Consider the following 57,671-nt stretch of genomic DNA (forward strand, 5'->3'; position numbering starts at 1 on the left):
TTGGGATAGGTCTTGGTGAATGGTTTTGTGCATGGTTTTGTGCATGATTCGGCGAACAGTCTGAACTTTCCAGACTCTCTACTAAATCGTTACTCTCGTCATAGTAACCATCGTAGCAGTTTTTCTTCATATTTATCTCTCCTTTATTAAAATATACCTCATCCTTGTTCTTCAGGTACTCCATATAAAGTATGTAGGTTAGGTGAAACGGGGTTCATACAATCACCCATTATTTATGGAAAACAAACGTTAGCCCATGGTAAAAATTCTCCATAAAATTTTTTATTCGATTCATACATGCTCTTTTAGTTGATAAAGGAAATTTAGTTTATAAATTCTTTCATACCAATAAGCCCCTGTAAAATATATGTAATTTGTTGAAAGATGGTGAATAAAGATAGATATAACGATACACGTTATTGAATTTTCAGAATAAACAATCAAATGACAAGAAGAGATACAACCAATGGGAGAATGGCTTTCTAGCCATCATTATTTCTCAAACATTTGTAGATAACATCTTAGGTTGTTCTTGCTACCGCCTTCATTATTATCCTTGCCCTGCCTTCCAAAAAGGTGATGTATCAGGGACGGATGAGCCGACGTCTTTATCTCTGTTGCCATTTACTTATTCCTTCAGGTCTATTATTGGGTCTTACTTCCATGGAGGAACAAATATTGAGTTCATAAAGAAAGCACCCCCGCGTTATTGGCTTTCAGATGAGGAGCGATGGCTTTTGTATTGATAGATTCCGCTTCTATCAAAAGCCTAGTATGGAAGATGGCCGATTTATTCATGGCTCTTATGAAAGTGATCAACTTGGTAGCCATAGGCCTATTAGGTAAAGTAGCTTTCAAGGTGCTAACAGATTATGAAATGCAGCGTAAGGAAGGAAAAATGTCCAAAAGAAAAAGCGGTCATTTAATAATAGAAAGAAAAAAGGCTTGGGATCTCCCAAACCTTTTTAATGCCTTCATCATGTACTTTTCTAGTTTCTTGATTTCACACGTCATCTAACCTATGTTCATAGTTTATTGTAATTAGACGACTTCCCCTTAAAATTCCTCTTGAAATAACTCTTGTATGTACTTGTACACATACCTATTTTTACAAGATTAGGCTTTAATATAGTAAGCCCTGGCGACACCCGTCCATTCCAAACCAACACCAGGTACATATATTACTAGTGAGTCAGAAGAGACTACTAACTTTTGACTAAAATATATTAAGGAGTGAAAAATATGAGAAAAAACACTGGCTGTGGAAATGGTCACAAAAAATGCCCACCACTTCCAAGTAATGAAGTAGCAAAGTCTAGAAGCTTGCATACTGATACTTTCGGTGTCCCTTTCGGTGACGAAGAAAAGACAGTTGTCCTTCAAGATGTTTTCATTCAATCTCTTACAGAAGTAGATTTTTATCTGCCAACTTATGCAAGAGCAATTAAAAACATCGAGAAAAACGTGTTCTTAACTCAATGTAAAGCGATCCCTGTTCCTGGCTTTCCTTGTAAAGTCAAACTTTTCGTAGAAGGATTTGTACACAAAAACATTCAATATGTTGAAGAAGGTTTCGGTAATGTAAAAGATTTCAGCATTGATATTCCATTCAAAGCCTACGATCTAGTAAAACTTGACAAACCAGTTAAATTCCCATTTGGTACTGAATACAGTGTCAAAGACAATGTTCTTCAATACAGAGAGCTGGCGAAAGATGGTATGGGGGCCGACCGCTGTGAGTTTGGTTCATTAACATGGGAAATCAATAATGAGCCGATTGAGTGCAAACTCCTTGCACACGCAGTTAACCAATTAGACATTGTTCACAACTTTGATAACTGGGGACGTTTTAACAAGATCACAGAAAAAATGGACATCACGCTTGTTCTTAAACTAACTCAAAAGCAGCAAAAAAACGGCAAAAAGAAAAACAGACACAAAGACCACGACAAACGTAATAAACCACCAGTTAATTCTAGTAATGAATACTCTTCTTATGAAACAACTGAATCTTATCCTGAAACGTCTATGGACAGATTCAGAAGAAGCATTGGTCGGTAAGCAATAAAACAATAGGTGTCTCTTTAGATTAAGAGACACCTATTATCTTTTACTTGAGCCCTTGTTTAGGAATAACAATGAATATATTGCTCTTGTAATAGATCTATACATAATTGAACATTTCCTTGAACTAAAAATTCTTGAGCATTACAATGTACATCTAACTCATTATGCCAAACAAAGTGGATCGATTGTAATTGTTCTTCAATAGGTTTCGCAAAGCTTTGGTGATGTTCATAGTGAACACTTTCTTCTTGCTCATCTTTAAAGGCATATTCTTTTTGGCTTTTATGGGAGTGTATCGGTTCCTTGAGCCACTTTATACCGACAATTTGATCCCAATAAACAGGACATTTCAGAGAATGGAATGTGCGTTCAGATGTATCACTTACATATTCAATATCTGCTAGGAGTACCCCGCTTAAGAACGCAGTGGAGGATTTTGAAAGCACTTGGACTTTTAAGGACTGGAGGTTCCATTCGATTTTTGTTACCTCTTGAATCCCCTCTATGAGTTTGACCGATTCCATGATATCAATATCAACGTTGAGCCTTGAGAGTAAAACCGGAAGTTTAACTAAAAGGGGATCTTCTTCTTGTTCTTTCTCTTTCTTATCTAAAGGGGCTTTTGCATCTACAATATCCTTTAGTTCTGCTAAAACTTCGTTACTAGAGCTGCACATTTTTTCGTGTAAGATATCAGAAAATTTTTCCGATAGTGGCCGAGACTGTTCCAAATAATCCATTGGATCAATATCTTCTTCATCTAGTGAAGGAGACTCGTATGGTTCAGAAGAGGATTCATCTAGTTCGATGGACGAATCTTCTAATCCTTCGAATTTGAAAGAAGAAGATTCACTTTGTTCCATTGAGGCATCCTCTAATTTATCGATTTGGAAGGAAGAAGATTCATGTTGTTCTTCATAACCATCCTCTAATTCATCAATCTCGAAGGAAGAAGATTCGTTTAACATGGTAGAAATGTCACTATAAATGGCATCTTTTTCCTGATGTGAAAAATCCTTTTCATGTACGTCTTCCTTTACTTCCAATCGATCAACCGATTCTTCCACAATGGATTCAGCCAGGTCCATTTCCTTTTGAGAAATATAGTGGTTTTTAAATCCGTCATATTGGCTTGAAGAACTCTCAATAGAGGTAAGGATGTCTGATAATATTAAAAAATCACCTTCACCATCATAAGCATCGTCTTGTGTATAGATTTTTTCATCTTCAAATAAATCTTCTTCTTGGATCCAGTTAATAAGGTTAGAAGAAGTGTCCTCATCTTCGTCCCTAGAAGACCATTTATTAATAGGCACAATTTCATTATACATGGACGCTTCAGATGAGGATTCATCTAACATAGAAAGAAACTCTTTTAAAAGCGAACCACTTTGGACTTTATCATTTGGATTTTTTCTTTCATCGAAAAATGATTCCTCATCAAAATTAAACTTATCTTCTTGATAATGAGCAGAACTTTCGGCTTTCAGACTAGAGGAATTTTCTTTACGTTTGGAGGATTTACGCTTCCTAAACTCATGAGAATCATCTCTTTTTTTGGAGTCTGCCTTTTTATTGTCTCGCTTTGAGTTCGCAGATGAATGTTGAGTAGATATTTCTTGATTATAGACCTCAGGTGGGGGAGTGATCACAGGGTGAGAACTTATGTCCCCGTTCATAAGAGGTGTATAGATAGTATTTTTTTTGGAGTTGCCCTTTTTGTTATTCATTTGTTTTTTAGGATGGGTGGAGTGATGAGATTCGGCAAGGTTATCATTCTTAGAATGGTTTGATCCAGATGGGCGTGCGCGTTTGGATCGATGCCGATTATTCCAATGCTTCTGAATGAATGTGTTTTTTTCACTCTTCATATACCCTAGAAAGGTGCTGCTTTTCTAGCATCCTTCCCAACCCCCTCCTTCTTATATTTTTTCCAACCTTATTAGTCACATGATTCCGAATAAGAGTCCTTTTCACAGTAATCATTTGTCGTTGAAGCCACCCGTATTTGTTGATTTTGTAAAACTTTCAAGCGGATATCAAGAACCATTTTTTCTTCCACTTTAGTAAAGTATCCTTCATTAAACGGGGCATCTCCTGGAAGGGGCATACGATCCAAGGCTTCATCCCATTCAATAATGCTGCTCGAAATCAGCTCGCAAAAAGGAAGCTCATTATAGAATTGGCGGCTCTCCTGGTGGAATTGGGAAAGGTCACTTGTTAGCAGCTGGTCTTTCTCAGGGAATCCAGACGGTAAGGATTTCGTCACGGCAAAATCAAACTCTTCCCGATTGTTGATTTTCGGCTGGACCGGATATGATAAGAAGTCTTTAATTTCCGTGACACATTCAAATGGAATGTCTACTGTAAAAGAGTGCAAATCAGAAGCTACGGATTTTGATGTACTTTGATCGATTTCAGGACTAGGACTTGCATATTGGATATTTTTACGTACAAATCCTTTAATAAATAATTTGTGAGTTGGAAGCAGCAATCTGCATTGAGTCAAATTGACTCGTTTTTTAATGTCTTTAATTTCTAATACTGGTTCAGGGAAGGTGATGGTTTCATCTAAATTTAATTGCAGGTCAAGTTCCGCTAATACAACAGGAACTTTAGAGTAAATTTTTCCGAGACTTACTTTGGGTTTAATCGCTTTGTTCTCACAATTGTGTAAGTTTGATGTCACTTTACAATCATAGTTATTGAAACCCTTATTCATATCAGTCATTTGATTTCCTCCTAAGCAAATATACTTCATCGTATGTGGGAGGAATGACTATGTTTGGGCGAAAGTCTGAATTCTAGGTTTGAATATGGGTGTTAGCCCTTGTGGAGAAAGGGATTCCCGGGTAAGAATTTTTATTTAAGGGGGTTAGATTTTGTACGAAGACAGCCGGAGAGTTCACTCCCTTTCAGAGGACGAATCAGAAGCCACACCACCTATCCTTATTCCCATGGAGTGTGTCGATACCTCCTCTACCATAGCTTCCTTTAATAATAACTTTGCTACAGGGATAATTTTTCTATGACTTGTCCATTAGTTGACACGAAAAGGAGAGTTCCACGTCTCTTGGTCAATCATTTTATTTCTTAATATAGAAGAAAAATTTAAAATGACCAAAGGTGTTCTTTTGAATACGTTATAAATATGTACAAAAACATAACCGACCACTATACATAAATAGTGGTGATTATGTTTCTACGACTTTAAGCAGTGCCGGTGTCGTTGTTAACTTCAACCAGCTGCTCTTGAAGCACTCTGATCCTGAAGGTAAGGGTCATTTTCTCAACCATGTGGTGGAAATATCCTTCATCGATAGGACTGTCATCGCCATATCCACTGTTTATAGATTGACGATCTGTGGCTTCATCCCATTCAATAATGTCATGAGATACGAGTTCACAGAATGGCAGGTCGTTATAAAACCCTGTACTTGCTTGGTGGAACTGTGAGATGTCACTGGATAAAAACTTATCTTTTTCAGGGAAGCCTTTACCTAGATCTTGAGCTCTGAAGAAATCGAATTCACTTCTAGTATTGGTTACAGGCAAGATTGCATCTACATCTAACGTAACCTGTGTGAAGCATTTAAATGGTATCTTCACTGTCAATGACTTCAACTCAGCTGATACGCATTCACCTTTTGAATTATGACAAGGAGATGCGTATTGAATGTTTTTACGTACATACCCCTCAAGGAACAATGGAAAAGGTCCTACTGAGGACGGATCCGTTGGTCTTGCCACTCGAGTCATAAGACGACATTGAGTAATAATAACTCTTTTCTTAATATCTTTGATTTCCATAACTGGATGAGGGAATTTGATATCAGCAACTAGATGAGTCGTAACATCATAGGTCCCCAATTTTACAGGCACTCTGATTTGACGGGTATCCGTTATGGCTGTTTCAGCATCTCGATTGCTCATGCACTGTTCAACTGAAGCAGACATACTAAGGTCTACACAGTCATGATGATTATCTTTTTTCATCAATTTTTTCCTCCTTTTGTTTTAACCTCACTGTATTTTATGCATACCTGTCTACCATGCATGGTTGAATGTATCAGTATAAACGTGGATTTTAATGAGAAGTTTAAAAGAATGTCCACTTATAGACTAGATTCCATTCAACCGGCACAGCTAATAAAAAGTTTTTATTGGTACTTGCACACCCTCCCGCCCAATTCGCATAGGCTAGACCATCAGGAGGTCGATCAACATGTTAAAAAACAATATTTTTGCTGTGGATGTCGGAAACAGCTGGTATAAGGTCATCGCTTCTGACGATGGGGAATTACTTGAATACCAGCTACCAAACGCTATTGCTTTATTTGATGAAGAATTTTATGAAAAACCCTACGATGAAGAAGATGTTGACTTTGAAGAAAATCTCATTGTTGAAATTAAAAGTCCGACCGTAGTTGACAGACGTGAAATTTATTACATCGGTAAAGCTGCTATGAAACAAAGGAATGTCAGTCTCACCTCTTTTAATAATCAAAAAATCGATGAAGAACGCACTTATATTCTTTTACACTCGATAGCCGCATATCATGCCCTTCTCTCCCATCCATCAGAAGCAGAAATTGATTACCATATTGATCAATTGGCTGTATCCCTCCCGACTACACAATATAAGGAGAAGAAAGAAGTCTTCAAAGAACGCTTGAAAGGCGTTCATACTGTTATTTTTCATAAAGTTCCCGGCATTCAAGAACCAAAAGAAGTGGCAGTAAAAATTCATATTGATGATGTCATTGTTGGTGCTGAGGGAGCCCTTGCCTATTTAAGCCTCACACGTGATCCTGAGACTCTGAATATTAACAACGATTCACTAGTCAATGACTCACGCAAAGGAATTATTATTGGAGACTTAGGTGGAGATTCGGTTGACTTTGTCGGAATCAAAAACAACAAACCAGTCGCCTCCATTGAAGGAGAGCAGTTTGGCATCAATCTATTTCTAGATAACATCATTCAAAAAGTGAGCAAGAATGAGCTCTACAAATTTAATTCAAGGTCAGAGCTTGAAGAAAAATTAGCGGCAGGCCAGTCCGAATGGTATGTGGAGCCCTTTGCCGGTGTGAAGAAAGATATAAGTAAATACATTATCCCTCAACTCAAATCTATGGCCATCAAATACCTTGAACATTTTGATCGAGTGAGGAGCAGTTCAAACGAGATTAACGGAGCCGTACGCTATATTGCCGTCGGTGGTGCAGCAGATATTGCGCAAAGACAAATCAAAGAAGCTGCCGTTAAGTGGAGTGAACGAGGCAGACCTATTGAGTTAATATTTCCTGAGGATATGGCCAAACTGAATGTTCAAGGGCTGGTGATCCTTGCTAAAATGAATTTACTCAAGAAAGATAAGATCAATCACAATGATTATGTATTGGCAAAAAGCTAAAGGGTGAAAATAATGTCAAGAATATACAGTGATTATTTTAATCAAACTGTTTTAACTATTCCTGACACATTCATTGATGTAAAAACTGGCGAAACTCATCATGTATCTCCTAAAATCAATGAAGAAATTGAGTACCATTCCATGAATAATACACTGCAGCACCTCATCTTTTCTGCTCTTCATAGCTACTTTCAACAGAAGCAAACAAACAACGAAAGTACAAATGATTTACTACTTGAATTACTAGAAATCAAAAAAATGTTGAATCATGGAAACAGGAATAGTTCCTCAGTCAGGAACAAACCGATTGAAAATTCAGTCACGTCTGAAAAAGTGGATCTGAAAGAGATCGAGGATCTTCTTGAAGCATTTGGGGGATAAGAAGCTTATGTATAGAAGGTAGGCCTAACCAATTAGGTTTACCTTCTATTCTGATTTTCTCAGAGTGAATCGACATGGATTAGTGCTTCTGAGCATTTTTACAAATGTACGGCTGGCAAGCAAGTTACTGCACAGAAACAGGATAGATCAACGTTAATACAAATTCCAGTGCCTACTAAGTCATCCATATCCTTGTGGTCTATTTGGCCGCAAGCTGAGTGATCATGTTTGCTGTGGCATTTTCCATCTCTATCCTTTTTAGGTTTCAGATCTGATTTAAACACAAGTAATTCAAGAACCGCACATTTCTTATCGATATCTTTGACTTTGAAAATGAACGTGTTCACACATTTGAATTTTGTCTTCTTCGAGTGGCAAGTGTATGTCGTGACTCCAGTACCTTTATAAGGATCACATCCACAATATAAAATGACTGGAATGGTGTTTTTCTTTACTTTTTTCTTTTCCCCTAACAAGTCTTCGATCGACTGTTTACAGGATGTATGGCAGTGGTTATCCTTTTCAGCTTTCTTTTGTGCAATTAGAATTGCTTCTAATACATCTTCTACACAGTTTTTATAGTGTTTGAACTTTTTATCGTCTTTTTTATTATCATCTTTCTTTTTATGTCCGCAGCAATTTTTCTCATGATCTTTTTTCCAGTCGTAATCAGAATCATAACTATCATAACTGTCATAACTTTCGCTTAGATAATCATTAAAACTCAATTTTTTCACTCCTCCATTTATTGGCTCACCACATTATACGTTGAAGAGTGAATCTTGCTTAATAAGAACGCCCAGAAATGGAGGATAAAGAATTCTAGGTTGTCCTAGTGTTTCACCAGTCTAAAAGCTTATAGAAAAAATATAAGTGCATTGATCTAGCTAAAAATATTGCTAATTTTTCTAAATTTCTTCACTTCTTTCACAGTTCTTTTTTGATAATTTATCTGATGGGATAAAAGTTTACTATAATCGTTTTGAGATTCTTCTATTTCTAATCTGTATTCTGTTTTTACATGCCATTTCATTTGTGGATACCCCATTAAACAGTTTTAAACTATTACAATTACCCTTTGGAAGAATCAAACAGGTTCCTGCAAGTTCACAGGACCAAATCCTCACCTTTATTTTTAAAATGGTGCTTTTCTTACTATTTTATCTATCACTAAGGAGAAAAAACTAGGTGCATAAATTATAAATATTCTGTTATAAGAAACCAAACCAATAACTTACAACTCTACCTCTTTACAGGCGAAAATTACCATGGTTAGTTCTCAGGTCACCTATGTTAGAATTCGCGATAGATAAAAATACTTAGGGGTACAATAATGGAATATCTTTGCTTTCTCGCAAGCTTAATTGCTGTCATAGGTATATCCTTTGTAGCTAACAAAAGGAATAACATATTGGTAGGAAACCACACCTCTCAAAAAACCATCCAATCTGCTCAGACAAGATTTTTCCTATTATCAGCTGTCGCAGAAATAATTCCTATTCTGCTGATTGTAGTAGCGTTTGCAAATTTACAGTCGAGCACAACTTCTATTCATATGTACATAACCATTGTAATGATCGTGTTTATTTGGTTTATTGGTCTCGTAAAAATGTGGTTGAATGGACAAGAAAGTATCCAACATGTTTCTGCTGAATACAAACAACAAGTAAAAGGTTCTGCTATTATTTCAATAGCCTTTTTGAGCGGTATTCCTGTGGCATCCATCTTTATGCTGTTAAATCTATCATAATTACCACAAAGAGCTTGGGTTTTCCAAGCTCTTTGTGTCCTTTCTTAGCTTCGTATCTTGTCATGGATTAAATCTCCCATCACCCATTAATATATGAATATAAATACCCCTTTTTATACATTAAATCCCAACCTACTACTACAAACTAATTGTTTATAAGTGGAATTAAAGTTTAAAAAAACCATTATTAGCAATCTCTTTCACTAATTGTCAGAATAATGTAATTTGTCTTAATCTATTGAATTCAAATAAAGCTTATGTATAATGATACACGTGATTGAATTTTCAGAATAGACAATCATAAAGACAAGGAGAGATTCGACTAATGGAAGAATTGCTATCAAGCATTATTGACTTTTCTAATAACATCCTTTGGGGATACGTCCTCATTGCAGGATTGTTGGGAATTGGGATTTACTTCACGATTGTATCTCGATTTGTACAGTTCAGGTTTATTGGAGAAATGATTCGTGTGTTGGGTGAAAAACCTCAATTCAAAAATGGAAAGAAAAATATATCACCTTTTAAATCCTTCTGTGTAGGTGCTGCCACACGTATCGGTACAGGGAACCTGGCCGGGGTCGCAGTAGCTATCACACTCGGAGGACCTGGTGCCGTATTTTGGATGTGGATTGTAGCCCTCCTTGGAGGCGCGACAGCATTCATCGAGAGTACGCTGGCTCAGGTTTATAAAATTAAAGATGCAAAAGCATTTCGCGGCGGTCCAGCTTATTATATTGAAAAAGGTCTAAAAGCTAGATGGCTGGGGATTGTTTTTGCTGTACTTATTGCAGTGACATTTGGACTTATTTTCAACTCTGTTCAAAGTAATACAATTGCTTTGGCTTTTGAAAATGCTTTCGGCGTCAATCGTTTAGTAATAGGTTTCATTATTACAGCCCTTACAGGTCTAGTAATTTTTGGAGGGGTGCACAGAATTGCCAATCTATCTAGTGTCATCGTTCCGGTTATGGCTGTGCTTTATCTATTAATTGCAACAGTTGTATTGATTATTAATATTGGAGAATTGCCTTCTGTTATCGGGTTGATTGTCGGCCATGCCTTGGGATTCGAACAGGCTGTCGGCGGAGCGATTGGTGCAGCGATTTTGAATGGTGTAAAACGCGGGTTGTTTTCTAACGAAGCTGGTATGGGTAGTGCGCCAAACGCAGCTGCGACATCTACGACTTCACACCCGGCAAAACAAGGACTTATTCAATCACTAGGAGTATTTGTAGATACGATTTTAGTATGTTCTTCAACAGCGTTCATTATATTGCTTGCACCTGGTTTTCGCTCAGGTGACGTATCAGGAATTGAATTATTGCAAAACTCTCTGAATTCACATATTGGTGGATGGGCAGGCATCTTTATTTCCATTGCGATTTTATTATTCGCTTTCAGTTCTATCATTGGATCTTATTACTATGGAGAAACCAATATCGAGTTCATTAAAGAAAGCAAACCAGCGTTACTCGCATTCCGTATAGGAACTATGGCGTTTGTACTGATTGGTTCCGTATCTAGCTTAAGCCTAGTATGGAAAATGGCCGACTTGTTCATGGCACTCATGACCGTGATTAACTTGATTGCCATTGGTTTATTAGGCAAAGTTGCCTTCAAGGTGTTGAAGGATTACGAAGCACAGCGTAAGGCAGGAAAAGATCCTGTATTTAAACCGTCTGAATTAGGAATAGAGGATACCGAAGCATGGGAGGAAGAGAAAGAAGAAGAAAAGAAAGCCGTTATATAATACAAAGTAAAAGAGCCTGGAAATCCAGGCTCTTTTTGTATGAAAATCTGTCACCAATTCTCAATATCTTCTTCACAGTTTCTCCAGAAATTAGACGTAAACTATAAGTATAGAAAGCAAAGGAGCTGATAGACATGAGAAAGCTATTTATTGGAGCTTTAGCATTGGGATTAGTGGCTACTGGCGGGGTGACCAGTGTGTATGCTTATAGCAACCAGGGAGAGATCCCATCTGGAAACGTAGAGCAAATGATGGACATGAATGACATGCACCAAATGATGCAGGGTCCTAACGGTTTCATTAATTTTGGACAAATGAAAAACATAATGGAAGATATGCATCCTGATTTGACCAAACAGGAGATTAAGGAAATGTATGGGACGATGCATGGCACAAATGGTGCAGAACCTAGTGCAAACTTCGAAAATTGCATGCATGAATAGCAAATCGTAAAAGCTGTCCTAAGGGTGAATCATTCCTTTTAGGGCAGCTTTTATGTTCGAGTTTTATTTAGGATTCGTCAGCAATTGTTGGAGTTGAGTAATATCCTGCATGTGCTCATCCCGAAACTGGGTAAAAAGCTGCCTTGCTTCAGGGTTCGTAATTTCCATCAAGTACTTGTTGTATAACATTTGGTTTTTCATTTCTACCTCTATGATCTCGTTCAGTTTATCAAATTTGTTCATCTTTTACCCTCCCACTTAAACAATTCCATATCCCCTCATCTTTTCTGACAGCATACTTTGGCGAGTACGCGACGCCATTTCCATCCCTTGATATACTTTTTGAAGTTGAGGATCAGTCATTTCTTTCTGTAATTCTGCAAATTTATTAGCAAGCATCTGTTCCTGATATAGTAATTCTTTAAAAGCATTATTCATTATTTCCTGTTGAGTAAGCACATGGATCACCTTTCCGCATTTAATTAGAGTTTTTATTTAACAGAATAATAAAATTCTCCATCCGGACTTATAGTAGCTAAATACGTAGCTTTAATATTGGGAACTCCTTTTTGGTTTAACTGTGTCATTAGCCATTCTTCGGTGAGGTCTAACTTTTTTAGATTCGCTTGATCAATTCTTCCATTATTAATTAATATCGTCGGCACCCCTCCCGGTGGTACTGGAATCTGAAAATCACTTGGAGTTGGCGGCGTGTGTCCAGATTTCTTCACAATACTTAAATGCCCGCTTGATTCCAATATAACTTCATCGACTTCCTTAAGATCAGGTGCTTCCGCAAGCCTCATCTCTGCAAGAAGCAAGTCTGTATTAAAAAAAGTTTTTTTCATGTTCTTTACATTCAGCTTTCCTTTCTTCACAAGTACGGTCGGCTCTCTCCTGATTAAAGAAGCAAATCGAGAGCTTCTTACACTAAGCCACGCAACTACAAAATGCCAAAAATAGAGAGTCGCTGTCGCAAGTACAGTGGTTGAAAATAGAATTTTCCCATCCAGCAATGGAGCTACTGCCAGAGCTCCCAACATCCATAGAAATACAAAATCAAATGCAGTGAATTGACCTGCCGCACGCTTTAAAAGGAAGCGGCTCATGAAATAGATCATCAACACGGACACAATGGTCCTTAACGCAAAACCACCTAGTGACAGATCCTCGGTTGATTGGAAAACTTCAGCAAGTTGGTTCATGTCGCTCTCACACTGACGTGGATGTTTCCACTTGGTTCTATCGTTGCCAGTAGAATCTGTTTGATAGAATATCCTTTTTTGGAGATTTCCTGCTCAAGCCAGCTTTCCTTCAACCCAAGAGTGTTCAGGTGATCCTGTTTTACTTTCCCCTCATAGATGAGAACGGCCCCCGATCCAGACGGTTGTTCAGGAAGCTTCATCATCTTCCTTGTTACGGGAGACGACTGCGGTGTTTTGACCACGCTGAGTTCTCCCATCGGCTCCAATACAGCTGTAGATACTTCCGATATATGATGGGCCTTTTTCAAACGCAGCTGTGCTAATAAATCTCCCATAGTCATATGCACCTTTTTTAAATTTTTTTGAAGGATTTGTCCATTCTTCACTAAGATTTTTGGACTGGTCCCTACCCAAACTGGAAATTTAAAGTCGAGCCACGAAAGTAATAAACTAAGCGAATAAGCTGCTGATATAATTATCAGTGCTGCCACAAGCGAAGACTCAGGATTCACCATTCGCGATGTGGCTACATGGGCCATACCAGCATGAGTGATAAAATTGAACGCCGAAACTATTCCCACCTGCCGGGGGCCCATCAACCGAGTCATCATTAACAAGCTGAAGTAAAGGATTGTCACTCTTAAGAAAATCTCTAAAGAACCTAAAGAAGAACCGCCATTCCATAATAGATTCCAATCCATATTTGACCCCTCCGCTCTATACATTGCTCTACTATTAGTATTTTTTTATAGGGAATTTTTATACAAACTAAGAAAGAAAAGCCTTACAAATGGTCACTGCACTTTTGATATCTCTCTTCTATTGATTTTAATTCTTCAAATTCTTCCTTATTAGCCTTTCCCATCATGGGACCAATTAAATAATGGAAAGTAGGACCCCCTCAGGCCCTATTCTGTCTATTTACTCTTCACTTCACATCAAAATTTCTTCTCCTAATTATAAGCCTTTTATTCACTTCTCCCCTTCTTGTAATCAGCCATAACCTCTATGTTTTGTTTACACATACATCCCCTCGTATTTAAATACCTCCACTTGTGAACTAAATCACAATATTATGGATCAATCCACCACATCCTTACAACTTGAAGTCATTTATGCTTTAAGCGTAGAGAACAAATTTAATAATTTAAAGGAGGTTTCACGATGGCATACACAATGAACGTCACATCAGAAATAGGCACATTGAAAACCGTCTTACTTCATAGGCCAGGCAAAGAAGTCGAAAACCTCATTCCAGAATACATGCAGCGTCTTCTTTTTGACGACATTCCTTTTTTACCAGCGATACAAAAAGAACACGATTATTTTGCAGAAGTGCTAAGGAATCGCGGCATTGAGGTTCTATATCTTGATCAGCTAATAACAGAATCGCTCCATAATGACGAACTGAAGGAACAATTCGTCGAACAGATTCTTGTAGAGAGTAAAGCTAACGTCAATGGTGCATACAAAAATTTGAAAGAATACCTGTTAAAGTTTCCTACCGATGAAATGGTTAGAAAAGTGATGGCGGGAGTCTTAAAAACAGAGATGGAGGAAGAGAAGAAAACACATCTCTACGAACTCATGGCTGATCACTATCCTTTCTATTTAGACCCGATGCCTAACTTATATTTCACACGAGATCCAGCTGCTGTCATCGGCGAAGGTGTATCTATCAACCGAATGAGAGAAGGAGCTAGACGTAGAGAATCCTTATTTATGGAATATATCATGAAATACCATCCACGATTTGAGGGACAAGATATACCAACATGGTTCCATCGTGATGAACACTTCCCAATTGAAGGAGGAGACCAATTAGTTTTAAGCAAAGAAGTCGTTGCTATCGGAGTCAGCTCCCGGTCCTCTGCAAAAGCTATTGAGAAATTAGCGGTTCAGTTGTTTGACCACCCTTCAACCATTAAAAAAGTGGTGGCCGTTGAAATTCCTAAATCAAGAGCATTTATGCACCTCGATACTGTGTTTACAATGGTTGATTACGATAAATTCACTATACACCCTGCCATTCAAGGTCCTGATGGAGATATGAGAATTTTCATTTTAGAAAAAGGTGAAGAACCAGGACGGGTTAAAATCAGTGAAAGAAACAACTTAACTGAAACATTAAAAGAAGTGCTCGGACTAGAACACATTACGCTCATTCCTTGTGGAGGCGGTGACCAGATTGCCGCTGCCAGAGAGCAATGGAATGATGGTTCAAACACATTAGCCATTGCCCCAGGGGTCGTTGTCACCTATGACCGTAACTACGTATCTAACGAAATGCTTCGCAAAAACGGTGTGGAGGTAATTGAAGTTTTGAGCTCTGAATTATCAAGAGGACGTGGTGGCCCCCGCTGCATGAGCATGCCGATTGTAAGGGAAGACATCCATTAATATACAGGAGGAATGAACAATGACGACTTTAGAGAGAAATACAATTCAGCTAACTGGTAGAAGCTTTTTAGCTCTTAAAGATTTCACGGAAGAAGAAATAAATTATTTAATTTCCTTGGCAGAAGAATTGAAAGCACAAAAGAAAGCACACATTCCGCACCGCTATCTCGAAGGTCAAAACATTGCCTTGCTGTTTAAGAAACCATCTACTCGGACAAGGTGTGCATTCACAGTTGCCTGTACCGACCTTGGCGCTCACCCTGAATATCTTGGTAAAAACGATATCCAATTCGGCAAAAAAGAATCTGTGCGTGATACTGCAATCGTCCTTGGTCGGATGTTTGATGGAATTGAATTTAGAGGGTTCAGTCATGAGCTAGTTGAACAACTGGCTGAACACTCAGGGGTGCCTGTATGGAATGGTTTAACAGATTTATATCATCCCACTCAAATTCTAGCAGACTTCCTTACAATTAAAGAACAGATTGGCCATTTAAAAGGAGTTAAACTTGTTTTTGTTGGAGATGGACGGAACAACGTTGCGAACAGTCTTTTGATAGGGGGAGCTAAAGTTGGTATGGATGTTAGAATCTGTACTCCAAAAGCTCTATTTCCTTCAAAAGACATGATTGACCTAGCCGAAAATGCTGCAAAAGAGACAAATGGACGTATCATGATTACCGATAACATTGATAAAGCCGTCCATGGAGCAGATGTCATCTATACGGATGTTTGGGTTTCTATGGGGGAAGAAGAACAATTTGAAGAGCGTATTAACCAGCTCCTTCCCTACCAGGTCAACCGGAATATGATTGAAAAAACAATGAATGAAAGCGTCATGTTCTTGCACTGTCTGCCTGCTTTTCACGATTTAGATACGCAAGTAGGAAAAGAAATACATGAAAAATTCGGACTGACAGAAATGGAAGTTACCGATGAAATATTTCAAAGCAAACATTCCTTTGTGTTTGATCAAGCAGAAAATCGAATGCATACGATTAAGGCAGTCATGACCGCAACTAACAGCAGAAACTAAGGAAGGGGGCTCCCCCCTTCCCTTCATTCTATTAAATGAGGTGAACCAAATGGGATCTCCAAAAAAACTAGGACTGTTTTCATTGATTGCAATTGTTGTGGGCTCCATGATCGGCGGCGGCGCCTTTAACCTGACAAGCGACATGGCAGCAGGAGCAAATGCAGGAGCTATATTAATCGGATGGATGATAACAGGAATCGGCATCATTGCCCTTGGACTTTCTTTTCAAAACCTGACGATGAGAAAGCCTGAGCTCGAAGGCGGAGTTTATAGTTACGCCAAAGCTGGGTTCGGCAGTTTTATGGGTTTCAATAGCGCTTTCGGGTATTGGTTGTCAGCTTGGCTCGGAAATGTAGCGTATGCGACGTTACTATTCAGCTCTATCGGCTACTTCTTCCCAGTTTTTGAAGGGGGGCAAAATATCGCTGCCATTATCGGTGCCTCCCTCATGCTATGGCTTGTCCACGCTTTGATATTGAAAGGGGTGCACTCTGCTGCATTAGTTAATATGATTACTACGGTAGCAAAATTAATTCCCGTTTTTCTATTCATTGTAATCATGATTTTCGCCTTCAACATCGACCAATTCACCCAGGATTTCTGGGGTAGTGGCACGACTTTTACATGGGGAGCAGTTAAAGATCAAGTTGCAAGTACCATGCTTGTTACATTGTGGGTCTTCATAGGTGTAGAAGGGGCCGTCGTTTTATCCGGAAGGGCAAAAAATAAAAGAGATGTCGGGCGCGCGACTGTTATTGGTCTAGTAGGAACTTTAATCATCTATGTATTAATTTCCCTTCTTTCCATTGGAGCAATGGCCCGTACTGATCTTGCTGGTTTGCCTAGCCCTTCTATGGCCTATGTACTAGAATCCGTAGTTGGAAATTGGGGAGCTACTTTTATAAATATCGGGCTTATCATATCCGTCCTCGGGGCTTGGCTCGGATGGACTTTATTGGCATCAGAGATCCCATATGTTGCCGCTAAAGATGGAGTATTTCCAAAGTGGTTTGCCAAAGTCAATAAAAACCAGGCCCCTGTCAACTCTTTATGGTTAACAAACGGTTTGATTCAACTATTTCTGTTAACATTTATAATTTCTGAACAGGCTTATATATTTGCTTTCTCTTTGGCCTCTTCAGCCATCTTACTGCCCTATCTATTTACAGCGCTGTACCAATTCAAGCTTGCAAGATCGGGTGAAGGATATGAAGTGAATGAAAGCCGCAAAAAAGACCTTGTACTCGGAACAGTCTCAAGCTTCTATGCGATTTGGCTAGTCTATGCTGCCGGTATGAACTATCTACTGCTTGTTATGATTTTGTACGCACCAGGTATTCTCCTTTACATCGCTGTGCAAAAAGAAGCACACAAACATAAATGGTTTGGCAGAGCAGAGTTTGTTACCGCTTTATCTATTGGTCTCTTAGCGTTTTGGGCTGTCATTAAATTGTTCACGGGTTCTATTACCTTCTAAGGAGGCGGCATTCTTATGAAACGAAAAAAAATTGTAATTGCTCTTGGTGGAAACGCCATCCAATCGAAAGACCCATCCGCTGAAGCTCAGCAAAAAGCAATACGAAAAACAGTTGAACAAATCGTTGCCATCATTGAAGCAGGGTATGACGTGATTATCACTCATGGGAATGGCCCACAAGTAGGAAACCTTATGCTTCAGCAAAAAGCAACCCATTCTAATGCGACTCCTGCGATGCCTTTAGATACGTGTGGGGCTATGACCCAAGGAATGTTAGGGTATTGGCTGCAAAATGCGATTAGAGAAGGTTTAGAGGAAAAAGGAATTCATAAACCAGTAGGATCAGTGATTACTCAGGTAGAAGTTTCTAAAAATGATCCAGCCTTTACTCACCCATCTAAACCAATTGGACCTTTTTATAAAAGAGAAGAAGCTCACCAGTTAATGAAGGACAACCAAGTATTGTTCGTAGAAGATGCTGGAAGAGGTTGGAGGAGAGTCGTTCCTTCTCCAAAACCTATTCACATTGTCGAGCATCAGATGATTCAACAACTTATACAGGCGGGAAATGTGGTTATTGCTGTTGGAGGAGGCGGGATCCCTGTTACTAAAATAGGCGATCATTATCACGGAGTGGAAGCAGTTATTGACAAAGATTTTGCTTCTGAAAAACTAGCAGAGTCCATTGAAGCTGATATTTTCCTAGTGCTTACGAATGTCAGCCATGTGAGCCTTAACTATAACCAATCTAATGCTGAGCCAATTAACGAGGTAACTACAGAAGCCCTGAAAAAGTGGGCTGCTGACGGGCAGTTTGCTCCCGGAAGTATGCTGCCAAAAGTAGAAGCTGCTGTAGAGTTTGTTGAAAGTAAAGCTGGAAGAAAATCGATTATTACTTCATTAGACTTTGCTTTAGAAGCATTAGAGGGAAAAACAGGTACTCATATATCATGTACACCCTCTTCGGTGACAATATAGTATCTAAAAAAGGCATCATTGATGAGTGATGCCTTTTTTGTTGAAGTTTTGCCACAAATCTATCCAGATTTCCAAATTCATAGAATGTGGGATGGATTATAATGGAGATGGAAGGGTGTGACTCATATGAAAGTAACCGATCTGAAGAATACGATTGAAACGCTAGTTAAATTCCCCTTATTCTCTAAATCTACACCGATGCAGCTTAATGATGTCATTTACCATTTGTATCAAAGAAAATACAAAAAAGGGCAAGTTCTGTTTACAGAAGGAGATCCGCGTGAGCGTATTTATTTTTTAATCAACGGCTACATTAGATTAGAGCGCACAAACAAGAATGGAGCAAATGGCTATGGAGACTATTTGAAGCCTTATACTCTTTTTCCTTATCACGGCATGTTTAAAGCAGATGACTATCATTATACTGCTACGGCGCTTACTGATGTAGAACTTTACTATATTCCGACGGTTTACTTCGAAAAAATGGTCATGCAAAACAATGAGCAAATGTTACACATCATACACGCATTATCTTCCATCCTTGAACATCACGAAAACCGACTGCAATATACAACAACCTCTCATGCTACAGAACGCGTGAAAAGCGTCTTAACTTATCTCATGGACGAACTTGGTGAATCGGAAAAAACGTGGATTACCATCCCTTGCCCTATGACCACAACAGATATTGCCCATCTAGCAGGGACGTCACGTGAAACCGTTAGTCATGTTATCAGTGATTATAGAAAACAAGGGGTGCTAACTTTTAAAAATAAATCTATTCAATTTAATGATCCTGACTACTTCCACCATGCAAATGGCTGATCTTTAATTATTGCCCTTTCCCTTCCGCTCCTCAGGTCATCCAGAATCTGGATGACCTGAGGAGCGGAAGGGAAAGGGGCAAGAGAAAAATAAAAGCGGCCCTTCGATTCTTTCAGAAGAAGGAGACCGCTTTGGTTTATAAGTCTTTTAAGCGTATTGGAGGCTTACACCGTATTTGTTTAAGGTTTCACGGATTTCGTTTTGCAGTTCTTCGGAAGGGAGATCCATTGGCAGCCTTAAATGGGGCTCTATCTTGCCCATCATACCAAGCGCTGCTTTCACCGGAGCTGGATTAGTATCTTTGAACAGAACATCATTCAGCTCCATAAGCTCATAGTGAAGTTTTTGAGCTGTCGCTACATCTCCGTCGAACCAGGCATCATGCATCTGAGCGACTTTCCCTGGCAGCACATTCGCTGTTGCACTGACCGAACCTACACCGCCGATCGCAAGCATCGGATAGCAGAGCAATTCGATCCCAGAGAATAATAGGAAATCTCGACCGCATTTCAACAGTACGCGGTTGACGTGTTCGAAGTCTTTGTTCGATTCTTTAACCCCGATAATGTTCGGGCAATCCTTACTCAACTGAGCTAACGTATCCACATGGAGATTCTGTGCTGTGCGTCCCGGAATATTGTAGACGATAATCGGAATACTTACAGAGTCAGCAACCGTTTTGAAGTGTTTGTATAAAGCTTTCTGGTTCGGCTTGTTGTAGTAAGGCACAATGACTAGTGCCGCATCCGCTCCGATTTCCTCTGCTTTTTTTGTTAGACGCATCGTTTCATCATGGTTGGTAGACCCTGTTCCCGGTACAAATGGAACTCTGCCATTAATCGTCTGATGGGCTGTGTTCATGACCTGCACTCTTTCTTCTTCTGTCAAAGAGCTCGGTTCCCCTGAAGTGCCCGTAACCGAAATCGCGTGAGTACCGTTTTCCAATTGAAATTCGATTAACTCCGAAAGGGTATCGAAATCGATGTCATGATTCGCTTTAAATGGCGTAATGACAGGAGTGACCGAACCTCTTAATCTCGACTTTATCTCTTGGTAATCTCTCATCCTATCTCCTCCTTCTCGTTCTTTACATACTCATTTCTAACTCTCGTAAATCCCTTTGCGCATGCAGAGCGTCCATTTCAAAGTCAGCAATGAAATTGTTCCATTGCAATCTAGCATCCTTAAAATCTTCAAACAGAAGCTCATCAAAAAAAGTGATGGCAATCTGTCCCGGCCTGTGAATGGATTTAACCTCACACATCCCTTTTGCATGAACTTTACTATTAATAACAGTTACTTCGTATTGTCCCGGAGAAGGCATATAGTAGGTCGGATCAAAAGAAAACGTACATGTTCTCCCTTTGCTTTTGACTTCACCAGTCATTTCATAGCTTCTCCCGAGGTATGCCTGAATTTCTTCAACTCTTCCTGTAGAAATCAGCGATCTCAAAAGAGTTGAGCTTACTTTTTGCTCATGTTTCTCAAATTTTGAGACGGTAGTGACACCGAATCTTCCCTTACTGTCTATAAGCAGCTGATTCATATCTCCTTTGCCTTTGAATCCATATTTATAATCGAACCCAGCAACGACGTGCTTACTGTTGAGTCCGCATAAATATTGATCGACAAACTGCTGATGAGGAGTTTGTGCCACTTCCTTTGTAAAATCAACAACATAGAGGAAATCGACGCCAAGTTGTTCAAATACCTTCTCTTTTTCAGAAAGAGGTGTTATAAAATTAGTGATCGTCGGCCCTTTAGGAATGACCGAAGAGGGATGCTGGGCAAAGGTCATAACCGCAAGTTTTAACCCTTTATCTTTCGCTATTTTCTTCGCTGTTCGAATAATTTTCTGGTGTCCCAAGTGGACGCCGTCAAAAAATCCTAAGGCCATCACGCATGACTGACTGTTTTCTTGGATCGATCGTGAAATTGGGTGGTTAATAGGGATGGTTATCATCCTTGCCCTCCTCCTTCGTTATGTCATTTGCATGTATTTACCTTCATAAAACGCAAGTGGTTCCCCATCTTGAACATTCAGGTTGATCACTTCTCCCACGTACAACGTATGGTCCCCTGCTTCATGAGCTTCATAGACGTTGCAAGCAAGACTGACAAGTGAATTTTCAATGACCGGAAGCCCCTCAAACGTTTCAAATTCTACATGTTGATTTTCTTTAATCTGCCCGGCGAAAATCATCGACATTTCTTTTTGATCTCCAGAGAGAATATTGACGGTGAATTTGTTTGCCTTTTGAATCACTTCATTCATTTTGGCTCTCTTATCGATAGAAATAAGGATAAGCTTGGGATCAAGGGAAACCGACATAAACGCATTGGCTGTCATTCCGTGAACCTGGCCATCAACTTCTGAAGCAATAACCGTTACCCCTGTCGCAAACTTGCCCATGGCTGTTCTGAACATACGATCGTCCATCATGATCACCTCTAGTTAATTTTTTCTTGATCAAGTTACAAAAGTTGGCTTCCGTTTCTTCAGTTTCGGCTCATTAAGCGTTACTTTTTCATTCGAATGAACATCAAGGACTTCTGATGCTTCATCAAACCAGCTGTCAGGGGCTTTATGACCCCAGAACGTCTGACGCATCGGGTCATCCAAATCCCAGCGAACCGGTTTGAAATCAGGGTCACTTGTCAAATAGTCTCCATTATAAAGCTCAATACGGTGTCCGTCCGGATCCCTTAAGTAGAGGAACATTGCATTAGATAATCCGTGCCGTCCAGGTCCTCGTTCAATCGCTGGGCCGTACCCCATAGAAGCAAGCACATCGCAGCCGTCAATCAAGTTCATAGGATCCTTCAGCCAAAAACCAATATGGTGAAGTCGCGGTCCCAGTCCATTCATGTAAGCTACATCATGAACACTTGGTTTACGGTGCAGCCAAGCCGCCCATATTTTCTTTTCTTCCCCTTCTGTATATTCAGAGCAGGCGAAGCCTAATTGATTAATATAGTGGTCATACGCTTTTTCCACATCCGGAACCATGCAGTTGAAATGATCGATCCGCTGCACTTTAGCCCCTTTGTGGTAGTGATATTTTTGGATCATTCGTTCAGCTTGATCCATTTCCGCATAGTACTCCACAGGCAGTCCGGAAACATCTTGAATTCTCAGCGCACGCCCGACAGCTTCTTGTGAGCTCGCCTCCATCCACTTGACTTCGGTGCCCTGCCCATCATAAAAGGCAGCTAATTGATCTAAATCTTTCTCAGATCTTACTTTATAACTAATGACCTCTACAGCTGGTTTTTCTCTTTTTTTCAGTAAAAGACTATGGTGATTATGCTCTTCAAGCCCTCTGAAGAATATCTGTTCATCATCTGAAGCAGTTTCGATGAAACCAAGAGCTTCGTAAAAAGCTCTTGATCTCTCTAGATCTGTGACATGTAAAACAGCACGGCCGGCACGAATGATATCAAAATCCATCTTCTTCACTCCTTATACGCTTGTATAGTTTGGTTTGGAAGTTTTTACTTTTTTCAAAAAGTCCTGGACGTAGTCTTTATATGGCTCTTTATTGAACTGTTCAAAGTAGGTCATACCCATTTTCACCGGGTCCCCAAAGAAGTAATATTCATAGTGTGTCTGTCTGCTGCCAAAGGCACTCATCGTCAGATCCCAGGCGAGACGGAAGAGTTTCACACGTTCATAGCCTTCAAGATTCTTAGACTGCAGCGCACGGTTGACTAGCGGACCAATCTCCTCGTGATGGAAATCCTCTTCTGTTGGAATACCCATCAGTCCGGAAGCTCCTAGAATACGGAGGATTTCGACAAGACGCGGATACATTCTTGGATACCAGTTTCTAGCTGCATTCAGGGCTTCAAAGTCAGGTGTCATTGTTCCCCATTTATCCAGCTTGGCATTGTGCTCGGCTTTGAAGAGGTGGGATTTCATCGTTTCAAGCACGAGCATGATTTCCGTTCCTTTATCCTGAACGTGCTGGAACTTGTCGATTCCGATCGACTCCATCAGATTAAGAACAACTCCAAGCAGGAATTCCGTTTTGACCACGTTTTTCGCTACGACCTGATGGGACATGTGCACAACAGCATTCGTTTCTGTAAAAGTACGGTTACAAATGGAAGAGTTTCCACAAACAAAGACCTTACCCCACGGTACAAATACGTTGTCAAAATAAACAATTGCGTCGCCCTCTTCAAAACGGCTGCTCAATGGGTGATCCCACGTGTTTTTACCATAATCAAAGGATTCACGGCTGATGAACTTAAGCCCTGGAGTATTGTTCGGTACCACAAATGCAAGAGAATAAGGGTCGTCAAGCTCGCCAGCTTTTTTAACTGTAGATGGGAATACAAGAATCTCATCGGTAATACCGCCTTGAGTGGCAAGTAGGCGAGCACCATCAACAATGATTCCATCCGAGCGTTTTTCAACAAGGTGGAGCGCTACATTTGCATCCTTTTGCTCGTGCTGCGCTTTTTGACGGTTCACTTGTGGGTGGATCAACGTGTGAGTCAAGCTGATGTCATTTTCTCGTGCATAGTCATAATAATTTTTGGCATTCTCCGCAAACATCGGGTCATCTTCACCAAATAAGTCGTAGGCTACACCCATAGCCATTACTTCTGCATTCAAATAATCAGGTGAGCGTCCCATCAGACCTCCGGAAAGGCGCGCCCATTCCTGGATTGCTTCTCTCCGCTTAACCAAATCATCGATCGTTTCCGGGCGGTAAAACGTCATTCCTACTTTGTCACCTGTTTGAGGAGAGGTGTAGAGCATTTTCTCCGGCTTTTCATATTGAAGGTCATATAAATCTGCCATCGATTGAACGACATTTTTGAAAGCTGGATGAGTTGTCGGGTCCTCGACACGTTCTCCGTGAATATAGATATTATTTTTAGCATTCTTTAACTTCTCTTTATACTGAGCTCCTGTTTTTGCGGGCATAAATAAATTCCTCCTTGGTTATTTTTTTCCGAATTGAGGGATACGATGTTCTCCCAGCGCTACATGAATGATTTGCACTTCTGTATAAAATTCAAAAGCATAATGACCGCCTTCACGTCCAATTCCACTGTGCTTGGAACCGCCGAATGGCGTCCTTAGATCCCGTACATTTTGAGAATTGATCCACAACATCCCAGAATCAATCGCCTGCGCAACGCGGTGGCCTCGCTGAAGATCTTTAGTCCAAACATAGCCAGCTAGTCCGTAGCGAACATTATTCGCATGCTCAATGACTTCCGCTTCACCTTTAAAGGTCATCACAGCGATCACCGGGCCAAAGATCTCTTCCTGTACCACTCTCATTGACGTATCTGCGTTAAGAAGTAAAGTTGGAGCAACAAAATTACCTCGGGCGTGCTCTTCTGGAACAGATCCACTGATGACCTGACAGCCTTCTTCTTTCGCAAGTTCTAAATAACTTTTCACACTTTCATAGTGTTTCGTGTGAATCAAAGGTCCGACTTGTGTGTCTTCTTTCATCGGGTCGCCTACCACAATGTTTTTGACTCGATCTTTCAGAGCTGCAATAAAATCAGCAGCGATGTCCTCATGAACATACAATCGTGAGTTGGCGGTACAGCGTTCTCCGTTAAAGGAGAAGATTCCCCAGGTACAGGCATCGATTGCCCGCTCAAAATCTGCATCATCAAACACAATGATTGGTGATTTTCCACCTAATTCCATAGAAAAACGCTTCAACGTATCAGCGCCATTTTTCATAATTTCAGAACCTGTCGTCGTTTCTCCTGTAAAAGAAATTAACTCCACATCTTCATGAGCCACCAATGACGCACCAGCTGTCTCCCCATAGCCATGAACGACGTTAAAGACACCGTCAGGGAGACCGGCTTTATCAATAATTTCAGCTAATCGATTGGCTGTAAGCGGGGACCATTCTGCAGGTTTTAACACCACTGTATTTCCTGTAGCCAGTGCCGGCGCAATTTTCCATGTCTCAAGCATGAACGGCGCGTTCCAAGGTGTGATTAGCCCAGCTACACCTAAAGGCTTATGAATCGTGTAGTTGAGAAACTCATCATCCACCTGATACGCATCTCCGACTAGACGACTCTTCACCATCTCCGCGTAGAACCTGAAATTGTGTGCAGCGCGTGCGACCATTTTCTTCGTCTGGCTGATTGGAAGGCCTGTATCGTAGGATTCAAGAGGAGCAATTTCATCGATATGCTCATCAATTAAATCTGCAATTTTATAAATGTAGCTTAACCGTTCATTTTGTGAGAGGCTTCCCCATTCTCCTTTGAAGGCTTTCCTTGCTGCTTTCACCGCTTTGTCTATATCACCTTCTGCTCCTGAAGCGACCTTGTTGATCTTTTCATTAGTAAAAGGGTTATAATTATCGAATTGCTCATGACTTTCTGCATCTACAAAAGCTCCATCAATGTAAAGTTGAATGTCTTTCACTTCTTTGATCACACGTTTTCCTGCTTCGTTAATATCAGATAAAGTAAGTTCACTCATGCTTATCCTCCTCTTTGATAGCGCTTTCTTTTTTGTCCAAAAAAAAATAATTCATGCCCTCGGACTTAATTTGCAAATATTCGCTAAAGTTTGTATATTCAAATTATCCCATAGGCCAATCTATATTAAAAATATCTATAATATCTATATTGCATATGATTTTCATATACATATGAAACGGAGGTAAGACAGTGGATATTAAGCAATTACGATACTTTCGTACAGTTGCTGAAGAAGGCCAAGTAACGAAAGCAGCCAAAAAACTCCATATGGCTCAGCCTCCTCTCAGCCAGCAAATCAAACTGATGGAGGAAGAACTTGAACTGAAGTTGTTTGACCGCCATGGTCGTAAGCTTGAATTGACGAGTGCAGGAGAAGTGCTCTATCAGAAAGCAGGACAAATTCTCAACGATTTAGAAGAAACACTTGTAGAAGTTAAAGAAACAAATGAAGGAATTACAGGTACCCTTCATATCGGTTCTAACAAATCATGCTTTTCCTCTTTGACAGGTCCCTTAAATCAATTAAGACAGCAATACCCAAACCTAACCTACCAGCTTAGAGAAGGCGATACCTACTTTCTGGCTGAATGCATTCGAAGACGAGAAATCGAAATGGCGGTTGTCCGTCTTCCTATTGAACGGGATGAATTTGAAATGGTCCCTCTTCCTTCCGAACCTTACGTGCTCGTAACACCAAAATCCTGGGACTTGTTTCCTTCGGCAGCTAAAGAAGTCGAGGTTGAAGATTTGAAAGATCTTCCGTTAATGCTGTTACATCGTATCAGCGGAATGGGGCAATTTGAATTAATTGTAGATGAATGCAGAAAGCACGGATTTGACCCTGATGTTATTTGTGAATGCCCTGATGCTACGATGCTGTTATCACTCGTGGCTAATGGTGTGGGAGCAACCATTGTTCCACGCTCTACTTTGGAAGCGTTTTCGTTTTCTAATATTGAGAGCTATGAGTTTAGAAATGCTGATATTGAAGCGAAGGCTGTGGTGATCTGGCATAAAGACCGGTATCTGACGAAGGCTTCCAGAAGGTTGCTGCGATTGTTTGAAGTAAATATGACTGATTTAGAAAAACTTGTTCAACTATAAATAAAAACTCCCCCTCCTATTTCTGAAGACTTCAATCAGACTGTTTCCGTTATCTATTATCAGTAAAGGTGAGAGTGGAAATTGCTCGCTTTCCGCGGGGATGACGGCAAGCCTCCTCGGTTTTACAAACCTGTGGGGTCTTGCCAGCCATACCATTCCCGCAGGAGTCTCCCAATTTCCCCTCTCACCTTATGTTTAATTGATTAAACGGAAACGCGATCATAGAGGAATAATGGCCCTCTCTTTTTATTCACTCTGGAAGTAACTAGTTTAATCCTATAGAAAAGATACGTTTCTATTGTTGAAGGTAATTCAATATAACCGTCTCTCTGTGGATATTTATAAATAATTCTAATGGGTTCGTAAGGATTATGACGCGAGTGTCTGGGCGATGCAGCTAGACGAGTCGTTTCCCGCCAACGCCCAAACTCTATATTATTAACGCCCCCCCCACTTAATTTGAAGATAATCCTTCAAATTACTGCTATTAAGCGAAATAACTCCTAACACAGTTAATCGACAACATCATTTTACAAAATTCTTAAATTAAAAAGGAAAATATATCCTCTTCATGGAAGTGAACTTATAGGATTTAAATACCATTTTGGAGGCTGGGTAGATGGAAAAGATTAATCCCATTACGATATCTGGGGTAAAAGAAATAGAAAAAAAGAAATTAGTAGGCTTTCGCGTCGTTAGTGAAGATATGGCGGGTTATAGCAAGGAAATTCCCAAAGCTTCAATGTTATTAGACCGTCGCAAAGGTGAGATCAAGAACCTTGTGGAGCCCGTTAAGCTTATCGGCGCTTTTAAAGTGGCTGAGACCTTTAACGAAGACGATGGCTATTGGGTTTGTTATGAAGTTGAGAGTTTTGAAGATATCCCTGATGGAATTCCAGAAGAAAAATATGCCGTCCTTCATTTCAGGGGACATGCATCGGAAATTTTCCGTGTTTATGAACATTTACATCAATGGATAGACGAGACTGGATATAAACGATCCCCAGAAAAATGGACGCTTGAGATCTATTCTAAGTGGACAGAAAATGAAGATCATGTAGACCTTTGCGACCCCATTTATTAATAATCTAAAGCACGGTTTTCCAGGGGAAGCAAGCAGATCACAAAGTATTTTAGGAGGTTATCGATATGAACAAAAGTCCAATCAAAAACAAAGTCAATTTAGTCTTTATACCAGTAAGTGATATTGAAAAATCAAAAGAATGGTATTCCAGAATGCTAGGAATAGAAGATGGTGAGATTCATTTTGATCATCTATTCGTTGCAGATATGGATGGAGCCGGGATGATACTTGATACAATGCCGATGTGGAGAGATGAAAACGGAGAACTTCCACGCTTAAACGTCCCTGCTGTGCAATTCGGTACAGAGGATATCCACCAGTCCTACCAATTTATGAAAGAAAATGGCGTAGAACTTGTAACAGAAGTCCAGCACGACAAATTTTTTGTCTTTAAGGATCCAGACGGGAATATGCTTATGGTGTGTGAGGATAATTAGATATAAACGTTTTTCTTTTGGTAACGATTTATACTTTATAAATAAGCCTTGTTCAGGGCTTCACCCAGCATTTTTAATTTTACCATGTAAAAAGAACTTCCCCATCGTTGGGAAGTTCTTTTTTATCCCGTATTTTAGCGCACGTTTACTCTTTCCGTTTGGATGTCTTCCTGTTCAACTTGTCTATGCGAAGTGAACAAACTTACCGTTATAAACACAATAGTTGATAGAGGGAGCGCATAGAATAATGGATCTACATGGGTCCATGGATAAGCAAGAAGATAGCCTTTTCCAAAAAGGGCTTCCGAAAGACCAAAGGCTACAGATTGCTTTTCATGCAAAAATAAGAACCCGAACATGCTGACTCCGAAACCAGTAATAATGCTGTAAACCGCTCCTGCACGTGAAGCTTTCTTCCAATAAAACGCCCCAACTAATGCAGGCAGGAAACCGGCTGCGCAAATTCCAAACCAGAACGCGGTTGCCTGAGCGATGACTCCTCCCGGTAAAAGGTAAGCCAGGATGACTGAGAGTATGACACCAACGATGACACCAAGGCGAGCGGGGCTGATGACATTTCCTAACACCGATCGGATCCCTAATGTTTTCAGGATATCTTCTCCAAACGCACTCGCCTGCACGTGGATGAGAGAGCTTACGGTGGAAATTGTCGCTGACAGGAGAGTAAGCGTAAATACATAGATGAACCATCCAGGCATCAGTGTGTTGATGAATTTTGGAATGACAAGGTCAGGATTTCCGCCCGCTACGCTAATCGAAAGTTGTCCGGCCGTTTCCATAAAATAAACATTGCTGAGCGGTCCGATCATGTAAGCTGCCCCTGTCATGAAAAAGATAAAGATTCCGCCGACAAGAACAGAACGATAAAGAGCGCGGTCATTGTTTACAGTCATACAACGCATGGCTAATTGCGGCTGTGCAAGAACTCCGATACCGACGCCCATGATAATCGTGCTGACGAGTGTCCACCACATAGGTGAGCCTAATTCAGGCATGCTTGTCCATCCTTGATGCCCCTGGGAGGCGAGGGAGTCCGGAACCATCGATTTAAGAGAGGCTAACGCCTGGTGTCCATCCACGATGCCCCCTACCGCTTGATAGCTGGCAAATAAAAAAATAGCCATACCGATGAGCATGATCACCGCAGCGAACGCGTCGGTATACATGACGGCCTTGATGCCCCCACCAATAACATAAAGAGCAATTATTACGGCAAGGATCAGTAATGCTGCGTTAAAGTTCATCGACAGGGTTTCCTGCAGGAAGCGTCCCCCGCCTATTAACACGATACTTGTATAAGCAGGCATAAAGATAAAGATGACAATACCTGAGAAGACCGTGATGAACTTCGAATCATAGTGTTTTCCTAATAAAGAAGGAAAAGTCGTGGCATCTAGTTTCAGAGAAAGCCTCCGAATCTTTTTACCAAAAACTGCGAAAGCTACAAAAATTCCTAGGACGATATTTAAAAAAGCGAGCCACAATAGACTTAATCCATAGATAGAAGCAACTCCGCCAAAACCAACCATAGCTGAGGTGCTGATAAAGGTGGCACCATAGGATAATGCCATAACAATCGGATTGATGTTTCTTCCGCCTACGAGATAATCAGCTTCAGAAGTCGTCTTTTTATAACCGTAATACGCTAGTAGTGACATCACACCAATATAAGCAAGACATAAAGGAATTAATACAGAAAGATTCACTCTTCCTCACCTTCCCCTCGATTCCACATCACTGCTCCATAGAAGACACAGCCAACCGCAGAAAGAACCGTTGCTACCCAGACAAATGCAATAGAAGCACCATCGATCCCTAACATATTTGCCCTCCTTAAGATTTTCTAGAATCTAACAATGATTGCGATTAAAAACGACAAGTTTCATCTGTGACATCTCTTCAAACGAATATTTAACCCCTTCTTTGCCTGTTCCGCTTTCTTTTACTCCCCCATAAGGCATGTTATCGACACGGAATGTTGGAATATCATTAATAATCACACCTCCTGCCTCCAGCGAATCAGTAGCATCAAGAGCTGTAGATATATGGTTAGTGTAAAGCCCAGCCTGCAGCCCAAACCTTGAGTCGTTCACTTTTTCAATCCCTTCCTCAACGGAAGTGATCTTATCAATGATGACAATCGGCGCAAAAACTTCTTGGCAGGAGACTTTCATATCAGACTTTACGTTTAACAAAACCGTCGGTAATAAAGCTTGCCCTTCATTCGTTCCACCGGCGGCAATGGTTGCGCCACCCTGAACGGCTTCTTCAATCCAATCGAGAGCACGAGTTACATCAGACTCTGAAATGAGAGAAGAGACATCCGTTTCCTCATTCAAAGGATCACCGATGACGAGCTGCTTTGTTCTCTCCACAAACCGGTCTACAAAAAGATCATACTGTTCTTCGTGTACGTAAACCCTCTGTAGGGAAATGCACACTTGTCCCTGAAAACTGAAGGCGCCTGTCACACAGCGGGAAATAATCGGTTCAATATCGATATCTTTATCCAGGATGACAGCTGCATTGGATCCTAATTCAAGCGTCACCTTTTTCAGTCCGGCTTTGCTGCGGATTTCTTTTCCAACTTCAGGACTTCCAGTAAAGGTGACCATCTTTACTCTGTCATCTTCTACGATTCTATTGCCTACTACTCTCCCTTTACCTGTCACTACATTGAAAACTCCGCTCGGCAGGCCCGCTTCCTCCAGCAATTCTGCAAGAAAATAAGCGGACAATGGCGTTTGGGAGGCTGGTTTTAATACGATTGTATTACCTGCAGCAATCGCAGGACCTACTTTGTGAGCTACTAGATTCATTGGAAAGTTAAAGGGTGTAATTGCACCTATTACGCCAAGAGGTTCATATTTTGTGTAGCCGCTGCGGTTCTCTCCCCCTTTTGTCGCCTCTAGAGAAACGACTTCTCCATGACTTTGCTTCACTTCCTCTGCAGAGAATTTGTAGGTTTGGACGGTCCGCTCCACTTCTGCTCTCGCAGTTGAAATAGGCTTAGCCGCCTCTAAAGCAATCAGGCGAGCTGCTTCCTCTCTTCTGGAATCTAATAGTGACGAAAGCTTTTCTAGAATTGCTGCTCGTTTATAAGCGGGTAGTTTTCTCATCTTCTTTTGAGCTTCAGTAGCTGCTGTGATGGCTTGATCAACTTCTTCTTCAGAAGCTGATGCTATTTTACAAAGTAATTCTTTGCTATAAGGAGACCTCAGTTCTTCATACTGGCTAGCCTCCTGCCATTTGCCGTCGATAAAAAGATCTCTACGTCTCAATGAATCCACTACAGTCAATGATTGTTCCTCCTTTTAAAGAAAACGCTTACAAAAATCAAAAAAAGAAGACCTTTGTTCCGGCCCTCTACAACTTTTATTTAAACCGGCTATGGATATTATTGTGTTTATAGGTTTTATGTTGGAATTCTACTAGTTCAAGCGATAGAGCTAAGTATTTTTCTTCAAAGATGGAAGAGAAGTGTTCTTTCATCACCTGAAATAATTCTTCACAGGTTCTTTGCTTCGTTTCTTCGCTTCTGCCTTTTCCTATTTTTAATGTTGTATGAACAAACGCATCGTCTTCTTTCCCATCAGCAATATGATAATCAATAACTTTATGGGCTCTTACGCGAATTCCACCAATTGGATAGGTGTCCCCACGTTCTACTAACACCTTACTGATTTTTTTAAGCAGACTTTGTATATCTGTATGAGGTGTTAAGTTATCGGTGTATTCTACAATTACATGTGGCACGACTATTCCCCCTTTAAGTTAGCTTCTCTCATCAGTAATTGTATTAACAAGACGGCCTAAGCCTTCAATTTCGGTAATGACCTCATCTCCCACTTTTGTATCGACGGTCCCTTTTGGCGTTCCTGTCAAAATCAGGTCACCTGGATTTAGTGTCATAAAGCTGCTTAAATATTCAATGAGTACGGGAATATCAAAAATCATATCCCTGGTTGAGCCTTCCTGAACAAGCTCCCCATTGACATACGTACGTAAAGCAAGATTCATAGGATCTTTAACATCCGCGGCATCGACCAACCAAGGTCCGATCGGTGTGCAATGATCCCGGTTTTTGACTCGCAAATTTGGTCGATAATAGTTCTCTAAGTAATCACGTATGGCATAATCATTGGCAATCGTATAACCGGTAATATAACTATACGCGTCCTCTTTTTTGACGTTCTTTGCCTGACGTCCAATGACGACTGCAAGTTCACACTCATAATGCATGTTTGTCACATCAGCTGGACGATAGGTTTTACCACGGTGACCGACAAAAGTATTCGGTCCCTTTAAAAAGACAAGCGGCTCTTCTGGTGCATTAAAAGAAAGCTCACTCGCATGATCAAAATAATTCAATCCAAGTGCAAAACTTGTCTGCGGCTCTACAGGCGGCAGCCAAACCACTTCTTCTTCCGACACCTGATAACCATTATCCAGTTGAACACCTTCAGAAAGTTCCGTTGCCTTATAAATTCCACCTTGAAAGGCTACCCGTGCCGTCTTCATGACTTCATCCCTCCTACACGTACTTCTTTTTCCACTATGTTTTCAAGAACTCCAACTTGCTCAATTTCGATCTGGATTTGATCCCCATCTTTTACACGGGGAGGGTTTTCTGGAATACCAACAAGCAGCGTATCGCCTTTTTCAAGTGTCATAAATTCTGTAACATCGGCTAGCAGCTGCGGAACCGAGCGAACTAGGTTCCCCGTATGGTTTTCTTGCTTGCATTCCCCATTCACATAGACACGAATTACCAGATTGTCAGGGGTTGAAACGGCATCACGTTCTATGATCCATGGACCTGCAGGGCAGAACCCATCGCGTGCTTTATGCTTCACCGCCGGTCTAAATACGCTTTCATGAGGAACGCTAATATCATTAACAATGGTATAACCTTCAATATAGTGCAGTGCTTCTTCCTCGCTGACCCGAGAAGCTTTTTCCCCGATCACCAATGCAAGACAGGCTCCGACTTCAAGCTCTGCAGCATCTGCTGGCATAGGAATAGAAGTTTGATGACCAGTAATGGTGTTTTTAGGTTTGATATAGAGAATGGGAGCTTTTGGAGGAGATTTGTAGGGATCTTGTTGTAAGGCGTCTCCCATTTGGTCTAGAGCACCTTGATAGTTTAATAATGTACCGTAAACCGTTCCTGAAATAGGGGCCTCCCAGGAATGATCGGATAGGTCAATATTTTTTCCATTCCATTGGGCTGTTCTTTCATTTGGTTGGACGTCTATTTCCTGCATCTGCAATCTACCGCTAAATTTAGCTTTCGCTTTGGGCATGTGATTCACTCCTTCTAGTGATGGCCGCGTTATTCTGCAAAATATTCGCAATTATCATGTAATTACAAAGTAACACTCGATCTTTCATATATAAAATATTGATTATGTTCGTTTAACATACGAAAAAAATATACTACTGATTTGACAGGTAAGAAATCTAACTTAAAAGATGTCGCTCCTTCAGTTAGAGAAAGGTTATCTGAGAAAAAGACTCGCTTTCCACTTCCGATAATCGAAGCCTTTTCAGGTTTGCCTTCCGAGGTCTCCATACCCTAGTTATCCAGCAAAAAAAGGAGCCGAAATGGCTCCTTTTTCACTTTTGAAATTTTATTAAATGGTCAAACAGTATTTTTGTCGCGTCCAGCTGGGCGGAAACCTTTCCTGTTAACGAAGACGCTTGCGACAACGGTCCTCCAGGCCAAGTGTGTCCTCCACCTTCAATCGAATAAAACACGACCTTTTCTTCTTCTTTTCGAAGATAGACGTTTTTCATAACGAAGAATTCTTCGTCTACACTGACCCGCTCCTGATGTTTTGTTACATCAGCCCCCCACGATTTTGCAAAAAATTCAACTGTTTCATCTGCTGAGAGTAGCTGATCAATCATGTATGTAGAGTCATAGTGACCGTCAAAGGGAACGAGCTTATCATCAGTACCCATTATGAAAAGCATCGGCATGGGGTTGTTCCATTGAACATTCTCAGCCAAATCTTTTACCATAGGGCCGGAAACTCCTCCCACTCCGGCAAAAACATCCTGGCATTCAAGACCAAGTCTTAAACTGAAGGCCGAACCGTTGGAGAACCCCGTGGCAACAATCTTCCTTTCGTCCACTGGATACCTTTGTTTCAACCAATCAATTAGTTCCAATACAAACCCCACGTCATTGATCTTATGCTGATAGGCAGTATTTTTTTCTCTGCCTTCATTCCATTGCTTTGTCATCCGGTCTGAAGGATCAAAATGGACCGCATCTGGAAAGACAGTCATAATCTGATGCTCTTCCGCAAGCTTGTGAAATCCTGTAATTTTCATATGATGCCTTGCGCTGCTGCCGGCACCGTGGAAACAAAAAACAACTGGAAGTGACTGCTCGATTTTTTCAGGTGCACTGTAATAAAACGACCGCTCTCTTTTTTCAAATGTTATCGTTTGTGGTCCAAAAACTTCCACGATGATCTTCCTTTTCTTTTTGTATTAGTGACTCCCTGTTCCTGAAGAAGCCCTCTGTTCTTCAAATTCTACTACATCTTCTGTGGCTAATGGAGTTAACGTAAATCCGGTATATCCATAAATGATGGCGATAATTGGAGAAATAAAACAGATAAACGAGAATGGAATATAACCGATTCCGACGTTTAACGTTGTCATAATAAATGCCCCCGTCACTCCCCATGGAATTAATGGGTGAATGAGAGTTCCCGCATCTTCAAGGGTCCGGGACATATTCTTCGGATGAAGGTTCGTCTGTTCATAACTCTCCTCAAGCATTTGCCCTGGAAGGATGATGGACAAATACTGTTCCCCTACAACGACATTGATGCCTAAACAAGACAGAACCGTTGAGGTAATGACGTTGCCACGGCTTCGTAAAAATCTCTTCAACCCTGCAATAATGGCATGAGCTAAGCCAATCTCCCGTATAATACCCCCGAATGAAAGCGCTATCAAAATTAACGATACACCAAATAGCATACTATCTAATCCACCGAGAGACAATAAGTTGTCAATCGCTTCTACTCCTGTATCCGCTGTGTATCCGAAGTGTGCCGTGTTCATAATCGTACCTAACGAAACCCCTGGAACTGTATAGAAGGTAGTCAAAACTGCTGCCACCAAACCGATAATTAAGGACGGTATTGGACTGACTTTTCTAAAGGCCAAAATAATGATTAGTAGAGGGGATATTAGCGTAACTGGTGTCAGCATAAATTCATTATTCAATGTCGTCATCATCGATTCTACTTTTCCTACATCAGCCGCACCTCGACTAGAAAAGAAACCAATTGCGGCAAAAATCCCTAGAGTAAGAATTAAGCTTGGAATTGTTGTCCAAAGCATATGGCGGATATGCTGAAAGATATCGACTTTAGCTGTTGCTGCAGCCAAGTTTGTCGTATCAGATAAAGGGGACAATTTATCTCCAAACAATGCACCGCTCACAATAGCCCCGGCGGTTACAGCTGGAGAAATCGACATCCCATAGGCCACACCCATCAATGCAATCCCGATCGTACTGATGGCACTCCAGGAGCTTCCTGTCATCGTTGCTACTACGGCTGTAATAATCACCGCACTGACTAAAAAGATGGAGGGAGATAATACTTGCAGACCGTAGTATGTAATGGTTTGAACAGTTCCATTCAATACCCAGACGCCTACAGTAATTCCGATCAAGCTCAAAATAATGATGGCCGGAACACCGTACGAGACTCCTCTTGTCATAGCTTTTTCTAACTCTTTCCACCGATAACCCAGTTTTAGTCCATACAGGGTAACGATGATCGCGGCAGTGACGATTGGAATGTGAGGCGCTGTTCCGTAGACTAAGATGCTGACACCAAGGATGGCAATGATAATAAGAATAATGAGACTCGACATGAGAAACGAAGGCATTCTTTTATCCATGTAATTCCCCTCTCTAGATTAATTGAAAAATTTCTATCGTGCTCGTTCCTTTTTGACCAACATCATTTCTGAAACCAGTGGAGCGTGAGGGTTTGAGCTTTCACGCCCACTGCGATCGGATCTTTTTAAATCAACTCTACTAACATCACATAAGGATTTTCAATATAGTCGATGAAGCGGTTCGTAAATGCCACGGACTGCGAACCATCTGCCACTCGATGATCAAAGGTCAGCGTTACATTCATCATCTGTCTAATAACGATTTCGTCATCAATGACAACAGGCGTTTGCTTCGTTTTATGAAAAGCCATCAAGCCCGTTTCTGGATAGTTTAAAATTGGTGTTGCGCCGGTACTGCCCATCGGACCAACGTTACTAATCGTAAAGGTTCCGCCTCGCAAATCTTGTCCAGAAAGCTGATTATCTATGGCCTTCTTCGTTAGGGCCTTCATTTGATTATGGATTTCTACTAATGATAGATTCTCAACATTTTTCAGGACAGGAACGATTAAGCCTTCCTCTGTCCCTGTAGCCAGTCCGATATTATAAGACGACTCTAGAAGGATTTCTCCTTTTTCCTCATCTAATTTTGAGTTGAAGATCGGGAATTCTTTCAATGACAGCTGGAGAGCTTTTATAAAAAAGGCGGCCACAGATACCTGAATTCCAGGACGTCGATCTGTTCCCCGCTTCAGCTGGTCTTTCACCTTTAATACCTCTGTCATATCCACTTCGTCAAAATGAGTGACATGCGGAGCGGTATAAAGCGATTGGATCATTTTCTTAGCAATTTGTTTTCGGCGTCCTCTGAACGGGATGGTTTGCTGTTGTCTTGCTGGTTCGAGTTTCGGCTCATCTATCGCAACCTTTTCTCTTTCTGGAGCAGGCTGGGGCTGGGACTTGGCATCGACATAAGCATAAATATCTTCATCCAGGATACGCCCGCCTTTTCCAGTACCTCTCACATCCTCGATCTGGATGCCCTGTTCCCTCGCTATCCTCCGTGTATGAGGAGAGGCCTTCACACGAGTAGGCGGAAGCTCCAGGTTAAATGTTCTTGGTCCAGAGCTTTGGGCCGGCTCTGGATGAGCACCAGAAGTATGGCCAGCAGGGACTCGCTTCTCTGATGGCTGCTTTTGTTCTGTCTTCATCGTTAAAATGGTCGTCCCCACTTCTATCACATCGCCGACGTCAAACTTAATCTCATCAATGACCCCATCCGCTGGGGCAGTCAGTTCGGCCGTCATTTTATCAGTCTGAACCTCAACAAGAGGAGCGTCATTTTTGACGAACTCCCCTTTTTTCACAAAATAATAAAGGATCTCCGCTTCATGCATTCCTTCCCCGATATCATGCAATTTCACATCCATGGTCAAAACCTCCTAGTACGATAATGCCGTATTGATGGCATAAATGATTTTTTCACTGCTTGGCAAGTACTCTTTTTCAAGAGAATAGACAGGCACTGGCGTGTCGAAGCCAGTGACTTTTTGGATTGGAGCTTTCAAGAAGAAAAAGGCTGTATCATTAATGACAGAAATGATTTCTGCATTCACCCCACCCGTCGCAGGCGCTTCATGCACAATGACGACACGACCTGTCTTCTCTACAGACTCCTGGATCGTCTCTTTATCTAGTGGGTAAAGCGTTCTTAAGTCGATGACATCACACGTAGCGTTCTGATTTTTTTCAAATTGTTCGACGGCTTTCATTGTGTCTGGCACCATAGCGCCCCATGTCAGCACTGTAACGTCATTTCCTTTCTTCACATAGGAAGCTTTGCCAAGCTCGATTGAATACCTTTCTTCAGGGACCTCTGTACGAGACGAACGATAGCTTCTCATCGGCTCTAGAAAAAGCACAGGATCCGGATCCTCTATACTTGCAATCAGCAGTCCTTTTGCATCATAAGCGTTGGATGGAATCACAACTTTCAACCCTGGAATTTGCGTAAATAAAGCTTCTACACTATCCGAATGGATTTCCGGTGCTTTTACTCCTGCCCCATAAGGCGCTCGAATTACCATTGGCACGGTGTAGCGCCCCATCGAACGCTGCCGCATCCTTGTTGCATGAGTCATTAGCTGATTGAAGGCAGGATAGATAAAACCTAAAAACTGCATCTCAGCAATTGGACGAAAGCCGTTAACCGCTAGACCGATTGATGTTCCGATAATACCTGACTCAGCAAGCGGTGTATCGATGACACGCTCTTCTCCAAATTGTTCTAACAGTCCTTCTGTGGCCCGGAAAACACCGCCGTTTTTCCCTACATCTTCCCCAAGAACGAGGACAGATTCATCTTCTTCTAGCATTGTTCTCATCGCATCCGTGACAGCCTGAACCATCGTTAATTTTTTCACTTGAACAGCAGTCGTCATGACATTTGCCCCCTCTTTAATGACCTATGTTGCTCACGCTGCTCCTCCAGCGTCCAAGTCGGTTTTTCAAATACGTTATCAAACACATCATCAATATTTGCCTCAGGATAATCTTTCATTTCAGCTAAGGCGGTATTGATTTCATTCGTGATGTTCTCCTCAGTGGTCGTTAACCACTCTTCATCCCAGAGGCGTTCATTTTTCATATACTTCTCAAGCCTTAACAAAGGATCAGTAGTTATCCTTTTGTGATCGCTCTCGGATTGATCACGGTATTTCGAAGGATCATCCGCTGTCGTGTGTGCCCCGTATCTCCACGTGACTGCTTCTATCAGTGTCGGCCCCTCACCGTTACGTGCTCGATCGACCGCCTTTTTCGTCTCCATATAGACAGCCACGATATCATTTCCATCGATTCGGATACTCGGAATCTCATATCCCAATCCTTTCTGAGCAATCGTTTTTGAGTTCATCTGCTTTTCCATCGGAACGCTGATGGCATAGCCATTATTCTGGTTAAAGAAGACGACAGGGGCTTTGAAAACGCTTGCAAAATTAAGCCCTTCATGGAAATCCCCCTCTGATGTCGCTCCATCACCGAAGTACACAAGGGAAACCCTGTCTGTATTTTTCTTTTTCTCTGCCCATGCCACGCCTGTAGCGTGAAGCAATTGAGAGGCGATCGGAACCGCTGGCGGGAAGATATTTTTCCCTTCTGGCGGAATGCCGCCTTCAATACGGCCCACCCAATATAATAGTAGGTTGCGAAGCGAATGGCCGAACGTCATCGTTGCTGCGTGATCGCGGTAGGTCGGGAACATCCAGTCGCCTTCTTCAACCGCTAAAGCACTGCCTACTTGCGCCGCTTCCTGGCCTTCATATGGCACATAAGTTCCGATTCTGCCCTGCCGTTGAAGGTTTACACACTTTTTATCCATCATTCGAGCTCTCAACATTTTTTCATAAAAAACTTTGAGCACATCGTGCGTCAGCATTTCTTTTACCTCAGGATTTACAAGCTCTCCCTCTTCGCTGATGTATTGCGTTAATGGAAACTTCTCAAGCATGTTCATCGTTTTAACACCCCTTTTTCACTTTTTCGGTATTCTTCCAAATAGGCTTCTAGGCAATCGATAAAGTATTGGTTATCTTTTTGCTCACCGATCGTCACACGGATCATCGTTAGATACCCCATCAAGTGACCTGGCCTGATAATCACTCCAAGATTTAATAGATATTCATAAACCTCTTCGGCAGGAGCACCGACATCGACCATAATGAAGTTGGTTTGTGTAGGAAAGTAAGATAGGTTCATAGCTTCAAATTGTTTTGTTAAAAACTCGCGCCCCTCTTTGTTTAAGCGGATGCTTTCATAGAGAAACTCATCATCATCCAAAGAAGCTGAGGCGGCGGCTTGCGCCAGGCGATTCACATTGAATGGCTCTTTCACTTTATGTAGTTCGTTCACCATTTCAGGGGCCATAAGTCCGTAACCGACTCTTAAAGCGGCAAGACCGTAGACTTTTGAAAAAGTCCTTAAAATGACCATGTTGTTGTATTGATCTAGTAATGGGAGGGTTTCTAAGTATTGAGAGGAATCCGCATATTCATAATAAGCTTCATCCATGACAAGCATGATGTGGGAAGGGATTTTTTTAATAAAAGCCTTTAAGCGTTCTTTCTCTACAATCGTTCCAGTCGGGTTGTTTGGGTTGCAGACAAACACCATCTTCGTTTTCTCATTAATGGCCTCGGCCATCGCTTCTAAATCATGAACACCGCCATCCTGCATCTTAGCCTCAACGGGAACACCGCCTTCGATGATGACGTTTGTTTTGTAGCGAGGAAATGTCACTCCTGCCATTACGACCTCATCACCCTCGTTTATGTACGTTCTCGTTAGTAATCGAATAATTTCATCTGAACCATTTCCAAATACTACTTGATTAGCAACTACCCCAAGTTTATTCGCTAATTTTTCAGCAAGCAGTGGTGAAGTAACCTCTGGATATAACGGAATTTCTTTCATTTCCGTACGTATTGCTTCTGCTGCGAGTGGAGAATAACCAAAAGGATTCTCGTTAGAAGCCATTTTTACGATTTTTGATAGTCCTTTTTCGCGTTTCAGTTCTTCCACCGGTTTCCCCGGAGAATACATCGCAATCTGATCGATTTGCGGACGTGGTTTAACCATAAAGTGTTCCTCCTCCTATCATCCATTTATAGGAAATCTCATGTCACCACCATTTATTTTAGAATTATCTAAATTTTCCCTCAAGAATATCATTTAAAGTTCAAACACGTTATCGCACTAAAATTTTTCTATCAATTAACGACCAAATCTTATCAGTATAGGCTTTTGCGGTATTGAATATATGCGAGAATTGTCAAAACCCCTCGAAAGTTTATTAATCTTTTTGAATAAAGAACCAAAAAATACCACCTCAGGTCATCCATATTATGGATGACCTGAGGTGGTAATAAATAGAAAATAAAGTTCTACAACCTAAAAAAAGCGCTTGGAAGTTTTTTCTCCAAGCGCTCTACTTCTAATTTTATTTTGATTCCTCTGGCAGCTTATAGACACCATCTTCGTCGTGGATCTCATCCCCTACGAGAGCCGGGTTGAATACACACACAACGCGGAAATCTGTCTTCGCACGCAGGTAGTGCTTTTCATGGCCGTCAAGGCAGTACATTGTTCCTGGTTTGATTTGATACTTCTTGCCATCCTCAACCGTTTCAATTTCTGCTTCTCCCTCGATGCAATAAACGGCCTCGATATGGTTTTTATACCAAATATACGTCTCTGTCCCTGCATAAAGGACAGTATCGTGAAGGCTGAAGCCTACATTGTCATCTTTTAATAGAAATCTTCTACTCTTCCAATTGTCATCTTTTACTTCGCGTTCAGTGTTGATTAAATCTTCTAATTTAATTACATTCATACTTTTGCTTCCTCCTTGCCTAGTACAGATTTTATACTTTCTTCAATGATATCCAGTCCTTTTACAATAGCTTCTTCTTCAATAATCAAAGGCGGAAGCATCTTCAGAACTTCATCATCTGGACCAGAAGTTTCAATAATAAGTCCTCTTTCAAAGGCCGCTTCTGCAATTTGTCCGGCTAATCCTTCTTTCTTGCTAGCGATGCCGAGCATCAACCCACGACCGCGCACTTCTGCTTCTAGTTCAGGATATTCCTCGACAAACTGGTTCAAACGCTTTTGGAAAAGTTCACTTTTCTGCTCAATCGCTCCGCTGAATTCATCCGTTTTCCAGTGATTCAAAGCTTCTGCTGCTGTAGCGAATGCCAGATTGTTTCCACGGAACGTACCATTGTGTTCACCTGGTCCCCATTGGTCGTATTCGGGCTTGATCAATGTGATCGCCATTGGCAGACCGCTTCCACTAATGGATTTGGACATACAAATCACGTCAGGGGAAATACCGGCTTTTTCGAAGCTGAAGAACGTACCTGTACGGCCACATCCAGCCTGAACATCATCAACAATCAGCATAATGTCAAGACGACGGCACAACTCCTCCACTCTTTTCAGCCATTCGAAGCTTGCCGCATTGATTCCTCCTTCTCCCTGAACCGTTTCAAGGATGACAGCTGCCGGCAAATCAATTCCGCTTCCGCCATCCTGAATCATTTTCTCAAGATATTCGAGGGAATCATAACCGTCCATATAGTCATCAAAAGGCATAGCAATGCTATAAGTAAGCGGAATACCTGCGCCATGTCGCTTAAACGAATTACCCGTTACAGAAAGTGCCCCGATCGTCATTCCATGAAAAGCGTTCGTAAAGGTGATCACTTTCTCGCGGCCTGTTACTTTCCTTGCGATTTTAAGCGCACTCTCAACGGTATTCGTACCAGTTGGACCTGGAAACATCACTTTATAATCCATGTTTCTCGGTTTTAGAATCACATCATTGAACTTTTGTAAAAACTCAGCACGGGCGGGGGTTGCCATATCGAGGCTGTGTAACAGTCCGTCACTTTTTATATAATCAATCAATTTCTCTTGCATGGCATCATCGTTATGGCCATAGTTTAAAGCTCCTGCCCCTGCAAAGAAATCGATATAGGTGTTTCCTTCTCCATCCCATAGTTGAGATCCTTTCGCTTTTTCAAAAATGGTTGGAAAGCTGCGGCTGTAACTGCGTACAGCTGATTCAAGATTTTCAAATACGCTCATGTCCATTTGGTTAGTCATTTAGATTAGGTCCTCCTATTATTTGAGTGGTCCGATTCTGAATGTATTCTCTTGTTCATGATCGTTCTCATCACCTGGAAAATCGTCTTCGCTGAAACACACACTAATGTCACAAGGGACATCTTTACTGTTTGCGTACCCTTTAAAAAGCTTTTGCGAAGGAATATTGGAAGGTGAAACAGTAGCTTCAATATACTTCACGTCACGACAGAAGCGACGCTTCAATATATGATCAATCATTTTTGTCGCCAGACCTTGGCCTCTCTCTGATTTAGCGACAGCTACCTGCCAGATGAACAAAGTATCCGGTGAAGATGGGTTAATAAAACCGGATATAAACCCAACCGTATCCTCTCCATCTTTCACTACTACTGAGGTTTCATTGAAATATTCACACCACAGCAAGTAGCTGTAGGAGGAATTCAAGTCGAGGATAGGAATATTCTCAATAAGCTCATAAGCCGATGCCCCATCCGATTTTTCTGGTTTGGAAAATTGATAGTTCACATTTTTGGTCGTCGTTTGGATAAAATCACCTCAAGTTTTTTCTGAAATTTCTGGCAAGTGCACATTTAGACATTAATAAAGCTTTCCCATTTAGTCAAAGCCGCTTAACAACGGTTTATGAAGCAAAGTCTTGAAAAACAGAAGTGAATGGTAATTTTTAGGGCAATTGCTTTGGTAAAGGCCGCTATAAGCGCATATTCTCTGCTTTTTACAAGAGTGACTCTTATAACCCTTATCACATAAAGGGTTTAGATCGTTTGAACTATTTTGTAAAAAGTTTATGAATTAATAAAAACTGCCTATATGCGCTCGGGGCAATATTTCACCGGATTTCATGGTAAGACTTTTTACACACAAAAAAGAGACTGTCTTTTGCCAGACAGTCTCATTCCTGCAGCTATTTTCGAAACCTTTTGTTTAGGCACCCATCCTATGGGTATAGGAATAGATGTAGAACATCAGTGAATTTTGTCATTTTGATGGAATTCACGGAAAGGAGAGTGAAATGAAGAAAGTCACTTCGGTATTCTGGATTACGTTAGCCATTACATTAGCTGCATCATTTTGGGGTGCGCTTGCTCCAAAAAGCTTCGAAAGCATTTCGGGAAATGTGAAGAGCTACATATCCGTTCATTTCGGCTGGTATTATCTATTAATTGTCACGTTGTTTGTCATTGTGTGTGTGTATTTAATATTCAGCCCTTACGGAAAGATTAAACTAGGTAAGCCTGATGACAAACCAGATTACAGTTATTCTACATGGTTTGCGATGCTCTTTAGCGCAGGTATGGGAATTGGACTTGTCTTTTATGGTGCTGCCTCACCTGTTTCCCACTTTATAAAAACCCCTCCCCTTGCTGAACCAGGAACAACGGAAGCCATCCGTGATTCAATGCGGATTACCTTTTTCCATTACGGCGTTCACGCATGGGCCATTTATGCAATTGTCGCTTTAGTGCTTGCCTATTTTAAATTCAGGCACGGAAAGCCTGGTTTAATCAGCGCCACCTTAGAACCGATTTTTGGTGACAAGATGAAAGGCGGCTGGGGAAAAGCTATTGATGTTATTGCTGTCTTCGCAACCATTGTCGGTGTTGCGACAACACTAGGGTTTGGTGCCGCTCAGATTAACGGAGGCTTTACTTATCTACTAGGAATAGAGAAACAATTCTGGGTCCAGCTGTTAATCATTGTGGTGGTGACTGCCTTATTTATGCTGTCCGCCTACACAGGACTTAGTAAAGGAATTAAATACTTAAGTAACGCTAATATGGGACTAGCAGCCATTCTATTTTTCACGATGCTGGCTATTGGTCCTACTGTTTATATCGCGAATACATTCACAGATACATTGGGGTCGTATATCCAAACACTGCCAACAGAAAGTTTACGCATGAACCCAAATGATGCAGAAGAAAAGCAATGGATCATGGACTGGACGGTATTTTTCTGGGCATGGTGGATTGCCTGGGCACCATTTGTAGGGATCTTCATCGCACGCGTATCGAAAGGACGTTCTATCCGCGAGTTTTTATCCGGCGTTCTTCTTGTCCCATCTGTTGTCAGTTTCCTATGGATGACAGCCTTTGGCGCCACTGGGATTAAAACACAGCAAAACGGTGCGGACATCGCAAGCCTTCCAGATGAACAGGCTTTATTTGGTGTTTTCGATCAGTTCCCTATGAGTGTCTTTTTGTCAATCGTAGCGATGATGCTTGTCGGAACATTCTTTATTACATCAGCTGATTCAGCAACTTTCGTACTCGGAATGCAGACGACAAACGGATCACTGAATCCGCCTAAAGCCGTGAAGTTCGCCTGGGGGATTTCCCAATCCACAATTGCTGCTGTGCTTCTTTATACAGGTGGTCTAACAGCTTTGCAAAATGCGCTAATTTCTGCTGCCTTTCCGTTCTCGTTTATCATGCTCTTAATGGTGTTCTCCTTATTTAAGGCGCTGAATGCGGATAAACGGGCACTTGAGAAAGGTTATGATAGAACAGAAAATAAGTCTGCCTAACATTAAAAGAACTTCCACTCTTACCAATTGAATGAAGAGTGGGAGTTCTTTTTTGTTATTGTATTTATTTTAGAAAAAGACATTAAAGGGTACTACTATAAAAGTACTACTTTAAGGAAGTGATCGCATTGACGATAGGCTGTTTGTTCATTCATGGATTTGGCGGAGCACCTTACGAGCTGGAACCTCTTTATGAAGAAATAAAAAAACATACCGACTGGATTTTGAAAATTCCTGTCCTCCCTGGTCATGGTGAAAGCGACACATTAAAAGAACGAGAGTACACGGAATGGGTGAACAGGGCTGAAGAGGATTTAAAGGAATTAAAAGAGAGTTGTGACACTATTTATTTGATCGGTTACTCTATGGGTGGTGTGATTGCTGCCTATCTTTCAACAAGACACAAAGTAGATAAACTTATTCTTTTAAGTACATCAGCTCATTATATCGATGTTTCCCAGATTGCAGAGGATATTTGGAATATGATTAAAGATGGAGTGCGCGGAGATTTAACGGAAAATGACCTTTTCCAGCGGTATATCAGACGTATGGGATCTGCTCCTATGAGTGCTTCTATTCAATTTCAGAAGCTGGTAGATGAGTTTCGTCCTTATTTTGAAAAAGTCCAAACTCCTACACTGATTGTCCAGGGCGGAAAAGATGGGTTGCTGCCTCCTAAGAGCGCAAAGTTTATCTATGAGTCCATCCAATCAAAAGAAAAAAACCTTCATTTTTTACCTCAATCTAAACACATGGTCTGCCATGGACCAGAGCAAAGCGACCTCCTCAACCTCTGTTGTGAATTTTTGGAAATGGAGAAGCTCACTAAACAATGATTATAAAGTAGAGAAGAAGCGGTAGCTGTGTATAGCCATCGCTTCTTCTATTAGTATTTTCTAGTTATCTAGTGAAATTTTGTATAATCCTATTTATTTGTGTTTAATTATGGAAACCTTTAAATTATACTGAATGAAAGCGCTACTTGAAAGGATTGTGATGGATAAAATGTTGTATATATGGAATATAGAGAAGATTATAGATAGTATATTGCAAGAGAACAAATTAGATATTAACTATGAAATTAATAACAATTTGAAAGCCCCAATGAGTTATAATGTATCGACAAATACGATCAGCTTTAATTATCTTCAAGTGAACGGTTATATGGGTAAAATAAAAATTAAAGAAACCGAGGAAAACTTGGTCAAAATCATTACTTATCATGAAATCGGCTACTATTTAACATTCAAGAAACATAGACACGATCTAAGGACACTTATGTATGGAGAGGATGACGAAGTAGCAGCGCTGCAAGCTGAAATCGAGACAAATGCGTGGGACTACGGAAGAACGTTGGTTCCTGAAGACTTGTTGGATTCCTATGATCAGGTACGTGAACAAAACAGTATGCTCCTGCAAGGGTTATAGGACATAAAAAGAGAGCTGATTGTTTTGAATCAGCTCTCTTGCTTATTGGGAGCTAAAGACGGATAGATCTTATTTTGTGACTTTGCCGTCCCATGCCTGCATTCCGCCTTCCATTGTCTTCGCCTGATAACCTCGATCGTTTAACAAATCAGCTGCTTTATCTGCGCGCTTCCCAGAACCACATACCGTAATATATTCGGTATCTTTGTCGAGCTGATCTACCTTTTCTTCTACTTGGTCTAAAGGGATATGGTGAGCGTTCGGAATCATTCCCTCTTCCACTTCATCCTGGGTTCTGACGTCAATTATTTCCGTTTCAGCTTGATCTCTTCGTTCTTTTACTTCATTAGGGGTCACTTTTGTAGCCATACTTAAAACCTCCTCATTTTAATTTCATATATGTGTTATTACCAGATAAGGTATAACGAAAACATTGTTTCTTACAAGGGGTTCTTCAACTTAAGTATTCAACGGAGGGGTAGCCAATTCTAAGTGAAAACAAGTTATTGATTAAACCCAACGCGTAGTTAAAACCTTTTTCCGAGTATAAAACTCGAGCCCATCTTTTCCGTTGGCGTGGAGATCTCCATAAAACGAATCTTTCCACCCTGAAAATGGGAAGAAAGCCATCGGGGCGGGCACTCCAATATTAACACCAAGCATCCCCGCATCAATTGTTTCACGGAATTGTCTTACATTTCCTCCGTCTTTTGTAAACAGACATGCCCCATTAGCGAACCGGGACTGATTCGTTAGTTCAATCGCTTCATTTAGATTCTTGACTCGACTGATCGATAAAACCGGTGCAAATATTTCATCCTGCCAAATCTTCATTTCTTTTGTTACATTATCAAATATCGTCGGACCCACAAAATACCCTTCCCTCTGCGCTTCTTTATCATGACGTCCATCCCGAACAAGAGTGGCCCCTTCCTTTTCACCTAATTCTATATATTGTAGTGTACGTTCTTTATGGTTCTCACGAATAACGGGACCTAGAAAAACTCCTTCATCCAATCCGTTTCCTATTTTGATCTCATTTGCTTTTTGAGCGAGCAGTTCAATAAATGAATCAGCTACGGAGTCTTCAACGGCCACCACAGAAGCAGCCATGCACCGTTCCCCGGCTGAACCGAATGCGGCATTAAGAATTTGAGTCGCAGCATTATCCATGTTCGCATCTTCTAACACAATAGAGTGATTTTTCGCTCCTGCTAAGGCCTGAACCCGCTTTAAATTCTCTGTTCCACGTTGGTACACATATTTCGCCACCGGTTGAGATCCTACAAAAGAAATAGCAGCTACAGCTTTATGATCCAATAACCCGTTGACGACCTCATGAGCTCCATGAACGATGTTAAACACACCTTTAGGTAAACCAGCTTCTTCAAAAAGTTCGGCCAAACGGTTAGCAAGTAACGGTGTCCGCTCAGATGGCTTTAATACAAAGGTATTACCGGTCACGATTGCCATCGGGAACATCCAGGCTGGAACCATCATTGGAAAATTAAAAGGAGTTATTCCACCGACCACTCCAATGGGGTAACGATACACGCCGGATTCTAGACCGTCTGCTATCGAAGGGAGCTGATCCCCCATCATTAATGTTGGGGCTCCTGCGGCAAACTCTACATTTTCAATCCCTCGCTGCACTTCACCCTGGGCCTCTTTAAAGCTTTTCCCATTCTCAATCGTAACGATTTCTGCAAGCTCATCCCAATGGTCAACGAGCAGCTGTTGATACTTGAATAAAATACGTGCTCGTTTTGGTACTGGGACTTCTTTCCAATATTCAAAGGCTTTACTGGCTGCTTTTACCGCACGATCGACATCCTCCTCTGTTGATATCGGTACATTCGCAATCACTTCACCCGAGGCAGGATTGTAAACGGCTTCGGTCTTGTCTGTCTCAGCGTCTACCCATTTCCCATCAATATAATTTTGTATCGTCTTAACTGTCGTTTGTGTCATAGTTGTTCCTCCTCATTTCTATTAAAAATTCTATCGTCTTATCTCACTTTCCGTTCTAATGAGAAATCATAGTTATAGCAATCTCTATAGAGAGATTCGATTTCTAATTGAGTAGGCACCCTCGGGTTGTTGGCAGGACTGCCACTCTCTAGAGCATCACCTGCCATTTTACTGATAACGCTTTCAAATGCTTGTTTATCAATTCCCCATGTACTTAGATTAGGAATCTCAAGTTTCAAACACAATTCTTTTACAGATGTAACAGCTAAATCAGCCGCTTCTTCATCCGAATACTCTTTCGCTTCTTCAGAAAAAATTCTTCCCAAGTCAGCCAACCGTTCTGTGCATGATTCTTTACTAAACTCTAATACAGCGGGCAATAGCATAGCATTTGAAAAACCATGAGGGACGTGAAATAATGCTCCGATTGGTCGTGACATCCCATGGACTAAACAAACAGATGAGTTGGAAAAAGCAATCCCCCCTTGTAAAGCCCCAAGTGCCATCGCCTCTCTCGCCTTGACATCATCCCCGTCTTCATAAGATTCCTCTATGTTATTTACAATCAGCTCCATAGAAGATAAAGCAATTAAATCCGTCATAGGGTGAGCCTGATTGGAAATATAAGCCTCTATGGCATGACTTAGCGCATCAATACCCGTGGCCGCAGTGACATGCTTAGGTGACGTCAGACTCAAGATTGGATCGACAATAGCAGTTTCAGGCAAAAAGGCGGGTTGCTTAATCATCATTTTCACCTCATTGGAGGTGTTTGTGATGATGGTGACATCTGTCGCCTCAGAACCTGTACCCGCTGTGGTTGGAATCGCAATGTGCGGAATAGGTGGTTGATCAGCCACTTTTCTTCCACCCATATAATCTCCAATATATCCTCTATTGGTTGCTAAAACAGCCACCGCTTTTGCCGTATCAATGCAGCTTCCGCCTCCAAGCGAAATGACTACGTCACAATGATTCGCCTTAAATAAATTTAACGCTTCTTCTACGTAAATATCTGTCGGTTCTGACTCAACTCCCAGGTAAACCTCGCAGTCCACCTGTTCATTTTTTAGATACTCAACACCTTCTTCTACATAACCCAGACTTTCCATCACCTTATCGCTTATGATAAGAGCTTTCTTCCCCTTACTTGCTGCTTCTTCACCAACTTTTTTAAAGGCATGTGGTCCGTAATTAATCGTTTTAGGCATACGAAAAACAGAGTATGGGATCATCTTCAATGGCCTCTCCTTTCTCTTTTCTTTTCAAATCCTAATCAACTCTTCCTTTTACAGAAATTACCTTCTTTATTATGTTTCCTTCGACTAAAGAAGACAGATTCCTTCATAAGATCTAATTGAATGATCAAAATGAGAATTTTTTACCGTATTATATAGAAATTTTTAATGCGTTCCCTAAAGGTAGCTTGGACTATCATAAAAGCTACACAGCACTCAATTAGCCTTCATAACGAACATCAATGATTGAGAAATATGGATAATGAACAGATGTAAAATAAGCTGTTGAAATGATAACGGCTAAATAAAGCAGAAAGATGAGATCAAACTTAGAAAACCCTATCTTGTAGTAGAACGTCCGCTTGGTATGATTAGAAAAACATTTTGCTTCCATAGCCACTGCAATCCGATAAGCTCTTCTTATACTTTGGGAAAGAAGAGGGATCGAATAAGATTTTAGTTTATGGTAAAAACCTCTAATTCCTTTTTCACTCTGAACTCCCCGAACCTTCAAAGCGTAATGAAGGGTCTGCATCTCTTCAATTATCAATGGAATCAGCCTGATCGCAGCCATAAAGCTATATGCATACTTCGGTTTCACCTTTACCTGCTGCATCAAGGAATAAAATAAATACACCGGTCTAGTAGTCAGCGCAAACACTACTCCTAAGATCGCAAAAATAATGCCTCGAAAACCTAAATGTAACCCTCGGAAGAAACTCTCTTCAGTAATGTGCACCAATCCCCATTTAATCCAGGTGATCTCTCCTTTCCCAAAGAAAATCATCGAGGTGGATGAAGTGAGAAAGATCAAAAGGAATGGGATGGATATATAGAATAGCCGCTTCCATGGCTGACCAGTAAAAAATAGATAAAGAATGAGAATCCCGACCAAATAATTGAGCAGAAAGTTTGGGTTATGAATCATCAATAGATGAAAGAAAAGCAAAATAATGATCAGTAATTTAACACTTGGATTGATTTTGTGAAGCCAAGTTTCTTTATAATATATGTCCATAGCGTAAGCTTGCCTCCCCTATGGAATTAGCAGGTTGTACGCTATTTATATATTCAGACGAAGGCATCTCTTTAGTGAGTCCACCATTCTCAACTAGCCAGACTTTACCCGCAAAATGTTCAACAATATTTAAGTCATGCGTTACCATAATGATCGTATTTCCTTGTGCTCTCAAATCTTCAAGATGCTCTAAAATCGCAAATGTGTTTTTCGCATCCTGTCCAAAAGTAGGTTCATCCAACAGGATGATCGGTTGTTCTCTAACAATCGACGAAGCTACGCTCAACCTTCTCTTCTGTCCCATAGATAACTGATAAGGATGGGTTTGTTTATGTTTATCCAAATGATAAACTCCCAGGAGCTCGTTCACGCTATCTGAAATTTTTTTCTTCTCCCATTTCTCTAATTGAAGGCTGAAAGCTGCTTCCTCACATACAGAATTCGTAACGAATTGTAATTCTGGGTTTTGAAATACAAAGGCAGCATAGTCAGTGAAATTATTAATCTTTTTGTGATTATGCCCAAGGACACGGTAGGTACCCTTTGTTTTAATCAAATTCATCAAGGCGAGTAAAAGTGTGCTTTTTCCTGCCCCGTTCTCACCAAGCACGGTGATCCATTCCCCTTGCTTGGCTTTTGCCTCATTAACCCTGAGTGTTTCAGCATTACCTCGATAAGCAGAAAATCCAGATAAATGGATAGCAGCTGTATTGTCATTTATTTTTTTTTGATGGAAAGCTCTAGGTTTTTGTTGTATATAATCCTCCCACACACCGGGATACCATATTCCCTGTTCCTTAAGTACGCCTTTATGGTGGTCAAAGATCTCCTTTGATCCATCAGCTATAACTTCTCCGTTCTCACCCAGAAGGATGACCCGATCAACAAAGTCAGCAACTTTTTCAATTTTGTGTTCAACAATTACGATTGTTTTATTTTGACCTACGTTTTTGATGGTCTCCCATACCTGCTTGGTTCCTTCCGGGTCGAGCATTGCTGTCGGTTCATCCAAGAATAAAATCTCAGGCTCTAATGCAAGTACTGATGCAATAGCTAATCGCTGCTTCATTCCCCCGGATAACGTTTGGATTCTTGTATGAATGTCTTCAAATTCTAAGCCAACTTGACTCAAATAATGTCTAATATAATCCTCCATTTTTTCTCGCGGTATCTGAAGATTTTCAAGGACAAACGCAATTTCCTCATCAACATAAGGCATACAAAATTGTGAATCAGGGTCTTGGAATAAGAATCCCCAGGAATCGGGAGATGTTAGATGATCTGCTTTCATCGGTACATCCACTACCTTAGGTATGAGCCCTGATAAGACTTGCAAAAGCGTTGACTTTCCTGAACCAGATGGTCCTATGAGCAAGACCTTTTCTCCCTTGTTAATAGAAAGGGAGAAATCCTTGAACAACAAGGATTCCACTCCTGGGAATTTCAAACGCATATTGTTCATACCAGTTACCGTTGTCATAAGAATTCCTCCTGTTAGCCTAACGCTTTATAATCTTCTTTAGAAGCTGGACGTACAAGACTCGTGACGCCAGTTCTCTCTAACGCTTGAACAATGAGGTAAGCAAAGATGCCGGATATTAAAACGGCTCCTATTAATCTAGCTCCAAACATGATAATCAGATTCCAAATTGCCAAATCAGCAATGTATCCATAAAAATAGTCAATTCCAATAGAAGCTAACGCAGAAGCTACCCCTGCTAAAGACGCAGTGAGCATATCAAATCGCTTATACCTGAAAGCAGCAAAAATGAGTTCAGCAGCAAGACCCTGTCCTAAACCAAAAATCAGTGTGGCTACTCCCCATTCACCGCCAAAAATAAATTCACCCTGGGCAGCTGCTACTTCTGCCAATAAAGCCACTCCAGGCTTCCGGATAATGAGGTAAGCTACGATTGCTGCCATGAACCACATGCCATAAATCAGCTGCTCCACGTGTAGCCCTAATGTAGAAATCAATCCATACAATGGCCCCCAAAGTTTATAAATCACTCCAAATATCAATGCGATGATGATGGTTACTAAAATATCTGTTAACTTCAATCCTTTTTCCATTGGTTTAAGTCTCCTTTTTCTATAGATAGTTTCAACCGTTTAGTAGATTGGATTTCTCCAGCCACATTTTCTTCTTATCGGCCATCTCCCAAAAAAGATATTCCAGTTTACTCGTCTGCATAAATATCTCTTCTAAGTGTGCTTTCTCATATTCCGGCTTATCATCTGCAAGACGGTTCATCAGGTTTCTCATATCTTCAGCAAGCTTTGTGAACTCATCAGAGGCGTACATAGTAATCCAGTCCCCGTAGAGTTCATGTTCACTTGCTCCCTCTTTTTGATTCAAAGCCAGTCCTATGAAATTGTAGCTCCATGTACAGGCAAGCACACAGGCGACAACTTCTGCTTCTGAACCTTGATGAGCCTTGTTTAGCATATAGCTTGTATAGGCTAGTGTTGTGGCGGTAGGGTCTATGTTTTCTAACTTTGCCCGGCTGATTCCTAGTTTCTTCGCATAAGTGCGATGAAGTTCCATTTCCTCATTTAAAGTAGAGTGCAGTAAATCAGCAAAGATTTTCATCGTTTCTAGATTCGTTGCTTTCACACTTCCTAAAGCAAATACACGGGCGTAGTCAATTAAATATAAATAGTCTTGTTCTATGAAAAACTTGAATTTATCTAGCTCTAAACTGCCTTCGCCTATCTCTTTAACAAAAGGGTGGTCAAGATAAGCCTCCCAAATAGGTTTGGCCTTTTCATAAAGTCGATCTGTAAACATGACGCTTCATCCTTTCTTATTAATCTACTTAAAATGTATACCTGTATGAATTTGTCCCATTCTATATAGCAGTATTATTCTGGAAGATTAGATTCCGAGATATCGTGGGTTTGTATTTGTAATAGGGTTAGGAATGGCTGAAAAATAACTCGCTTTCCTGTGGTGGAACTGCCGAGCCTACTAGTTCGCTACGCTCTCTATGGGGTCTCGACTAGATCCTTCTCCCACGGGAGTCTCGTCATTTTCCAGCCATCCCAACTGTAATTAATCCCTCAAACCCACCTAGTTTCAGTATTAGAGTGAGGCTAATTGAATTTCTATGAAGAAAGCACTTTGAAACCCATTTATATCCTATTCTGGAAGGATAAACGAATATATTTACATAGTTAATGATCTGTATTAAAAGGACTGTTTCTACTTTTGCATACGTTTCCTTGCCGCCCAAAAATAGCAAGTTGAGAGGGGAAATGGTGAGACTCCTGCGGGAATGGTATGGCTGGCAAGACCCCACAGGTTGGCAAACCGAGGAAGCTTGCCGTCATCCCCGCGGAAAGCGAGCCATTTCCCCGAACACCTTTCCTGGTACTAGAAAACGGAAACAATCTCACCAAAGTGAATAGTAATCTTGAAACTTAGTCTTCCGGAATAGGAGGCTTTATTGGAAGAACGGAATTCTTGTGTTTAACTTGTTGTAACCTAATCATCACTAATTCCAACAAAAAAGCCCGCTCCTTAAGGAAGGAGCGAGCTTGAGATTTGAAAATCTATGATTATACGAAACTATAACCAATAACTCGCTTCACTTCCCTACGCTAGTATGATCTAGATCAGGTTATAAGGGTCAAAGCTCTGCGCTTCTCTCAGTCAAGTCATGACTCCCCTAGTGAAGTTCTCATATACAATTGTTAATTAAGCCTTTTACATTATGGCAAATCATTACCCGCTGTACGATAGAGCTCATACCATTCTTGTCTAGATAGCTCGATGTCAGACGCTTTTACAATATCTTGCAAACGTCCCTTGTTCATGGTGCCGACCACCGGCTGAATATTCGCAGGATGACGTAATATCCATGCAGTAGCAACCGCGGAATCCGTCACACCTTTTTTCTCTGCTAGTTCTTGCAGTTTGGCATTCACTTCAGGGAACGCTTCATTTCCAATGAACGGACCTTCGATCATGCCGTGCTGGAACGGAGACCAGGCCTGGATGGAAATATCATTCAAGCGGCAATATTCAATCACGTTACTGTCACGCACAATGGCAGGATCATTTTGCATATTTACATTGAACCCAGCATCAATCATCGGCGTATGTACGAGACTCAATTGCAGCTGATTAATGATCAAATCATCTTTAAGATATTTGCTTAACAATTCCATTTGCATCGGGTTCTGGTTACTTACACCAAAATAACGAACCTTCCCACTTTCTTTTAACTCCGTAAATGCTTCTGCTACTTCTTCCGGCTCCATCAGGGCATCGGGTCGGTGCAGCAGAAGAGTATCTACGTAATCCGTTTTTAATCGGCGTAGGCTGCCTTCGACGGACTCTAAAATATGATCTTTGGAGAAATCAAAGAACCCTTTACGAATTCCGCATTTGGTCTGCAGTTTCATTTTCTCTCGCACGTCATCGTTCATCCCGATCGCATCAGCGAATACTTCTTCTGACTCACCGCCGCCATAAATGTCGGCGTGGTCGAACAAATCAACGCCGCAATCCAAAGCATTTTCAATAACTTCAGCTGCATCTTTTTTGCTGAGTTGGTTAATCCGCATACAGCCTAAGGAAATTTCACCAACTTCTAATTCACTGTTTCCTAACTTAATCTTTTTCAAGATAGCCACCTCTTTTCTGTTAATGATTTTATCCTATCATTTTGAGGTGAGAATAGTAATTGATACAGCTTCTGGAAAATTGTTAAGCTCCTACATAACGTTCATAAAGTTTTTTAGCCTCATCAGCATCATTAATTCCATGAATTAAGGTTCTTCCATCCTTGAAAACGACGAACCTGATCCCTTCAATTTCAAAGATAAGCAGCTCTTGATTCTCTTTCACTTTACTCGTTACAGAAGCAATCCGCTTGCGCAATTGTGAAAGGGAACTTATCCCTCCCACTGGTCTAACTTGCACAGTGTCCCTTCCACAAAGCACAGCCGTCTTCATGCCTTTTTCTTTTTGCAAATAAGGGAATGTGGCATTTACAGAGCATGACGGGCACTGAAGATTTAACAACTTCGTTACGTTGATGGACGAATGGTCCCCTTTCCAGACGTCAAAATAAACCAGGTCTGTTGCCATTTCATGCCCCGTCAGATGCTTTAAGCACTCTGTCGTTTGGTATGAGGCAGCAAGCTGTACTGCAGGACCAATGATTCCAACCGTATCGCATGTTTCTCCTTCATGAGGCAGATGTTCAATCAGACACTCTAAACAGGGAGTCTTACCAGGTCTTATGGGGAGTGCCACTCCATGGCTCTGGACGCAACCTCCATACACCCACGGGACCCCATTTTTGGCAGCAGCATCGTTGATGATAAACCGTGTAGAAAAATTATCTGTCCCATCCACAACGATGTCTGCAGATTTGACTAACGCTTCAGCATTTTCAGGTGTGAATTCCTCTGCGATTCCGTTAACATCAATCTCAGAATTGATCTTTTTTAAATGATATTCTGCCGCTTTAGCTTTTGAAAGGACTTCCATGGCATCTTCCTCTGTATAGAGGTGCTGGCGGCTCAAGTTACTCCATTCAATATAGTCACGGTCGATGATGGTGATTTTTCCAATACCTGCTCTAGCCAGCATTTCTGCATTTGCACTTCCCAAAGCTCCAGCACCAACGATAAGCACATGTTTGGTAGAAAGAAGCGCTTGCCCCTCTTTTCCAATTGGAGTAAAAAGTTCCTGGCGTGAATAACGGTCTGGCATTAGTCGACCATTCCGCTCTCAGGACTGCTTTTCACCGCATATTCCTTCATCGGTATTCTTCCTGCTTCGAAGCCAAGACGTCCGGCTTGAACGGCAAGCTTCATCGCTTCGGCCATTTTCACGGGATCCTTAGCCCCTGCTACTGCAGTATTAAGCAGAATACCGTCTGCGCCAAGTTCCATAGCCAAAATCGCATCCTTTGGAGATCCTATTCCAGCGTCAACTATGACAGGGATGTCTGATTGTTCGATGATCAGTTTTAAATTGGAAGGATTAATGATTCCCTGCCCAGACCCTATAGGGGAAGCTCCTGGCATGACTGCGTGGACCCCTTTCTCCTCCAAACGTTTTGCTAACACG

Annotated in this window: 58 protein-coding genes and 1 riboswitch (1 of these 59 running past the window's edge); of the genes, 19 read left to right on the top strand and 39 right to left on the bottom strand. The window is 41.1% G+C overall.

Annotated elements, in window-relative coordinates:
• Window positions 1-419 precede the first annotated feature (419 nt).
• From ACRYKC_RS17470 to ACRYKC_RS17480, 3 genes are all read left to right on the top strand, one after another.
• Window positions 420-746 carry a hypothetical protein gene (locus ACRYKC_RS17470; RefSeq protein ID WP_433808674.1) on the top strand — a complete coding sequence of 109 codons (327 nt, stop codon included), beginning with the start codon at window positions 420-422 and terminating at the stop codon, window positions 744-746.
• On the top strand, window positions 731-1,018 hold the full coding sequence (locus ACRYKC_RS17475; protein ID WP_433808676.1) for an alanine:cation symporter family protein: 288 nt from the start codon (window positions 731-733) through the stop codon (window positions 1,016-1,018). Before ACRYKC_RS17470 ends, ACRYKC_RS17475 begins: the two co-directional genes overlap by 16 nt.
• 224 nt (window positions 1,019-1,242) lie before the next feature.
• Window positions 1,243-2,061: a CsxC family protein gene (locus ACRYKC_RS17480; RefSeq protein WP_433808678.1), complete on the top strand. Its 819-nt coding sequence runs from the start codon at window positions 1,243-1,245 to the stop codon at window positions 2,059-2,061.
• Window positions 2,062-2,126: 65 nt separating this feature from the next.
• Here the strand turns inward: ACRYKC_RS17480 and ACRYKC_RS17485 are convergent, their stop codons facing one another.
• From ACRYKC_RS17485 to ACRYKC_RS17495, 3 genes are all read right to left on the bottom strand, one after another.
• The gene (locus ACRYKC_RS17485; RefSeq protein WP_433808680.1) at window positions 2,127-3,938 is read right to left on the bottom strand and encodes a hypothetical protein; all 1,812 of its coding nucleotides are present in this window, start codon (window positions 3,936-3,938) and stop codon (window positions 2,127-2,129) included.
• Window positions 3,939-4,009: 71 nt separating this feature from the next.
• Window positions 4,010-4,798 carry a CsxC family protein gene (locus ACRYKC_RS17490; RefSeq protein ID WP_433808682.1) on the bottom strand — a complete coding sequence of 263 codons (789 nt, stop codon included), beginning with the start codon at window positions 4,796-4,798 and terminating at the stop codon, window positions 4,010-4,012.
• 479 nt (window positions 4,799-5,277) lie between these two features.
• Window positions 5,278-6,063, bottom strand: coding sequence for a CsxC family protein (locus tag ACRYKC_RS17495; protein WP_433808684.1), 786 nt, complete (start codon window positions 6,061-6,063; stop codon window positions 5,278-5,280).
• A 229-nt stretch (window positions 6,064-6,292) separates the two neighbouring features.
• Here ACRYKC_RS17495 and ACRYKC_RS17500 point away from each other — a divergent pair, with 229 nt between their 5' ends.
• Complete coding sequence (locus tag ACRYKC_RS17500) at window positions 6,293-7,483, top strand: ParM/StbA family protein (RefSeq protein WP_433808686.1); 1,191 nt, start codon at window positions 6,293-6,295, stop codon at window positions 7,481-7,483.
• A 12-nt stretch (window positions 7,484-7,495) separates the two neighbouring features.
• A complete protein-coding gene (locus ACRYKC_RS17505; RefSeq protein ID WP_433808688.1) occupies window positions 7,496-7,864 on the top strand; it encodes a hypothetical protein in 369 nt (122 codons plus the stop codon).
• 98 nt (window positions 7,865-7,962) lie between these two features.
• Here ACRYKC_RS17505 and ACRYKC_RS17510 read toward each other — a convergent pair whose 3' ends face one another.
• On the bottom strand, window positions 7,963-8,592 hold the full coding sequence (locus ACRYKC_RS17510) for a CotY/CotZ family spore coat protein (RefSeq protein WP_433808690.1): 630 nt from the start codon (window positions 8,590-8,592) through the stop codon (window positions 7,963-7,965).
• 605 nt (window positions 8,593-9,197) lie between these two features.
• Here ACRYKC_RS17510 and ACRYKC_RS17515 point away from each other — a divergent pair.
• The 3 genes from ACRYKC_RS17515 to ACRYKC_RS17525 all read left to right on the top strand — a co-directional run bounded on the left by ACRYKC_RS17515 (window position 9,198) and on the right by ACRYKC_RS17525 (window position 11,810).
• A complete protein-coding gene (locus tag ACRYKC_RS17515; protein WP_433808692.1) occupies window positions 9,198-9,614 on the top strand; it encodes a hypothetical protein in 417 nt (138 codons plus the stop codon).
• Between the two features lie 325 nt (window positions 9,615-9,939).
• Window positions 9,940-11,367, top strand: a complete 1,428-nt coding sequence (locus ACRYKC_RS17520) for an alanine/glycine:cation symporter family protein (protein ID WP_433808694.1) — start codon at window positions 9,940-9,942, stop codon at window positions 11,365-11,367.
• A 134-nt stretch (window positions 11,368-11,501) separates the two neighbouring features.
• The gene (locus tag ACRYKC_RS17525; RefSeq protein ID WP_433808696.1) at window positions 11,502-11,810 is read left to right on the top strand and encodes a hypothetical protein; all 309 of its coding nucleotides are present in this window, start codon (window positions 11,502-11,504) and stop codon (window positions 11,808-11,810) included.
• Window positions 11,811-11,873: 63 nt separating this feature from the next.
• Here the strand turns inward: ACRYKC_RS17525 and ACRYKC_RS17530 are convergent, their stop codons facing one another.
• The 4 genes from ACRYKC_RS17530 to ACRYKC_RS17545 are packed head-to-tail and all read right to left on the bottom strand — an operon-like array spanning window position 11,874 to window position 13,716.
• A complete protein-coding gene (locus ACRYKC_RS17530) occupies window positions 11,874-12,053 on the bottom strand; it encodes a hypothetical protein (RefSeq protein WP_433808698.1) in 180 nt (59 codons plus the stop codon).
• Between the two features lie 15 nt (window positions 12,054-12,068).
• Window positions 12,069-12,248: a hypothetical protein gene (locus ACRYKC_RS17535; protein ID WP_157130866.1), complete on the bottom strand. Its 180-nt coding sequence runs from the start codon at window positions 12,246-12,248 to the stop codon at window positions 12,069-12,071.
• Window positions 12,249-12,301: 53 nt separating this feature from the next.
• Window positions 12,302-13,015 (bottom strand): YetF domain-containing protein, encoded by a 714-nt coding sequence (locus ACRYKC_RS17540; protein ID WP_433808700.1) that lies wholly within the window; start codon window positions 13,013-13,015, stop codon window positions 12,302-12,304.
• Window positions 13,012-13,716: a DUF421 domain-containing protein gene (locus ACRYKC_RS17545; protein WP_433808702.1), complete on the bottom strand. Its 705-nt coding sequence runs from the start codon at window positions 13,714-13,716 to the stop codon at window positions 13,012-13,014. The genes ACRYKC_RS17540 and ACRYKC_RS17545 overlap by 4 nt, the downstream gene beginning before the upstream one ends.
• 463 nt (window positions 13,717-14,179) lie before the next feature.
• Between ACRYKC_RS17545 and arcA the strand changes: the two genes are divergently transcribed.
• The 5 genes from arcA to ACRYKC_RS17570 all read left to right on the top strand — a co-directional run bounded on the left by arcA (window position 14,180) and on the right by ACRYKC_RS17570 (window position 19,731).
• Entirely contained in the window at window positions 14,180-15,415 is a 1,236-nt protein-coding gene (arcA, locus tag ACRYKC_RS17550) for an arginine deiminase (RefSeq protein WP_433808704.1), read from the top strand.
• Window positions 15,416-15,434: 19 nt separating this feature from the next.
• The gene (argF, locus tag ACRYKC_RS17555; RefSeq protein ID WP_433808706.1) at window positions 15,435-16,451 is read left to right on the top strand and encodes an ornithine carbamoyltransferase; all 1,017 of its coding nucleotides are present in this window, start codon (window positions 15,435-15,437) and stop codon (window positions 16,449-16,451) included.
• Between the two features lie 49 nt (window positions 16,452-16,500).
• Window positions 16,501-17,928, top strand: coding sequence for an arginine-ornithine antiporter (arcD, locus tag ACRYKC_RS17560; RefSeq protein ID WP_433808708.1), 1,428 nt, complete (start codon window positions 16,501-16,503; stop codon window positions 17,926-17,928).
• Window positions 17,929-17,943: 15 nt separating this feature from the next.
• Window positions 17,944-18,906, top strand: coding sequence for a carbamate kinase (gene arcC / locus ACRYKC_RS17565; RefSeq protein WP_433808709.1), 963 nt, complete (start codon window positions 17,944-17,946; stop codon window positions 18,904-18,906).
• 126 nt (window positions 18,907-19,032) lie between these two features.
• Entirely contained in the window at window positions 19,033-19,731 is a 699-nt protein-coding gene (locus tag ACRYKC_RS17570; RefSeq protein ID WP_433808710.1) for a Crp/Fnr family transcriptional regulator, read from the top strand.
• Window positions 19,732-19,878: 147 nt separating this feature from the next.
• Here the strand turns inward: ACRYKC_RS17570 and hpaI are convergent, their stop codons facing one another.
• From hpaI to hpaE, 6 genes are read right to left on the bottom strand one after another with little or no spacing between them, the layout of a single operon-like run.
• On the bottom strand, window positions 19,879-20,796 hold the full coding sequence (hpaI, locus tag ACRYKC_RS17575) for a 2,4-dihydroxyhept-2-ene-1,7-dioic acid aldolase (RefSeq protein WP_433808711.1): 918 nt from the start codon (window positions 20,794-20,796) through the stop codon (window positions 19,879-19,881).
• Window positions 20,797-20,818: 22 nt separating this feature from the next.
• On the bottom strand, window positions 20,819-21,694 hold the full coding sequence (locus tag ACRYKC_RS17580; RefSeq protein ID WP_433808713.1) for an adenylyltransferase/cytidyltransferase family protein: 876 nt from the start codon (window positions 21,692-21,694) through the stop codon (window positions 20,819-20,821).
• 18 nt (window positions 21,695-21,712) lie between these two features.
• The gene (locus ACRYKC_RS17585) at window positions 21,713-22,171 is read right to left on the bottom strand and encodes a flavin reductase family protein (RefSeq protein ID WP_433808715.1); all 459 of its coding nucleotides are present in this window, start codon (window positions 22,169-22,171) and stop codon (window positions 21,713-21,715) included.
• Between the two features lie 30 nt (window positions 22,172-22,201).
• Entirely contained in the window at window positions 22,202-23,182 is a 981-nt protein-coding gene (gene hpaD / locus ACRYKC_RS17590; protein WP_433808717.1) for a 3,4-dihydroxyphenylacetate 2,3-dioxygenase, read from the bottom strand.
• 12 nt (window positions 23,183-23,194) lie between these two features.
• Window positions 23,195-24,670 carry a 4-hydroxyphenylacetate 3-monooxygenase, oxygenase component gene (gene hpaB, locus ACRYKC_RS17595; RefSeq protein WP_433808719.1) on the bottom strand — a complete coding sequence of 492 codons (1,476 nt, stop codon included), beginning with the start codon at window positions 24,668-24,670 and terminating at the stop codon, window positions 23,195-23,197.
• An 18-nt stretch (window positions 24,671-24,688) separates the two neighbouring features.
• A complete protein-coding gene (gene hpaE / locus ACRYKC_RS17600) occupies window positions 24,689-26,212 on the bottom strand; it encodes a 5-carboxymethyl-2-hydroxymuconate semialdehyde dehydrogenase (protein WP_433808721.1) in 1,524 nt (507 codons plus the stop codon).
• A 191-nt stretch (window positions 26,213-26,403) separates the two neighbouring features.
• Between hpaE and ACRYKC_RS17605 the strand changes: the two genes are divergently transcribed.
• The 3 genes from ACRYKC_RS17605 (at window position 26,404) to ACRYKC_RS17615 (ending at window position 28,839) form a co-directional block, all read left to right on the top strand.
• Entirely contained in the window at window positions 26,404-27,318 is a 915-nt protein-coding gene (locus tag ACRYKC_RS17605) for a LysR family transcriptional regulator (RefSeq protein WP_433808723.1), read from the top strand.
• A 619-nt stretch (window positions 27,319-27,937) separates the two neighbouring features.
• On the top strand, window positions 27,938-28,402 hold the full coding sequence (locus ACRYKC_RS17610) for a GyrI-like domain-containing protein (protein ID WP_433808725.1): 465 nt from the start codon (window positions 27,938-27,940) through the stop codon (window positions 28,400-28,402).
• 65 nt (window positions 28,403-28,467) lie between these two features.
• Window positions 28,468-28,839, top strand: a complete 372-nt coding sequence (locus tag ACRYKC_RS17615; protein WP_433808727.1) for a VOC family protein — start codon at window positions 28,468-28,470, stop codon at window positions 28,837-28,839.
• Window positions 28,840-28,973: 134 nt separating this feature from the next.
• Here the strand turns inward: ACRYKC_RS17615 and ACRYKC_RS17620 are convergent, their stop codons facing one another.
• From ACRYKC_RS17620 to ectA, 15 genes are all read right to left on the bottom strand, one after another.
• Window positions 28,974-30,566: a sodium:solute symporter family protein gene (locus tag ACRYKC_RS17620; protein WP_433808729.1), complete on the bottom strand. Its 1,593-nt coding sequence runs from the start codon at window positions 30,564-30,566 to the stop codon at window positions 28,974-28,976.
• Entirely contained in the window at window positions 30,563-30,682 is a 120-nt protein-coding gene (locus ACRYKC_RS17625; protein WP_433808731.1) for a symporter small accessory protein, read from the bottom strand. The genes ACRYKC_RS17620 and ACRYKC_RS17625 overlap by 4 nt, the downstream gene beginning before the upstream one ends.
• 28 nt (window positions 30,683-30,710) lie before the next feature.
• Complete coding sequence (locus ACRYKC_RS17630) at window positions 30,711-32,150, bottom strand: aldehyde dehydrogenase family protein (protein ID WP_433808970.1); 1,440 nt, start codon at window positions 32,148-32,150, stop codon at window positions 30,711-30,713.
• Window positions 32,151-32,235: 85 nt separating this feature from the next.
• Entirely contained in the window at window positions 32,236-32,616 is a 381-nt protein-coding gene (locus tag ACRYKC_RS17635; protein WP_433808733.1) for a 5-carboxymethyl-2-hydroxymuconate Delta-isomerase, read from the bottom strand.
• 18 nt (window positions 32,617-32,634) lie between these two features.
• On the bottom strand, window positions 32,635-33,381 hold the full coding sequence (locus ACRYKC_RS17640) for a fumarylacetoacetate hydrolase family protein (protein WP_433808735.1): 747 nt from the start codon (window positions 33,379-33,381) through the stop codon (window positions 32,635-32,637).
• Complete coding sequence (locus ACRYKC_RS17645; protein ID WP_433808737.1) at window positions 33,378-34,166, bottom strand: fumarylacetoacetate hydrolase family protein; 789 nt, start codon at window positions 34,164-34,166, stop codon at window positions 33,378-33,380. Before ACRYKC_RS17645 ends, ACRYKC_RS17640 begins: the two co-directional genes overlap by 4 nt.
• 313 nt (window positions 34,167-34,479) lie before the next feature.
• Entirely contained in the window at window positions 34,480-35,340 is an 861-nt protein-coding gene (locus ACRYKC_RS17650; RefSeq protein WP_433808739.1) for a CE1 family esterase, read from the bottom strand.
• A 24-nt stretch (window positions 35,341-35,364) separates the two neighbouring features.
• Entirely contained in the window at window positions 35,365-36,795 is a 1,431-nt protein-coding gene (nhaC, locus tag ACRYKC_RS17655) for a Na+/H+ antiporter NhaC (RefSeq protein WP_433808741.1), read from the bottom strand.
• Between the two features lie 125 nt (window positions 36,796-36,920).
• Window positions 36,921-38,165: a dihydrolipoamide acetyltransferase family protein gene (locus tag ACRYKC_RS17660; RefSeq protein ID WP_433808743.1), complete on the bottom strand. Its 1,245-nt coding sequence runs from the start codon at window positions 38,163-38,165 to the stop codon at window positions 36,921-36,923.
• A gap of 12 nt (window positions 38,166-38,177) precedes the next feature.
• On the bottom strand, window positions 38,178-39,176 hold the full coding sequence (locus ACRYKC_RS17665) for an alpha-ketoacid dehydrogenase subunit beta (RefSeq protein WP_433808745.1): 999 nt from the start codon (window positions 39,174-39,176) through the stop codon (window positions 38,178-38,180).
• Complete coding sequence (pdhA, locus tag ACRYKC_RS17670) at window positions 39,173-40,243, bottom strand: pyruvate dehydrogenase (acetyl-transferring) E1 component subunit alpha (protein ID WP_433808747.1); 1,071 nt, start codon at window positions 40,241-40,243, stop codon at window positions 39,173-39,175. The genes ACRYKC_RS17665 and pdhA overlap by 4 nt, the downstream gene beginning before the upstream one ends.
• A 2-nt stretch (window positions 40,244-40,245) precedes the next feature.
• Window positions 40,246-41,370: a histidinol-phosphate transaminase gene (gene hisC, locus ACRYKC_RS17675; RefSeq protein ID WP_433808749.1), complete on the bottom strand. Its 1,125-nt coding sequence runs from the start codon at window positions 41,368-41,370 to the stop codon at window positions 40,246-40,248.
• 361 nt (window positions 41,371-41,731) lie between these two features.
• The gene (locus ACRYKC_RS17680) at window positions 41,732-42,124 is read right to left on the bottom strand and encodes an ectoine synthase (protein WP_433808751.1); all 393 of its coding nucleotides are present in this window, start codon (window positions 42,122-42,124) and stop codon (window positions 41,732-41,734) included.
• Window positions 42,121-43,401: a diaminobutyrate--2-oxoglutarate transaminase gene (gene ectB / locus ACRYKC_RS17685; protein ID WP_433808753.1), complete on the bottom strand. Its 1,281-nt coding sequence runs from the start codon at window positions 43,399-43,401 to the stop codon at window positions 42,121-42,123. Before ectB ends, ACRYKC_RS17680 begins: the two co-directional genes overlap by 4 nt.
• 18 nt (window positions 43,402-43,419) lie before the next feature.
• Window positions 43,420-43,908, bottom strand: a complete 489-nt coding sequence (ectA, locus tag ACRYKC_RS17690; protein ID WP_433808755.1) for a diaminobutyrate acetyltransferase — start codon at window positions 43,906-43,908, stop codon at window positions 43,420-43,422.
• A 505-nt stretch (window positions 43,909-44,413) separates the two neighbouring features.
• On the opposite strand from ectA, the gene ACRYKC_RS17695 reads away from it, so the two are divergent.
• The 3 genes from ACRYKC_RS17695 to ACRYKC_RS17705 all read left to right on the top strand — a co-directional run bounded on the left by ACRYKC_RS17695 (window position 44,414) and on the right by ACRYKC_RS17705 (window position 47,356).
• Window positions 44,414-45,928 (top strand): glycine betaine uptake BCCT transporter, encoded by a 1,515-nt coding sequence (locus ACRYKC_RS17695; protein ID WP_433808757.1) that lies wholly within the window; start codon window positions 44,414-44,416, stop codon window positions 45,926-45,928.
• Between the two features lie 128 nt (window positions 45,929-46,056).
• Complete coding sequence (locus ACRYKC_RS17700) at window positions 46,057-46,764, top strand: alpha/beta hydrolase (RefSeq protein WP_433808759.1); 708 nt, start codon at window positions 46,057-46,059, stop codon at window positions 46,762-46,764.
• Between the two features lie 160 nt (window positions 46,765-46,924).
• A complete protein-coding gene (locus tag ACRYKC_RS17705) occupies window positions 46,925-47,356 on the top strand; it encodes a hypothetical protein (protein ID WP_433808761.1) in 432 nt (143 codons plus the stop codon).
• Window positions 47,357-47,425: 69 nt separating this feature from the next.
• On the opposite strand, the gene ACRYKC_RS17710 is transcribed toward ACRYKC_RS17705, so the two are convergent.
• The 10 genes from ACRYKC_RS17710 to ACRYKC_RS17755 all read right to left on the bottom strand — a co-directional run.
• Window positions 47,426-47,725, bottom strand: coding sequence for a rhodanese-like domain-containing protein (locus ACRYKC_RS17710; protein ID WP_433808763.1), 300 nt, complete (start codon window positions 47,723-47,725; stop codon window positions 47,426-47,428).
• Between the two features lie 141 nt (window positions 47,726-47,866).
• Complete coding sequence (locus tag ACRYKC_RS17715; protein ID WP_433808765.1) at window positions 47,867-49,327, bottom strand: CoA-acylating methylmalonate-semialdehyde dehydrogenase; 1,461 nt, start codon at window positions 49,325-49,327, stop codon at window positions 47,867-47,869.
• A gap of 38 nt (window positions 49,328-49,365) precedes the next feature.
• Window positions 49,366-50,562: an iron-containing alcohol dehydrogenase gene (locus ACRYKC_RS17720; RefSeq protein ID WP_433808972.1), complete on the bottom strand. Its 1,197-nt coding sequence runs from the start codon at window positions 50,560-50,562 to the stop codon at window positions 49,366-49,368.
• A 223-nt stretch (window positions 50,563-50,785) separates the two neighbouring features.
• Window positions 50,786-51,583, bottom strand: coding sequence for an energy-coupling factor transporter transmembrane component T family protein (locus tag ACRYKC_RS17725; RefSeq protein ID WP_433808767.1), 798 nt, complete (start codon window positions 51,581-51,583; stop codon window positions 50,786-50,788).
• Window positions 51,567-53,063 carry an ABC transporter ATP-binding protein gene (locus ACRYKC_RS17730; protein ID WP_433808769.1) on the bottom strand — a complete coding sequence of 499 codons (1,497 nt, stop codon included), beginning with the start codon at window positions 53,061-53,063 and terminating at the stop codon, window positions 51,567-51,569. The genes ACRYKC_RS17725 and ACRYKC_RS17730 overlap by 17 nt, the downstream gene beginning before the upstream one ends.
• A 14-nt stretch (window positions 53,064-53,077) precedes the next feature.
• A complete protein-coding gene (locus tag ACRYKC_RS17735; protein ID WP_433808771.1) occupies window positions 53,078-53,656 on the bottom strand; it encodes an ECF transporter S component in 579 nt (192 codons plus the stop codon).
• Window positions 53,657-53,687: 31 nt separating this feature from the next.
• Window positions 53,688-54,374 carry a thiaminase II gene (gene tenA / locus ACRYKC_RS17740; RefSeq protein ID WP_433808773.1) on the bottom strand — a complete coding sequence of 229 codons (687 nt, stop codon included), beginning with the start codon at window positions 54,372-54,374 and terminating at the stop codon, window positions 53,688-53,690.
• A gap of 787 nt (window positions 54,375-55,161) precedes the next feature.
• Window positions 55,162-55,266: riboswitch (TPP riboswitch) on the bottom strand.
• 31 nt (window positions 55,267-55,297) lie between these two features.
• Window positions 55,298-56,215 (bottom strand): aldo/keto reductase, encoded by a 918-nt coding sequence (locus ACRYKC_RS17745; protein WP_433808775.1) that lies wholly within the window; start codon window positions 56,213-56,215, stop codon window positions 55,298-55,300.
• Between the two features lie 82 nt (window positions 56,216-56,297).
• Entirely contained in the window at window positions 56,298-57,311 is a 1,014-nt protein-coding gene (locus tag ACRYKC_RS17750; RefSeq protein ID WP_433808777.1) for a ThiF family adenylyltransferase, read from the bottom strand.
• Window positions 57,311-57,671 carry the final stretch of a thiazole synthase gene (locus tag ACRYKC_RS17755; protein ID WP_433808779.1) on the bottom strand. It continues 404 nt past the right edge of the window, so the window shows 361 of its 765 coding nt (coding positions 405-765); its start codon lies beyond the right edge, outside the window; its stop codon occupies window positions 57,311-57,313. Before ACRYKC_RS17755 ends, ACRYKC_RS17750 begins: the two co-directional genes overlap by 1 nt.

The sequence above is a fragment of the Halobacillus sp. A1-3 genome (assembly GCF_050971765.1).
Taxonomy (GTDB): Bacteria; Bacillota; Bacilli; order Bacillales; family Halobacillaceae; genus Halobacillus; species Halobacillus mangrovi_B.

Excerpts from the sequence above, each read along its gene's own strand:
- ACRYKC_RS17505 (WP_433808688.1), top strand. The coding sequence starts at position 7,496 with ATGTCAAGAATATACAGTGATTATTTTAATCAAACTGTTTTAACTATT.
- tenA (WP_433808773.1), bottom strand. The coding sequence starts at position 54,374 with ATGTTTACAGATCGACTTTATGAAAAGGCCAAACCTATTTGGGAGGCT.
- ACRYKC_RS17610 (WP_433808725.1), top strand. The coding sequence starts at position 27,938 with ATGGAAAAGATTAATCCCATTACGATATCTGGGGTAAAAGAAATAGAA.
- arcA (WP_433808704.1), top strand. The coding sequence starts at position 14,180 with ATGGCATACACAATGAACGTCACATCAGAAATAGGCACATTGAAAACC.
- ACRYKC_RS17515 (WP_433808692.1), top strand. The coding sequence starts at position 9,198 with ATGGAATATCTTTGCTTTCTCGCAAGCTTAATTGCTGTCATAGGTATA.
- ACRYKC_RS17530 (WP_433808698.1), bottom strand. The coding sequence starts at position 12,053 with ATGAACAAATTTGATAAACTGAACGAGATCATAGAGGTAGAAATGAAA.
- nhaC (WP_433808741.1), bottom strand. The coding sequence starts at position 36,795 with ATGGATAAAAGAATGCCTTCGTTTCTCATGTCGAGTCTCATTATTCTT.
- ACRYKC_RS17525 (WP_433808696.1), top strand. The coding sequence starts at position 11,502 with ATGAGAAAGCTATTTATTGGAGCTTTAGCATTGGGATTAGTGGCTACT.
- ACRYKC_RS17615 (WP_433808727.1), top strand. The coding sequence starts at position 28,468 with ATGAACAAAAGTCCAATCAAAAACAAAGTCAATTTAGTCTTTATACCA.
- ACRYKC_RS17540 (WP_433808700.1), bottom strand. The coding sequence starts at position 13,015 with ATGAACCAACTTGCTGAAGTTTTCCAATCAACCGAGGATCTGTCACTA.
- ACRYKC_RS17705 (WP_433808761.1), top strand. The coding sequence starts at position 46,925 with ATGGATAAAATGTTGTATATATGGAATATAGAGAAGATTATAGATAGT.
- ACRYKC_RS17485 (WP_433808680.1), bottom strand. The coding sequence starts at position 3,938 with ATGAAGAGTGAAAAAAACACATTCATTCAGAAGCATTGGAATAATCGG.
- ACRYKC_RS17490 (WP_433808682.1), bottom strand. The coding sequence starts at position 4,798 with ATGACTGATATGAATAAGGGTTTCAATAACTATGATTGTAAAGTGACA.
- ACRYKC_RS17750 (WP_433808777.1), bottom strand. The coding sequence starts at position 57,311 with ATGCCAGACCGTTATTCACGCCAGGAACTTTTTACTCCAATTGGAAAA.
- ACRYKC_RS17665 (WP_433808745.1), bottom strand. The coding sequence starts at position 39,176 with ATGACGACTGCTGTTCAAGTGAAAAAATTAACGATGGTTCAGGCTGTC.
- ACRYKC_RS17640 (WP_433808735.1), bottom strand. The coding sequence starts at position 33,381 with ATGAAGACGGCACGGGTAGCCTTTCAAGGTGGAATTTATAAGGCAACG.
- ACRYKC_RS17735 (WP_433808771.1), bottom strand. The coding sequence starts at position 53,656 with ATGGAAAAAGGATTGAAGTTAACAGATATTTTAGTAACCATCATCATC.
- argF (WP_433808706.1), top strand. The coding sequence starts at position 15,435 with ATGACGACTTTAGAGAGAAATACAATTCAGCTAACTGGTAGAAGCTTT.
- ACRYKC_RS17580 (WP_433808713.1), bottom strand. The coding sequence starts at position 21,694 with ATGATAACCATCCCTATTAACCACCCAATTTCACGATCGATCCAAGAA.
- ACRYKC_RS17660 (WP_433808743.1), bottom strand. The coding sequence starts at position 38,165 with ATGGATGTGAAATTGCATGATATCGGGGAAGGAATGCATGAAGCGGAG.
- ACRYKC_RS17480 (WP_433808678.1), top strand. The coding sequence starts at position 1,243 with ATGAGAAAAAACACTGGCTGTGGAAATGGTCACAAAAAATGCCCACCA.
- ACRYKC_RS17570 (WP_433808710.1), top strand. The coding sequence starts at position 19,033 with ATGAAAGTAACCGATCTGAAGAATACGATTGAAACGCTAGTTAAATTC.
- ACRYKC_RS17680 (WP_433808751.1), bottom strand. The coding sequence starts at position 42,124 with ATGAATGTAATTAAATTAGAAGATTTAATCAACACTGAACGCGAAGTA.
- pdhA (WP_433808747.1), bottom strand. The coding sequence starts at position 40,243 with ATGCTTGAGAAGTTTCCATTAACGCAATACATCAGCGAAGAGGGAGAG.
- ACRYKC_RS17495 (WP_433808684.1), bottom strand. The coding sequence starts at position 6,063 with ATGAAAAAAGATAATCATCATGACTGTGTAGACCTTAGTATGTCTGCT.
- ACRYKC_RS17715 (WP_433808765.1), bottom strand. The coding sequence starts at position 49,327 with ATGACACAAACGACAGTTAAGACGATACAAAATTATATTGATGGGAAA.
- hpaE (WP_433808721.1), bottom strand. The coding sequence starts at position 26,212 with ATGAGTGAACTTACTTTATCTGATATTAACGAAGCAGGAAAACGTGTG.
- arcD (WP_433808708.1), top strand. The coding sequence starts at position 16,501 with ATGGGATCTCCAAAAAAACTAGGACTGTTTTCATTGATTGCAATTGTT.
- ACRYKC_RS17645 (WP_433808737.1), bottom strand. The coding sequence starts at position 34,166 with ATGCCCAAAGCGAAAGCTAAATTTAGCGGTAGATTGCAGATGCAGGAA.
- arcC (WP_433808709.1), top strand. The coding sequence starts at position 17,944 with ATGAAACGAAAAAAAATTGTAATTGCTCTTGGTGGAAACGCCATCCAA.
- hpaI (WP_433808711.1), bottom strand. The coding sequence starts at position 20,796 with ATGAGAGATTACCAAGAGATAAAGTCGAGATTAAGAGGTTCGGTCACT.
- ACRYKC_RS17720 (WP_433808972.1), bottom strand. The coding sequence starts at position 50,562 with ATGATCCCATACTCTGTTTTTCGTATGCCTAAAACGATTAATTACGGA.
- ACRYKC_RS17545 (WP_433808702.1), bottom strand. The coding sequence starts at position 13,716 with ATGGATTGGAATCTATTATGGAATGGCGGTTCTTCTTTAGGTTCTTTA.
- ACRYKC_RS17520 (WP_433808694.1), top strand. The coding sequence starts at position 9,940 with ATGGAAGAATTGCTATCAAGCATTATTGACTTTTCTAATAACATCCTT.
- ACRYKC_RS17725 (WP_433808767.1), bottom strand. The coding sequence starts at position 51,583 with ATGGACATATATTATAAAGAAACTTGGCTTCACAAAATCAATCCAAGT.
- hisC (WP_433808749.1), bottom strand. The coding sequence starts at position 41,370 with ATGGTTAAACCACGTCCGCAAATCGATCAGATTGCGATGTATTCTCCG.
- ACRYKC_RS17585 (WP_433808715.1), bottom strand. The coding sequence starts at position 22,171 with ATGGACGATCGTATGTTCAGAACAGCCATGGGCAAGTTTGCGACAGGG.
- ectB (WP_433808753.1), bottom strand. The coding sequence starts at position 43,401 with ATGACTAACCAAATGGACATGAGCGTATTTGAAAATCTTGAATCAGCT.
- ACRYKC_RS17730 (WP_433808769.1), bottom strand. The coding sequence starts at position 53,063 with ATGACAACGGTAACTGGTATGAACAATATGCGTTTGAAATTCCCAGGA.
- ACRYKC_RS17535 (WP_157130866.1), bottom strand. The coding sequence starts at position 12,248 with ATGAATAATGCTTTTAAAGAATTACTATATCAGGAACAGATGCTTGCT.
- hpaD (WP_433808717.1), bottom strand. The coding sequence starts at position 23,182 with ATGGATTTTGATATCATTCGTGCCGGCCGTGCTGTTTTACATGTCACA.
- ACRYKC_RS17695 (WP_433808757.1), top strand. The coding sequence starts at position 44,414 with ATGAAGAAAGTCACTTCGGTATTCTGGATTACGTTAGCCATTACATTA.
- ACRYKC_RS17625 (WP_433808731.1), bottom strand. The coding sequence starts at position 30,682 with ATGTTAGGGATCGATGGTGCTTCTATTGCATTTGTCTGGGTAGCAACG.
- ACRYKC_RS17475 (WP_433808676.1), top strand. The coding sequence starts at position 731 with ATGGCTTTTGTATTGATAGATTCCGCTTCTATCAAAAGCCTAGTATGG.
- ACRYKC_RS17500 (WP_433808686.1), top strand. The coding sequence starts at position 6,293 with ATGTTAAAAAACAATATTTTTGCTGTGGATGTCGGAAACAGCTGGTAT.
- hpaB (WP_433808719.1), bottom strand. The coding sequence starts at position 24,670 with ATGCCCGCAAAAACAGGAGCTCAGTATAAAGAGAAGTTAAAGAATGCT.
- ACRYKC_RS17710 (WP_433808763.1), bottom strand. The coding sequence starts at position 47,725 with ATGGCTACAAAAGTGACCCCTAATGAAGTAAAAGAACGAAGAGATCAA.